The following is a 57,671-nucleotide window of genomic DNA, read 5'->3' as shown; positions in this document are numbered from 1 at the left end:
TCAGATAATCCGGCTATCTCCCACTTCTACAGTTTTGAAGTGGCGCAGCATGCCAGCATGACGCTGGCCATACCGGACGGATGTGTTGATATTGTGTTTGACTGCGATGCACAACATCCCAGCGCCCGCGTTTGCGGCACCACGCTGGAGGCGCGTGGCGCAGATATGCAGCATAACCATCACTATTTTGGCGTACGCTTTGCGCCGGGCATCATTCCTGACTTTCTCGACGTCATGGCCGAGGAAATACCTGACAGTGAATTCAGTTTTCTCGATGTGGTGCCGGATGCGCGTCTGGCTTTCGAGCAAATCGTGCAAGCGCGAGATTTCTCCCGGCAGATAGCGTTGTTTAATGCGTACTTTACGCCACGTCTGGTGCGTAAAGCCTCCTCCGTCACCTCATTGATTATTCAGACCATGCGGAAATTAAATGGCAACATCCGCGTTGATCAACTGGAAGCCTTAACCGGATACTCTTGCCGCACCATCCAGCGCCAGTTCCGTCAGGACACCGGGCTATCACCGAAAGCATTCAGTCGTATTCTGCGCTGCCAGTCAGCCATCAACACCATTCATTCACGCCAGGATCTGTCATTCAGTGAGCTGGCTTTTGACCTGGGATTCAGTGACCAGTCCCACTTCCTGCGTGAATTTAAAAAGTTTGTCAGCACCACGCCCTGCGATTATCAGCGCAGAATTACCCACGATGATTATTTCCATCGGCTGCGTTTTACTGAGCACTAAAAGGGTGCAACGTTGCACTGCGCGACTGTCCGATTTTTTCTATCCGATAGCCTCAAGACTGAGAAATGATGCCGCTAAGTTACCTGCCTCAGGCGGCACAGACTGCCTGAGAAATTTCTCCTGCTGTTGAGGGCATTGGCGATGAATTCGGATTCAGGCTTACGCAAAAATACGTTGGGTTTATTTTCTCTGGTCTTTTTTGTTGTCGCAGCCGCTTCGCCGCTGACGGGCGTGGTGGGAGGTTTACCGGTGGCCATCATCTCCGGTAACGGGGGTGGGATCCCGGTTTTCTATATTCTCTCCTGCATCATACTCATGTTGTTCGCGGTGGGATTTATTGCCATGAGCCGCCACGTTAACAATGCGGGTGCGTTTTATACCTATATATCAAAGGGCATGGGAGAAAATTGGGGGGCGTCAGCCTCGGTGCTGGCCGTGATGGCATATATTTCCATTCAGATTGCGATCGTTGCCATGCTGGGATTCTTCACGCAATTATTTATTGAAGAGCACTTTTCCACCCATATTCCCTGGTGGGCACTGAGCATGCTGGCGGTGTTAATCTGCTGGATGCTCAGCATTAAACGAGTCGAGGTCGGCGGCAAGTTACTGGGTATATTGATGTTAGCGGAAGTGACCATCGTCCTGTTAACCGACGTGATGCTGCTTATCAAAAAAGTCGGCCCCTATACGTTCCAGTCGTTTGAACCGTCGGTATTTATGCAGGGTAATTTGGGCATCGCGTTTATATTCACCATCGCGGCGTTTATTGGTTTTGAATCCACTGCCATTTATGCCGAGGAGTGTCGTGACCCGCAGAAAACCGTGCCACGCGCGACGGTCTGCGCCCTGCTACTCATTACGGCTTTCTTCTGTTTCACCAGTTGGTCATTAGTGCAGGCCTATGGTTTTGACCAGATTGTGGCGATTGCCAGCAAAGATCCCGGTAACTTTGTGTTCAACATCACGCGGCAATATGTTGGACAGTGGGCGGTAGAAACCATGTCGGTCCTGCTGATCACCAGTTTGTTTGCGGCAGCGCTGGCGTTTCATAACAACATATCGCGTTACTTGTTCAGTATCAGCCGTGATGGATTGATCTGGAAAGAGCTGTGCAAAACCCATCCCACCAACGGTACACCGCACAACGCCAGCCACGTTCACAGTGTCATTATGCTGATGCTGCTGGCGGGCATGGGTAGTGCGGGTCTCGATCCGATGGTGCATATCTTCGCAATTGGTTCCGCCGTGGCAACATTGTGCATTCTTGTTTTACAACTGGGCGTTTCTGCCGCGGTAGTGCTGTTTTTCCGCCGCGTTAAGACTGACGACAGTCGCTTTACCGTGTTCTGGGCACCGCTACTCTCGATGGTGTGTATGACCATCACCATCATTTTGGTGGTGAACAATTTGCAATCATTAAGCGGCAGTGATTCCCGTATTGTGCAATGGATTCCGTGGTTTATTGCCGGCTGTGCACTGGCGGGATATGGCATGTCAATTAAACGCGGTGTGAAGCTGCGAGTCTAAAAAGATAAACGCTTGCTGAACCGCAGCAAGCGTTTTATTTGACCTAAGTCGTTTTGCCGGATATAAAGAATAACCGCGTTCTACAAGCGGATATATATCCCCTCTCTTGTTGTTTATTGTTTAAATTACCGCCAAATCCCTTTTATGTAAGTTAAGTAATTAACACCAATACTTAATTAACTAAAAACAAGTTAATCTTTTCGTAACAATCTTTTAATTTGCAAACCGAAATTTTAACGTTCACCTGCAAAGTACAAAGATCAGGATCAGAATGACTCACACCAAAAAAATCGTGCCTGCCCTAAGCCTGGCAGCACTGCTTGTCTCTTCAGTGGTTCATGCGGACACCGCGCCGGAAAAAACCGATGTCTTGTTGATCGGCGGCGGCGTGATGAGCGCTTCCCTCGGTACCTGGCTGCAAGAGTTACAGCCGGGCTGGAAACAGCTGATGGTAGAGCGTCTCGATGGCGTCGCGCTGGAATCTTCAAACGGCTGGAACAACGCCGGTACCGGCCACTCGGCTAACATGGAACTGAACTACACGCCAGAGCGTGCAGACGGTTCAATCGACGTGAGCAAAGCGCTGGAAATCAACGAAGCATTCATGATTTCTCGCCAGTTCTGGACTTCGCAGGTGCAGCGCGGTGTGATGCACGATCCGCGTTCATTCATCAACTCTACTCCGCACATGAGCTTCGTTTGGGGCGACAAAAATGTCGAGTATCTGACTAAGCGTTATGATGCGTTGCAGAAAACTACCCTGTTCCAGGGCATGAAGTTCTCTACCGATCACAAGCAGATCGAGCAGTGGGCGCCGCTGGTGATGGAAGGTCGTGACCCGAATCAGAAAGTCGCGGCAACCTGGACGCCAGTCGGGACCGACGTCAACTATGGTGAAATCACCCGTCAGCTGATCGGCAGCCTGAAAAAGGATCAGAACTTCAAGCTGGAAACTTCCTCTGAAGTGACTGATTTCAAACGTAACAGTGATAACTCCTGGCACGTCACTATTAAAGACGTGAAGAGCGGTGAAAATCGCGCTGTTGATGCGAAATATGTGTTTATCGGTGCAGGCGGCGCAGCCATCAAACTGCTGCAAAAGACCGGTATTCCAGAAGCTGACAACTACGGCGGCTTCCCAGTGGGCGGTTCATTCCTGATGACCGAAAACCCAGAGGTGACGAATCGTCATCTGGAGAAAGTGTATGGCCAGGCTTCTGTTGGTGCACCACCGATGTCCGTTCCACACATCGATGCGCGTAACCTCGACGGTAAACGTGTGGTGCTGTTTGGGCCGTTCGCGACCTTCTCCACCAAATACCTGAAAAACGGTTCACTGTTTGATTTGCTGAGCGCCACCACTACCAGCAACATCATGCCCATGACGCACGTGGGCATTGATAACTTTGACCTGGTGAAATACCTGATTGGTCAGGTGATGCTGAATGACGACGACCGCTTCGCGGCGTTGAAAGAGTACTATCCAAACGCACGTAAAGAAGACTGGAAACTGATTCAAGCGGGTCAGCGTGTGCAGATCATTAAGAAAGATGCTGATAAAGGTGGTGTGCTGAAACTGGGAACGGAAATCGTGACCGATCAGCAGAAAACCATCGCAGCGCTGCTAGGCGCATCACCGGGTGCATCCACTGCTGCACCGATCACCCTCGACGTGATGAAGAAGTTGTTCCCAGAGCAGTTCGCTTCAGCAGAGTGGCAAGAGAAGATCCGCGCGATCATCCCAAGCTTTGGTCAGAAACTGAATGGTAATACTGCGCTAACTCAGCAGGTATGGGACAACACCGCAGCGACCCTGCAGTTGACCAAGCCGCCAGTGATTAACATGGGTGACCAGTCAGTCGCCCCAACGCAGGCGAAACCGCGTGCGGAATCCGCTAAGCAGGATATGGCGCTGTAATCACCGCTTCTACCATGCTTAATCAAGGCTACCCTTTTCACAAGGGGTAGCCTTTTTGTTATGCATTTTCAGCGTGTTTGGTCGCCAAAAATGGCGTGATGCTTGTGATTCAAATGACCGACGATAACGCCGTCTGGAGCTACACCGGGGCTGGCGGTCCTCGCGCCGCTCTCGCGGTGCCTTCACTTCACTCGTCTGCCTTACGGACCGGTGCCGATGGAACATCCATGTTCCAGCGCCACCTTTCGCCCGCGTCCTGCGGGCTCTCCTGGCATACTCACGCCGTTCAGCGCTGCGGATTGCCAGCCCCGGTGTAGCCCCAGCCGGCTCATCAGCTTGAGTGCGTGTTGTTAAAAAGAGAAGTCATGGCGACCCCAATCCCCACAGCAGCGCATGCCGCGCATGCGCCACCCGGGGTTGACGCAGGGCGCTCGGCAACCAGATCAGGTTATAGCGGATCTCGGTGTCACCCACCGGTGCGGTTAAACAGACCAATTCGCCCTGCGCAATCTGCGCCTGACACAAAAATTGTGGCATCACCGACCAGCCAAAACCGCGACTGAGCAAACTGCGTTGTCCGCGCAAATCTTGCCCTACCACCGCAGGTAACAGTGTCTGATATTTGATGCGATTTTTATCCAGCCAGTGGTCAATCAACGACAGTTTTAGGTCGTAGGCTAACAGTGGTTCGTTGATCAACCCCGCCGCGAAATCATCGCTTTGCGCTAAACGTGCCGCCACCGCTGGGGCCGCGACGGCAATCACCCGGTCGCGAAAGATCACCTCGCCTTTCAGGCGCGAATCTGTGACTGGATGTGCTGTGATACCGAGATCGCAATGCCCTTCTATCACCATTTGTGCCACCAGCGGACCATCACCGGTGTGCATATGTACGCGGATCCCGCTCTCCAGCAGCGGGAGCAACTCACCCGCCAACTTCTCTGCCATAAAATCGGCATGCCCGATAATCTGTAAAGTGCCACCCACATCCATGGAACGGGCGCGAGCGGATGATAATGCAGACTCGGCAGTATCCAGTGAATTGCCAATATCAGCGGCCAGATCGTCTGCAACGGCAGTGGGCGTCACACCATGCACTTGACGTTCAAACAGCGGTCTTCCCACCGCAACCTCCAGCCCGCTGATGTGTTGCGATACCGCAGGCTGAGTCAGATTCAGTGCGCGCGCCGCGCCAGAAATCGAGCGCTGCCGATACACTTCCATAAAAGTACGCAGGCGAACCAGTGACATATAGCTCCATAAATTAATTTATACCGCTGCAAAAATAGCCTTGTTAGCCGCCAAACGCCAGCACGGGTAAGCTGCCTGCATCGTGAAACACACAGGAAAAGAACATGCCACTCCAGCAAGATTTACAACGTGTACTGCTCACCATGAAGCAGGCACATCTGCAGACACCTCCGGCATCAGCCGCCTTGCGCCGTGACCGTTTACTGCGCAGCGTCGCGTTAATTCGGGAGAATCACCAGGCTTTAAATCACGCCATTAGCGCCGATTTTGGTCATCGCAGTGCCTACCAGACCCTGGCCGCCGACCTGATGACCACCATCAATATGTTGCAGCATGCAGCAGAGCATCTGAAGCAGTGGATGCAACCAGAAATCGCAGAAGTCCCGGTCGCCGGGATGCATGCGCGTATTGAGCCGCAACCGCTGGGCGTCGTGGGTATCATCAGCCCGTGGAATTTCCCGATTAACCTGGCCTTTGGTCCGTTGGCGGGCGTGTTTGCAGCGGGCAACACCGCGATGCTGAAACCTTCCGAGTTAACGCCCAAAACGTCTGAGCTATTAGCAGAGTTAGTACCGCGTTATTTCGCGGCCGAAGAGCTGACGGTGGTGCTCGGTGATGCCAGCGTCGGCCAGGTTTTTAGCGCCCTGCCATTCGACCACCTGGTCTTTACCGGCAGTACCGTTGTCGGCAAACATGTGATGCGCGCAGCAGTGGAAAACCTGGTGCCTGTGACTTTAGAGCTGGGCGGGAAATCCCCGGTAGTCGTGGACGTTGATGCAGACGTGGCCATGGCGGCTGCCAGAACGCTGACGATTAAAACCTTCAACGCCGGGCAAATCTGTATCTCCCCCGATTACCTGCTGCTTCCGCAGGCGGCTGAAGGTGATTTCATCGCTGCAGCTCAGCAATTTATGCAGCAGGCCTTCCCTGAGCTACAGACCAACGAGGATTACACCGCCATCATCAGCGATCGTCACTATCAGCGGCTGATCGTTCTGATTGATGATGCACGCCATAAAGGCGCTCGCGTCATTAGCCTGGCTCCGGCCGGTGAACCTGACTTTGATGCACATAGCCGCAAAATCGCCCCGCATCTGATTCTTGATGTCACTGAAGAGATGGCGGTGATGCAGGAGGAGATCTTTGGCCCGTTGCTGCCAGTCAAAAGCTACAGTGGTGATCTACAGCAGGCGATAGGCTACATCAATGCGCATCCCCGCCCGCTGGCAGCCTATTACTTTGGTGATGATGCGCAGCGTCAGCAACAAATGGCACAGCACACCACCTCCGGCGCACTGGTGATAAACGATGTCATGACCCATGCTTCTCTCGACAGCCTGCCATTCGGTGGCGTTGGGGCATCGGGTATCGGTGCCTACCACGGCATACATGGTTTCCGTCGTTTCAGTCACGCTAAACCGGTTGTGATTCAGGATGAAGCCGGCACCACCAATTTACGGTTGCGCGCGCCTTATCAGGACAAAAGCGCGGCCCTGACCGAACTGCTGAATAACCAACATTAATAGAGGATGAGAAATGAAAATTTTGATGGTTCTGACATCGCACGCCGAACTGGGCAACACCGGCAAAAAAACCGGATTTTGGCTGGAAGAGTTTGCCGCGCCCTATTTCGTCTTTAAAGATGCCGGGGCTGATGTGGTCCTGGCCTCACCAGCGGGCGGACAGCCGCCACTTGATCCTAAAAGCGATTTACCCGAATTTCAGACCGAGATGACTGCACGCTTTAAATCTGACGCGGCGGCTCAGCAGGCGCTGGCCACCACCGTTAAACTGAGCAGCGTCAATCAGCACGATTTCGATACCGTATTTTATCCAGGTGGTCATGGACCCCTGTGGGATCTGGCAGAGTCAGCTGACTCCATCCGGTTGATCGAGTCCTTTGATCGCGCGGGCAAACCGATTGGCTTTGTCTGCCATGCGCCGGGCGCACTGCGTCATGTGAAAGTCGCCAACGGCGCTCCGCTGATTCAGGGCAAACAAGTCACTGGGTTCACTAACAGTGAGGAAGCCGCGGTTGGACTGACTGACATTGTGCCTTTCCTGATTGAAGATGAGTTCATCCAACTGGGTGCGCACTATCAGAAAGGGGCTGACTGGGCACCTTTCGTGGTGCAGGACGGTCATCTGGTAACGGGGCAAAACCCGGCAAGCTCAGAAGACGTGGCAAAAGCCCTGCTGATGCAGTTGGCGGCACAGCGCCCATAAGCCTGATTCAGCCCTGATAGCGCACCGCCTCCAGCAATTTAGCAAAGGCGGCGGTGTGCTGTTTGCGGCTAGGATAATAGAGATAATAGCCGCTGAAAGGCTCACTCCAGTCCTGCAACACCCGCTGTAAGCGCCCTTGTTCAATCAGATCGCGGACCGCATCTTCTGGCACACAGGCGATCCCCATACCCGAAAGCGCGGCATCAATGCGCGATGACAGATTATTAAATATCAGTTGCCCTTCGACTTTGACGCGAATTTCTTTGCCGTCTTTGGTAAATTCCCAGTTATATAATCCGCCTAATGTGGGCAAGCGCATATTAATGCAACTGTGATTTTGCAATTCATAAGGCGTTTGCGGCTTACCCTTTTCGGCAAAATATTCAGGAGTGGCAACAATTGCCATACTCCAGTCCGGGCCGATGCGCACCGCGACCATATCTTTTTCAACCTGCTCACCCAGACGCACACCGGCATCAAAACGGCCACTGACAATATCCGTCAGGGTGTTATCCACCGACAGCTCAACTTTGACATCGGGATATTGCAGCAGGAAGGGTTTAAGCAATGGCCATAAAGTGGTTGATAGCGCATGTTCACCCGCCGTAATACGAATCGTCCCCGTCGGTTTCCCTTGATTAGCGACTAAATCCTGCAGGGCTTTTTCAATATCGATGATCATCGGCTCAACGCTTTTAATCAGCTGCTCACCCGCTTCTGTCGCCGCGACGCTACGTGTCGTGCGTGTTAATAAGCGCGTATTAAGGCGCTCTTCTAACCCGCGAATGGCGTGGCTTAACGCCGATTGGGACACGCCCAACTTCGCTGCAGCACGCGTAAAACTCTGTTCGCGCGCCACCACCACCAGGTAGGTGAGATCATTAAAGTTTTCCCTCAGCATGGTTTTATCCTTATCGGTTTAGCTGTCGAGCGGCTAAACAATATACATAAACTGAAATATATGTGGGACTTTCACAAGTGGTACGGCACAAAGGGTTAAATTGTGACACCCATCAACTCCTGCTGCTCTACGTCGGTGTTTTTCCTTGTGATTAATGAGTGAGGTTCATAGCGCTTATCGTGGTTTCACCTCTAATTAAATGTACTTTGTAATGATACTGTTAGCCTGTCTCTAAGCCTGTTGAGCAGAAGTCAGAGACTCGACGTTAACTGAGGCCGCAAACATGGACAGACATGAAATCCTCATTCAAGACCTGATTGTATGGATTGATGACCATCTGCGCCAACCGCTGAAAATTGAAGAGGTGGCGCAACGCGCGGGATATTCAAAATGGCATTTGCAGCGCATATTTCAGCGCATCATGCATATCAGTTTAGGCAATTACATTCGCGATAAAAAACTGGCGTTGGCCGCTGAAGACTTAATTAACAGCAATGACGCAGTCATCGATATCTCAATGAAATATGGCTATGACTCGCAACAGTCATTCACCCGCTCATTTGTCAGAAAATATCGCGTACCGCCAGCCACCTGGCGGCGATTAAACGCACAAAAGTTTCCTTTCCAGGTGTAATTCACCTTCACGACCGGCCTCCGGGAGAAAATCAGAATGCCCCACACCGTGGCAATTAAGCCGCTGGCTTTGCTATGCGCGTCATTTACTTTGTTATTAACCGGCTGCGATGCCGCATCCGCGCCCTCTTCCGCTACCTCGTCAGCTCCGGATGTACAGGTGATGACCTTGCAAGCGGCAGCATTAGCCATCACCACTGAGTTGCCTGGCCGCACCTCCGCATTCCGTGTGGCAGAAATCCGCCCACAAGTTTCTGGCATCGTTTTACAACGCGCTTTCCGCGAAGGCAGCGATGTGGTGGCAGGTCAAACCCTGTATCAGATTGATCCTGCCCCATTTCGCGCCAGCTATGACAGTGCCCGTGCGGCACTTTCACAAGCTGAGGCAAATGCACGTATCGCCCAACTCACTTTGAAGCGTTACCGCACACTGGGCGATACGCAATATGTCAGCCGTCAGGAGGTCGATCAGGCGCAGGCCACCGCTGCACAAACCCGGGCGGCGGTGGATGCCCAACTCGCTGCGACAGAGTCAGCACGTATTAATTTGCTCTGGAGCACGCTTAAATCGCCTATCAGCGGACGCATTGGACGCTCATCCGTCACCGAAGGTGCGTTAGTGCAAAGTGGACAAACCGACGCATTGGCCACGGTGCAACAACTCGATCCTTTGTATGTCGATGTCACCCAATCCAGTGACGATTTCCTGCATCTGCAGCAAGCCTTCTCCAGCGGTCACCTTCAGCAGAACAGCGGAAAAACCCAGGTCAACGTGGTGATGAGTGATGGATCCCTCTACCCGCACAGTGGCACCCTGGCCTTCTCTGATGTCACGGTCGATGCCACCACCGGCGCCATCACCCTGCGAGCCATCGTGCCTAACCCTGAACATCAACTGCTGCCGGGCATGTTTGTGCGTGCCCGGTTGGATGAGGGGCACGACCCACAAGCATTGCTTATCCCTCAGCAGGCTGTGACACGCACACCGCGCGGGCAAGCCACCACGTTGGTGGTGGGCGCCGACAACAAAGTGGAAGTGCGTGCGATAAGCGTGGCTGAAGCCGTTGGCAACGCATGGCGTGTCAGTGGTGGAGTCCAGGCTGGCGAACGCGTGATTGTATCCGGATTGCAGCGCGCACAGCCCGGCATGGTGGTGCATCCCGTTACCGTTGCTACCTCAACCGGGAGAGCTCACTGATGTCGCGCTTTTTTATTGATCGACCCATTTTTGCCTGGGTGTTAGCTATTATTGTGATGCTTGCCGGGGCGATTTCTATTCTCAAATTGCCAGTGGAACAATATCCCGATGTCGCCCCCACGGCGGTGCAAATCCGTGCCACCTATCCCGGCGCGGATGCCACTACCTTGCAGAACAGTGTGACGCAGGTGATTGAGCAAAATATGAGTGGGCTGGATGGTCTGATGTATATGTCCTCGACCAGCGACTCTTCGGGTACCCTGCAGTTGACGCTGTCGTTTGAAAACGGCAGCGATGCGGATATTGCCCAGGTACAGGTGCAGAATAAGCTTCAGCTCGCCACGCCCCTGTTGCCGCAGGAAGTCCAGCAGCAAGGGATCACCGTGCGTAAATCCTCTAGCGTGTTTTTCCTCGTGCCCGGCTTTGTCGATGAAAGTGGCCGTATGAGCATGGAAGACATTGCGGATTACGTGGCGGCAAACCTGAAAGATCCCATCAGCCGCATTAACGGCGTAGGCGATACCACACTGTTTGGCTCGCAATACGCGATGCGCATCTGGCTCGATCCCAACAAACTCAACAATTTTCAGCTCACCCCGGTGGATGTGATGAGTATGATCCGCACCCAGAATGCGCAGGTGGCAGCCGGGCAGCTTGGTGGGGCGCCTCCGGTGAAAGGCCAGCAGCTCAATGCCTCGATCATTGCGCAGACACGACTTACCTCGCCGGAAGAGTTCGGCAACATTCTGCTGAAAGTGAACAATGACGGCTCACAGGTGCGTTTGCACGATGTTGCGCGCATTGAACGCGGCGGTGAGAACTACAACTTTGTCGTGAAGATCAATGGGAAACCGGCGTCTGCGTTAGGTATTCAGTTAGCAAGCGGTGCCAATGCACTGGATACAGCAAATGCCATTCGCGCGCGCATCAATCAACTGAAGCCCTATTTCCCTCAGGGGTTGAAAGTGGTGTATCCCTACGACACCACGCCGTTCATCAGCATCTCGATTCATGAGGTGGTGAAGACCCTGTTTGAAGCCATCGTGTTGGTGTTTCTGGTGATGTATCTGTTCCTGCAGAACCTGCGCGCCACGTTGATCCCAACCATTGCCGTACCGGTGGTGTTACTGGGTACCTTCGGCATTCTTAGCGCGTTTGGTTACTCGATTAATACCCTCACTATGTTTGGCATGGTGTTGGCTATCGGGCTACTGGTCGATGATGCCATTGTGGTGGTCGAGAACGTTGAGCGCGTGATGGCAGAAGAGGGATTAAGACCCAAAGCGGCCACGCGCAAATCCATGGGCCAGATTCAGGGCGCCTTAGTGGGGATTGCGCTGGTACTTTCAGCGGTCTTTGTGCCGATGGCCTTTTTCGGCGGCAGCACCGGGGTGATCTATCGCCAGTTCTCCATCACGATTGTCTCCGCGATGGTGCTGTCGGTGCTGGTGGCGCTGATCCTGACGCCAGCCCTCTGCGTCACTATCCTGAAGCCGATTAAGCCCGGTTCACACGGCCAACAGCGCGGCTTTTTTGCATGGTTCAACCGCAAGTTTGATCAGAGCAGTAACCACTACAGCAACGTTGTGGCGCGGATGCTGCATCGCAGCGGCCGTTTTTTGTTGATCTACGCGCTACTGGTGGGCGGTATGGCGGTGCTGTTTATGCGCCTTCCCACTTCATTCTTGCCATCTGAAGACCAAGGGGTACTCGCGACTCAAGCCATACTGCCGGCCGGAGCCACGCAGGAACGCACCCAAGCGGTGCTGGATCAGGTCAACGACTACTATCTGACCCAGGAAAAAGACAACGTTGAAAACGTATTAACCGTTAACGGTTTCGGCTTTGCCGGACGTGGCCAGAATGTGGGTATCGCCTTTATCGGCCTGAAAGATTGGTCACAGCGTCCGGGTGACAGCAATAAGGTCGATGGCATCGTCAGCCGCGCGGCTAAAGCATTCAGCAAAATTTTGGATGGCAATGTGGTGGCGTTTAACCTGCCGCCGATCATTGCGCTGGGTAATGCCACCGGATTCGATTTTGAGTTGATTGATCAAGGCAGTCTCGGGCATGACAAGCTGCTACAGGCACGCAATCAATTGCTGGAGCTGGCGCGTCAGCATCCTGAGACGCTGGCGGCTGTGCGCCCTAACGGCATGGAAGACAGCCCGCAGTTCAAACTCAATATCGACCAGGAAAAGGCCACAGCACTCGGCGTTGATCTTTCTGACATCAACACCACCCTGAGCAGCGCCTGGGGCGGCAGCTACGTGAACGACTTTGTCGATCATGGCCGTGTGAAAAAGGTCTACGTCATGAGTGATGCGCCCTGGCGCATGATGCCGAAAGACATTAATGACTGGTATGTCCGTGCCAGCAACGGAAAAATGGTGCCTTTTGCCAGTTTCGCCACCGCCGAATGGGTTTACGGATCACCACGACTGGAGCGTTACAACGGTTTGTCCTCACTGGAAATTCTCGGGCAACCCGCGCCGGGCAAAAGTTCAGGTGAAGCCATGGCGCTGATGGAACAGCTAGCGCAACAACTGCCCTCGGGTATCGGTTTCGACTGGACCGGCATGTCTTATCAAGAACGCATGACGGGCGAGCAAGCCCCGGCCCTATACGCACTGTCTCTCATCGTGGTGTTCTTGTGTCTGGCCGCGCTGTATGAAAGTTGGTCCATTCCGTTCTCCGTGATGCTGGTGGTGCCGCTGGGTGTACTGGGCGCGTTAGTCGCCACTCTGTTACGAGGACTGAGCAACGATGTCTACTTTGTGGTCGGCCTGCTGACCACCATTGGGCTGTCGGCAAAGAACGCCATTTTGATCGTCGAATTCGCCAAAGATCAGATTGAGATCGAAGGCAAAGGCGTGATCGAAGCCACGCTGGATGCTGCGCGTATGCGTTTACGTCCAATTTTGATGACCTCACTGGCCTTTATCCTTGGCGTTTTGCCACTGGCGCTGAGTTCAGGTGCCGGATCCGGCGCGCAAAATGCGGTGGGCACCGGGGTGATCGGTGGCATGGTTGCCGCAACGCTGCTGGCGATTTTCTTTGTTCCCGTGTTCTTCGTGGTGGTGCGCAACCGCTTTGCTGGGCGTAAAGCCGAAGAGGAGGATGAAGAAGAATACGCTATGGATTGATGATTTTAACTCATAGGTTCAAGCTGATTTTCGTCACTAATCAACGCAGCCCGGCTTTGTTACAGTAAGCCGGGCTGTCACTTCATCCTGCACGCATCGTTATCACTCAATAAAAGACACCATGGACATTAAAACCGCTACCCATCCTCCCGATTTCAAAACCGGCATCGCGTTTATCGTGATTCTGAGTGCGTTAATGGCGTTTACCTCGCTCTCAACCGATATTTATTTGCCGGCCATGCCGGCCATGTCCGCGGCACTGCACGGTGATTCAGAACTGACAGTGACGGGTTTTTTGATTGGCTTTGCCATCGCGCAGCTCATTTGGGGCCCAATCAGCGACCAGCTGGGCCGTAAAAAACCGCTCTACATCGGCATGGTCATTTTTGCCGTGGGATCAGCGGGCTGCGCCCTCTCGACTGACATGATTCAGATCGTCTTTTGGCGGGTCATTCAGGCTGCCGGTGCCTGTACCGGCCCGATGCTGGCGCGCGCGATGATCCGTGACCTGTTTACCCGAACACGTGCCGCACAGATGCTGTCCACACTGATTATCGTAATGGCGATCGCCCCCATCGCAGGTCCGCTGCTGGGTGGGCAGATTATTCGCTATTCGCAGTGGCCGGTGATCTTCTGGTTCCTGGCGGTAGTGGGCGTACTGATGTTCTGCTCACTAATGTGGCTTCCGGAAACATTACCGCTCGAAAAACGCGTCAAAGCTTCACTGGGGCACGCATTCTCGAATTACCTCACCTTGCTGGGTAATCGGACTTATATGCGTTTCACCCTGTGCGTGACTTTTTATTACGTGGCGGCCTATGCGTTCATCGTGGGTTCACCTGCGGTCTACATCACCTATTTCGGCGTTGACCCGCAACACTATGGTTGGTTATTCGCCGTCAATATTTTGGGTTTGGTGGCGATTAGCACGTTAAATAAACGTTTAGTGCAAAAGGTCAAACTTGAGACCCTGCTGAAATGCGCCTCTTTTATCGCCGCTCTGATGACGTTAATGATGTGCGTGATGCTGAAAACACACCCTACGGCCATCGCCGCGCTGGTGATCTGTATTTTTGTGTTCTTCTCCATGAACGGTATCATCGCCGCCTCTGCAACCGCTGCGGCGCTGGATGCAGTACCTAATGCTGCAGGATCGGCTTCCGCGCTGATCGGTTCGTTGCAATACGGCAGTGGGATTATTTCATCCTTGCTGCTGGCGTGGCTGAATAACGGCACGCCGTGGATCATGGTGGGCATTATGACAGTCTTCACCCTGCTCAGTTTCTTGATCACGCTTGGCGGACGTAGACCACAAGCAGAGATGGCAAAGGCTTAATGTTGAGGCGGCCTACTGGCCGCCCAAGGCTCGCCCCTACTAAAATCACGTTCTGTTCTGACGCAAAATTCCCGCATCAATTGAAGCGACATTCGTTTTCCCGCAAAACGCCATCGACAAATCAAACTCGTTGCGGATGATGTTTAGCGCAGTCGCCACACCCTCTTCACCCAACGCGCCTAAACCGTAAAGCATGCTGCGTCCGATATAGGTTCCTTTCGCACCTAACGCCACGGCTTTAAGGACATCCTGTCCTGAACGAATACCGCCGTCGAAATGCACCTCAATCTGCTGCCCCACAGCAGCGACAATCTCGGGCAACAGCGTAATGGAAGAGGACACACCATCCAGTTGCCGACCGCCATGATTAGAGACAATGAGCGCATCCGCCCCCGCCGCTACAGCCAGCCGGGCATCTTCAACATCCATAATGCCTTTCACGATCAACTTGCCGCCCCAGCGACGCTTAATCCACTCAATATCACGCCACGATAACTGAGGGTCAAACTGCTGCGCTGTCCACTCGACCATCGCATCAATATTATCCACGCCGCTGGCATGCCCGACGATATTGCCAAAATTACGATTTGCGGTGGCCAGCATCCCGCGGCACCAACGCGGTTTGCTGGCGATGTTCAGCAGATTACGCAGCGTCATTTTGGGGGGTGTAGAAAGCCCATTTTTGATGTCTTTATGTCGCTGGCCAAACACCTGTAAATCCATGGTCACCACTAACGCGCTGCATCCCGCCGCTTTCGCGCGATCGATAAGATTCGCCACAAATTCTCGATCGCGCATGACGTACAGCTGAAACCAGAAAGGATGGTTATCCGTTGCCTGGGCGACGGCCTCAATCGAGCAGATGCTCATGGTTGAGAGCGTAAAAGGAATACCGAATGACTTTGCGGCCCGCGCGGCCAGAATCTCGCCATCAGGATGAATCATGCCGGTCAAACCCGTTGGCGCAATCGCCACGGGCATGGCAACCGCTTGCCCAATCATTTGGCTGGCGGTACTGCGTTCGGTGATATCCACGGCCACACGCTGACGGAACTCCATGCGGCGCAGGTCGCTTTCGTTAGCACGATAGCTGTATTCACTCCAGGAACCAGCATCAACATAGTCATAAAACATTTTGGGCACCCGTTTTCGTGCCAGTTGCCGCAACTCTTCAATACAGGTAATGGTCACATCGGCTATCCCATAAAAAAGCGGCTAAACAACGATTATTTAGCCGCCTGCAGTTACGCGAAAAACACACACACAGAAGAGTTATGATTTAACGTAATCGGTATACGCATTCTGTAAAACGATGTGGTCAGCAATATATTTAGCATCGTGCCACACGCCATAAATAAAGGATGATGCGCGGTTAACTAAATTAGGCAGACCAAGGAAATAAATGCCGCGTTCAGCAGAAATACCACGCTTATGGAAAGGCAGGCCATTTTCATCAAAAGCATCCGCCTGTAGCCAGCTGAAATCAAATTTAAATCCTGTAGCCCAAATAATGGTAGTAATTCCCGCCGCTGCAACATCCAGCTGTGATAAAGGGTTAATTAAACACTCGGCATCAGGCAACAGTTCCCACGCCTGCGGCTCTAAGGGCAAATCAAGTCCATTGCGCTCGATATAGGCATCGGCATCACGCAGCACGTCGAAATAGGCTTTATCCCCTTCTGCAATGTTCTCTGCCAGACCTTCTGCAAAGCTCAGGACGCCGTTATTCCACTCTTTCGTGATACCTACCAACGTAATTCCCATGTGCGCCAGACGGCGGAAGTCCACCGTTTTACCGCCTTCATAGCCACTCACGGCAAAGGCAACGTGCGCTTTTTTAGGTTTGATTTTCACTTCATCCCAGAGACCCAGCGCACCCAACCACCAGCAATAATCACGGTCACGATAGGAACGAGGTGGGCGATAATGCTCACCCACGGACAAGTAGACCTCACGACCGGCTTTACGCAGCTCCTCAGCGATTTGTGTCCCTGAGGCGCCTGCACCCACCACCAATACACCGCCCTCTGGCAACTGTTGTGGATTCTTATACGTTGAAGAGTGGATCTGCTGTAAAGCTGCACTTTCCGGTACGATTTGCGGGAAGGACGGCTTCTGGAACGGCCCGGTGGCCGCGACGACGTTATCGGCCTCAAACTCGCCGATGGAGGTGCTGACCTTAAAACCGCTACGGCCCGGTAAACGTTCCACTTTATGTACCTCAACGCCGGTGCGCACCGGGGCATTGAGCATTTTCACGTAATCTTCGAAATATTGCGCCATGCGCTCTTTTGGCGGAAAAGCCTCTTGCGAAATATTGTCGAACTTCAGCGAGGGAAAACGATCGTGCCATGCTGGGCCATTCGCTACCAGCGAATCCCAACGCTCAGAGCGCCAACGTTCAGCGATACGGCTGCGTTCAAAAACAACATGCGGTACATTCATCAGTGAAAGATGTTCACTCATCGCAATACCTGCCTGGCCGGCACCCACAATAACGGTATTAATTTTTTCTACTGGCATAGTAAATCCCTAAATAGATTGGACCCCGATAGGTAATCGCTGATTTTTATCAAGTGTCGTAGTAATGGTGTTTATTACGCGCATTGAATAATTCAATGCGCGACAATCGGTTATTAGTGGCCAGACTCAACGTTAAGGATTTTACCTAACCCCAAAAACTTATTAGCGATAACCAGCATTGCAGCCGTCACCGTAATATAAATAACCGAGAGCGCAGCCAGGGTTGGATCCGCAAATTCACGCACATAGTTGTACATCGCGACCGGCAAAGTTTGAGTCGCCTGAGTGGTAATAAACAATGAGGCAGTGAACTCATTAAACGACAGGATGGCTGCAAACAACCATCCGCCAAACAGACCCGGCAAAATAAGGGGCACTGTAATGGTCCACACCACGCGCAGTGGCGAAGCGCCCAAACTGGCTGCGGCCAACTCAATACGCTGTTCAAGGTTTTTCAGGGAGACATACACACTGCGCAGGACGAACGGCAGCACCAGCACAATATGGCAAAAAATCACCAGAGGATATCCGCGTCCCAGATTGAGTTGCGACACCAGCATCAGCAGCCCCAGGCCAATGGTGAAGTGCGGAATAAACAGCGGTGACAACAAGATCCCTTCCAGTACTTGCTTACACGGGAAGGAATAGCGTTCGATAGCAATAGCCAGCGTCGCACCAATGATAACGGCCAGAGAGGATGCCCACGCGGTGACGATCAGCCCAGAATAGAAACCATGGCGAAAATCATCGTAGTTGACTGCGCGTTCAAACCAGCGCAGTGACCAGCCTTTCGGTGGAAAGAACAGAACCGCGGTGCTGCTAAATGAAGAGATGAACACCACGATCGTCGGCAGCATCACAAAGATCAGGATGGCGGCGACCAGTAAGCGACCGGCCAGCGTCACCAGTTTGTCATTCATCGAGCGAGTCATATTAATGTTCTCCCATCGTGTGCAGGAAGCGGGTCATGCGTTTCAATGCCATCAACAGCAGGATCGTCAGGATCAATCCCGCAATGCTCAACGCCGCTGCAAATGGGAAGTTCATGGACGAGAAACCGAGTTGATAGACCATCGTTGCTACGGTGCTGACACGTCCACCGCCGATCAGTTGCGGCGTCGCGAAGGCGCTAAACGTCCAGGCGAAAGCCGTCGTCAGACTCGAAACGATGCCGGGAATGGAGAGTGGAATCGTCACCGTCAACAGGGTCCGCACCGGACCTGCACCCAGGCTGGTGGCGGCTTTCTCGTAATCAGGATTGATGTGCGATAAGGCGGTGGCCAGCATCAGCACCATGATGGGCATGGTGACGTGTACCAGCGCCACCACCACACCGGTTTGGGTGAACATAAACTGAATCGGTTTCGAGATGATGCCCATGGCTAACAGCAGGCTGTTCAGAAAACCGCTGTTGCCCAGCACAATAATCCAGGAATAGGTACGCACCACTTCCCCAAGAAACAACGGTGTAATGGCGATGATCAGAATGGTGGACTTTATCCAGGTGGTACGCGTGCGCACCAGCGCATAAGCCAGCGGGTAACTCATCAGTAAACCAAAAACGGCGGTTTTGGCGCTCAGCATGACGGTATTGATGAAAGCATCGGCATAGATGCTTTTGAGCAACCCATGAAAGTTCGCCAGGGTAAATCCGCCCACATCGAGCGAACCGGGAATATAAGCGCGCACGCTAAACTGCATTACCGCGAACATGGCAATAACCAGTCCCAGCGCGGTGAGCGTGGCGGGAATAATGAACCAGGGTAAGAATGTCGGTTTTCTCGTCATAGACGTTGCTGCCTGAATAAATTATTTACGAGGTCCCACTGGGCGGCCCATAGACCGCCCGATGAACCTGATCAATCAATGAGACATGATGTTTTCAGAGAACCACTGACGCCATTCGGCCGTTTTCTCAGCACGCAGTTGCGGATCAGTGTTGATAGTGGCGTTCCACTGCGCAGGTGTGGTGAGCATCCCTGGCAACTTGGCCAGTTCTGGATCGATGTGCGCGTTGGTTACTGTTGGGCTACCACGATAGATTTTCGCTACCTGTTCCTGAATCTCTGGCTTGAGCGCGATATTCATGAACTTGTACGCCAGATCGGCGTGTTTGGTGCCTTTATTGATACCAATAGTGTCGACGCCGAGAATCGCGCCCTCTTTTGGAATCGCCAGTTTGATGTTCACCCCTTCGGCGATCATGCTGTAGGCATTCATTGACAGCATCACCTGGACCGGTGTTTCGCCGGTGGAGATGAGCTGCTGGCTGTTGGCGTCATCGGTATAGAACGACTTGATGTTCGGGATAAGCGCTTTCATCTTCGCCTGGCCCTGTTCCCAATGTGCAGCATCTGTACCGGAGAGTTTGGCGGAAACGGCGATGATATGGCTTGGGTCCCAATCTGGCAGGGCCAGTGTGCCCTTCAGCTCAGGCTTCCACAGGTCATTCCAGCTCTCAAAGGTTTCACCTTTCGGCACCAGGTCTGGACGGTAGCCGATGGTATATACGTATCCCCAGACGCCAAGATGATAAGGACTGACTTTGGCCTGCTGCACCAGATTCACGGCGTTGGGAATCTTGCTCATATCCAGTTTTTCAAACAGGCCGCTGTTGGCATACAGATAACCGACATGCGCGGTGGTGAACGTCACATCAGTTTCTGGTGAGCCACCCGCGAGTTTCGCTTTGTTAAGACGGTCTATGGTGCCGCCCGTAACAAACTGCACTTCGACGCCGGTTTCTTTGGTGAACTCTTTAGCGATGGTTTCATCAATCAGATCTTTAAAACTTCCGCCCCAGGTGCTGACAATCAGCTTGTCGGCAGCCATCGCATTACCTGCGCTCAATACACTTGTCGTCAACAACGTTAAGGCACAAATCTTACGCAACATATTCTCGTCCCCAATGAATGAAATGGCTGTGGTCGCTATCCGAAATCCGACGCCCTAAAACAGTGCAAACGGTATTCCCCGGTGTGAAACTGATAATGCCGCTGCGAAGTGATTCGGTAAAACAGGCTTTTCCTCGCCCTTGCATCAGGATTTCTGACGCTAAAAAAGGCGCTGCTTTGCAACGGATTTTCTTAAGCAGTGATGAGGCAGAAGCGAATGGGCGTGAACTGACAGGCAGGCGATTATGCTATTAATCGGTCTTTGGCATGATAAATGCAGGGTAACCGACACTATTAGAATGACTGGCGCGATATGATCGCGCTGGCGATCTCAGGAGAACCTGCATGCTCAGTCGCATCACTCAGCGTCAGCTGGAATATTTCGTCGCTTCCGGAGAGGCCGGCAGTATTATTGGCGCTTCAGAACGCATCCATGTGTCATCACCTTCAATCTCAGCCGCGATTACCCACATTGAATCTGAACTCGGTGTACAGCTGTTTGTGCGCCATCATGCGCAAGGGGTATCCCTGACTGCTATTGGTCATCAGGTACTGAAAGAGGCGAAGCTGATACTGGACCAGATGTCCAATCTGTATACCATCGCGTCGGAATCGCTCAACAATGTGCGTGGTCCGCTGCGTGTGGGCTGTCTGGATACGTTGGCGCCGATGTTAACGCCAGAACTGGTGTTTGGTTTTGGTCGCGCTTTTCCTGGCGTCCGCATCACGCTTGAGGAAGGCAACCATGAGCAGTTGCTGAAGCAGTTACGTGCGGCTGATATTGATATCGCCCTCACCTATGATTTGGTGCCGGCCCATGACATCACTTTTCAATCCCTTGCGCAGTTGCCGCCTTATGTGATGGTCGGTGAACACCATCCCCTCGCCACGCAATCCGCAGTGACAATTCAGGATTTGGCAGAGATGCCGATGGTGCTGCTCGATATGCCGTGGAGCCGCGAGTATTTCCTTAGCCTGTTTAGCGAAGCCGGCGTCGCGCCCAATGTGGTCATGCGTTCCAGCAATATGGAAGTGGTTCGCGCAATGGTCGCTAACGGTGTGGGATTCGGCATCGCTAACGTCCGCCCCAAAGCGCATCTTTCCCAGGATGGTAAACGCCTGATCCGCGTGCGGCTCGCAGGCGTTAATAAACCGATGCAACTTGGCTACGCCACCATGGCCAACGTACAGCATTCAATGGTGGTGAACGCATTCGCCGAGCGTTGCCGTATGTTTATCTCTGACCAATATATCCCCGGCATGGCAGCACCGAGTTATTTCGATCCGCAAGTGGTGCGGGTGGCGTAATACGGAGAAAGGGTTGATGTTAACGGGCACGCCAGGCGCGCCCGTTGGTAACCTGTAATGGCACTAATACCCGCGTTCAGGAAAGACCTGATTGGTAACGGGCTCGCCACGTGCGGCGCGCTGGATATTTTCGGCAACCTGTTGCGCTGCGCTGGCAGGAATGGCGACAGACGCCAGGTGAGGTGTTATCAACACGTTTTCCATGCGCCACAGAGGGTCCTCTGGCGGTAATGGCTCACGATCAAACACATCCAACGTCGCTTCAGCGATGTGCCCTGAACGTAACATCTCGGTGAGCGCAGCCTGATCGACGATTGCCCCGCGTGACACATTAATAAAAGCAGCACCTGCCGGTAAGCAGGAAAGCCTTTCAGCGTTGAGGAGGCCGGTGGTACCAGGCGTAAGCGGTAACATCACGACCAGAATATCGCTGCGCTGAAGGAAGTCGTCCAAAGCAGGCAATCCGCTACAGCATTGAACACCGTCAATCTCTTTTTGAGTACGAGACCAGCCGTGCACATCAAAGCCTTGCCGAGCCAGTTCCTGTGCCGCCCAGCCGCCCAACTCTCCTAACCCCATCACCCCCACGCGCACGCTGGAGGGTACGCGCGGATGCAAATAGTGCCAACGCTGCTCGCGTTGCGCGCGTTCGAATGCCGGAATGTCACGCGCGTACCGCAACACGGCGAACAACACATACCCCGCCATCATGCGCGCCATATCAGGATCTGAGAGTCGGATAATTGGGATATCGGGCAAGTCATCCCTACCCACTAACGAATCAACACCTGCACCCAAATTCACCAGTAATTTAAGATTTCGATACGGCGCGAAAAAGCCCTGTGGTGGTTTCCACGTCAAAGCAAAATGGACGGTATCGGCATCCTGCACATCCTCAGCACGACAGATCGTTATGCCTGGCAGGTACGGCGCTAACAGTTGTGACCACTCTTCGAAACTGTCGAACTCACTGTAAAAAACCAGGGTCGTCATGCAGCATTTGCCTCAATTAAAGCAGCCACCGCTTCAATGGCCAGCTCATAACCCAGCACGCCAAGTCCGGCAATCACCCCAGTGGCAGCCTTAGAGACCATCGAATGATGACGGAATGGCTCCCTCTTCCAGATATTACTCATATGCGCTTCAATGATCGGCCCCTCAAACATCAGCAGTGCATCGAGAATCGGCACTGAGCTATAGGTCAAACCGGCGGCGTTGATGATCAGGCCGGCAGCATTCTGGCGGGCTTCCTGAATCCAGTCCACCAACACGCCTTCATGATTACTCTGCCGAAACTGTAAAGTTACACCCAGTGATGCAGCACGACGCTGACAACGCTCGCCAATGCTGACAAAGCTCTCACTGCCGTAAGTGCCATTTTTGTCCAGACCGTACAGATTAGCGTTAGGTCCATTAAGGAAATAGATTTGCTGTGACATGAAAACTCCTGGTTAACTGTGCGGACGTGTTGCTGCCATCGCTGGATGCGCATCGAATACGGCAAACCATGCCGCCGTCAACGGGTAGACGGCACGCCAGTTGAGCGAGGCAAAACGAAAATCGAGATAACCCAGCGCACAGCCAATGGCGATCAGCCCTATATCATCAGGCTGCTGGCTAAAACTACTCACCTGCTGCTCTATTTCTGCCAACGCCGCCGACACTTTCTTCAGTTGAGCATCGGCCCAGTTCGACCACTGTTTATCTTCAGGACGAGCGCTGAATTCGTAACGCGCCAGCAAAGCGGCATCAATCAAGCCATCGCCAAGAGCCTGACGCGTCAGGCTGATCCAACGAGCATTGCCGGATGTTGGGCATAACGCGCCGCCGAACTCAGCGTTGAGATACTCGCATATCACCCGGCTATCGTAGAGACACAAACCCTGCCCGGTGCGCAAAGCAGGCACTTTTGCCAGCGGATTGAACGCAGCGATACGCTCATCGCGTTCAATTGGATGGGCAGCAGAATCCAGCCATTCAATCTGTGGAGTGATGTCCAGCACCTGCGCGCACACCATCACTTTGCGCACGAAAGCCGATGTGCTGGCATAAAACAGCTGCATCATAGTGATACCTGTAACAACACTTTGCCGATGTTGGCATTGGCTTCAAGTACGCGATGAGCCTCAGCCGCCGCTGCCAACGGCATGGTTTGATGGATTGTGGGTGATATTTTTCCTGCAGCGATCAACGGCAAAAGATGCTTGCTGACGCACTGTGCTAAACGCGCTTTTTCCGCCGCACTTTTCGGACGTAAAGTTGATGAGGTGAGGATCAGCCCCTTGCGCATCACCTGTTGCAGATCGAGTTCAATCTTCGCACCTTGCATAAAGGACAAGCTCACGTGGCGTCCGCCCTGCGCCATGACGCTTAAATTACGCGCCACATAATCGCCCCCCACGTTATCTAAAACCACGTCCACGCCGCTCTCTTGCGTAAGCGCCTGCACAACTTCAACAAAATCTTCTGTGTGCCGGTCAATGGCTCGCCACACGCCGAGCTTTTGCAGGGCAGCAATTTTATCTGCACCGCCTGCCGTGGCGATCACGCGCGCCCCACATGCCTGCGCACACTGGATCGCAAAGGTCCCAACACCGCTGGCTGCACCATGAATCAGTACCGTGTTACCGGGTTCCAGTCGCCCCAGTTCGAACAAGTTATGCCACACGGTGAAGGCCGCCTCGGGCACTGAAGCGGCCTGTGCCAGTGGCAAAGTATCGGGCACAGCAAGACAGAGTTCCGCCCTTGCCACGCAGAAGTCGGCATAGCCACCGCCGTTTAGCAGAACCATCACCGGCGTACCAATGGCTGGAGATTTCACGCCTGCACCCAGCGCGACAACGATGCCAGAGGCCTCAAGCCCGAGGATATCCGTGGTATCAGGCGGCAATGGCATGCCGTTACGCTGCATAATGTCGGGACGATTGACTCCCGCACTGTGTACGCGGATCAGTACCTCTCCTGCTGCGGGCTGTGGTACCGGCCGGGAAACACAGGCTAAAACATCAGGACCGCCAGGTTCGCGTGCCATCACCGCATTCATCATTTCAGGTATCATCGTTTAGCCCTGCTTCGCCGCGCTAAACGCGCACACGCCTTCGTCATCGACACTCACGCCCACCACACTGCCCACTGGCCAGCGTGTCAGGGAATCTAATCCGGACTGACGAGCAAACAGTGCAGCACTTCCCAGTGCCGGGACATCAAGATGCATATCAACGTGATCGCCCTGGAAAACATGGGTAATCACCGTGGCACTAAATAATGCATGCGGCCCAAGCGGCGCCAGTTGCAGGTTTTCCGGACGCACATACACATCCAGGCGGTCTCCTACCGTGGCATGCACGCGATCTGCGGGCAGTCGCAAGGTATTACCGCCGAGATCTAATAGCGCCGTACTATCACGGCCAACATAACGACCGGGCAGGATATTAACGTCGCCAACAAACCCGGCAACGAAGGGATCCTGCGGACGGCGATAGATGTCATCCGGCGTACCGATTTGGCGCACATGACCTGCTGACATCACCACCACACGATCGCTCATGCTCAGTGCTTCACCCTGATCGTGGGTAACAAACACCGTGGTGACGCCGAGTTTGCGCTGAATCGCTTTGAGTTCCACCTGCATCGACAGGCGTAAGTTTTTATCCAGAGCCGAGAAAGGTTCATCCAGTAACAGCACTTTGGGTCTGATCACCAATGCACGTGCTAGTGCCACGCGTTGCTGTTGACCACCCGACAGTTCACGCGGTTTACGCTGGCCATAGCCCGCCAGTTTCACCAACCCCAGCACCTGTTCAACACGCTCCGCGATTTCCGCTTTAGGCACGCCACGCATCCGCAATCCGTAACCCACGTTTTTTTCCACCGTCATATGTGGAAACAGCGCGTAGTTCTGGAACACGATGCCGATTTCACGCTGATAAGGCGGAATTTCGGTGACCAGATCGCCATCAATAAAGATTTCGCCACCGTCCGCTTCCGCGAAGCCAGCCATCAAGTTCAGCAGTGTAGTCTTGCCACAGCCTGAAGGACCCAGCAGGGTAATAAACTCACCTTCCTCGATGGTCAGCGAGATTTTTTGTAGCGCGATGGCGTCGCCAAAGCGCTTAAGCACACCATCAAGCTGGACGGCAATCGGGGGCTTTGTTGCGGCGGCCGGCAGCGTTGTGGGCTGCGGGAACGGGGTTACTTCTGCACTTACCATGGAATCTCCAGAAATCGGGCTATCAATGCTTACAGCCAGCATACGTGTTGTGTGCGTGTTACGCGGTTAGTGCTTCCTGAAGCTGGCGTTTGGAAAAGATAAAGCAGTGTCGTGCTGCCCTAACACATCCACTCCGCCAAACGGCGCAGCATGGCATCGCAGGCATCAAGTTGTGCAATGCTGATGAACTCATCCGGTTTATGGCCCTGTGCCATACTTCCTGGGCCACATACCACACTCGGGATCCCCGCCTGATCAAATAAGCCCCCTTCGGTACCGAATGCCACGGTACTAAAAGCGTCAGAACCGGTCAGATAGGTCAGCAACTGCGCTGCGGGACTGTCAGTCGCGGTGTAAAGGCCTGGATACCCGCTGATAGCCGTAAATCGAATAGCGGTGTCTTTGTTGATACCCTGCATTTGTGGCACAAGTTCATGCTGGGCGTAATGCGCCAGTTCGTCTGCCACCTGCTGTGCATCGTCTTGCGGTAGAGTGCGCACTTCATAATCAAAGGTGCATTCAGCAGGGACGATGTTTAGCGCACGCCCTCCCTGGATCACCCCGGTCTGAACGGTGGTAAACGGCGGGTCAAAGCGTGCATCCTGGCGTTCAGGCGCAGCCAGTTGCTCGCTCATCAAGGTTAAGCGGTGGATCAGCTTCGCCGCATACTCAATCGCATTAACCCCTTGAGGCGCATAGGCTGAGTGGCAGGCCGCGCCTTGCACCTCACAGCGCACACCCAGTTTGCCTTTGTGGCCCAGCACCGGTTGCAATTCTGTGGGTTCGCCAATCAGGCAGATATCGGGTTTATCCGGACGTTGTGCCAGCGCCTCGAGTAATGACCGCACGCCAAGGCAGCCCACTTCTTCGTCGTAAGAGATGGCCAAATGCAGCGGCTGGGTTAATGGCTGAGACAAAAAATACGGCACTGCGGCCAACATGCAGGCAATAAAACCTTTCATGTCGGCGGTGCCACGCCCATAAAGCTTCCCGTCGCGCTCCGTTAATGCAAAAGGTGGAACGCTCCAGCGTTGACCATCAACTGGCACCACATCGCTGTGGCCGGAAAGCATCACACCTCCCTTACCGCTGGGGCCAAGGCGCGCATAGAGATTGGCTTTACTGCGTTCATCGTTGTGAATCAGCTCACAACTCACCCCAAGATCGCCCAGATAACGCCAGACAAAATCGATTAGTGCCAGGTTGGATTCACGGCTGGTGGTATCAAATGCCACCAGTTTTTCCAGCAATGTGCGGCTGGTAATCATTTGGCCTCCTTGTCTCATTCGTCGCCTGGCACGCCGTAGCTCGGGGCTTTGGTCGGATCAAGCGCACGCGTCACATAATCCTGCATCTGCGGTTGATAGGCCTGCCACAGCATCGCAAGTTCGTGGATAGGATCGCCCTCGCTCCAGTCCACGCGCAGATCGACAATTGGCCAGACGGGTTCGTCAACAATAGAGAGTGCAGCGGAGTGAACCGGACCTGCTTCCCCACCGACTCTCATCCCCGCCTGCATGGCGGCAATCAGGCGATCCGCAAGGTGACCCTGCTGCTGCTCAAAGGCGCTAACCATCGCAACGATCACCTCGGTATTGGCAAGCAAATTGCCCGCTGCCACGCAATTTTCGCCGCTTAGCGCATGGTTGACGCCCAGGGTCTTTTCACCACTGTAAAAGGCACTTTGCCCCTCAACAGAGAGCACGGTGACCTGGCGATAGGTAGGATAATCATCGGAGGCTAAACCCGCTTCTAAGGCGGATTGCGCGGACTCTCCCTGTTGCAACTGATCGAGGATGCGCGGCCCAAGTGCAGGCAAGGTGATGTTTTGCGTGGATACGGCACCGACCTGACTACGCAGCCATGGACAGCGCGCACCGACCGCGATACTGGATGAACTAATGGCAATACCCATCTGACCGGTTTGCGCGCACCGTCCGACAATAGATAACGTCATGATTAGGCCTCTGCTTGTGGTTGCCAGTCATCCGGGATCACCGCAATCACATCTATTTCCATGAGCCATTGCGGCTGGCCCAGCCCTGAAATCACCAATCCGGTTGAGATCGGGAATACCCCTTTCAACCACTTGCCGATCACTTGATAAACCGGCTCGCGATAACGTGGATCGATGATATAAGTCGTTGTTTTTACAATGTGCGTTAAATCGCTACCTGCCTCTTCCAGCAGTTGCTTAACATTTTTCATCGCCTGCTCAGCCTGTGCGGCGGGGTCGCCCAAACCGACAAGGTTGCCAGCGAAATCAGTGCCGATCTGCCCGCGCACGTACACGGTGTTACCGGCACGAACCGCCTGACAGAGATCATTATCCAGTGACTGATTAGGGTACGTTTCTTTGGTATTGAACTTGCGGATACGGGTATGTGTGCTCATGTCTGCCTGCGAAGATGAGTGGATTCTTCGCAAGGTATACCGCGCGCGGCGCAACAGATAAAACAGCATTAACCGAGGTGCTGCTTTAGAAAATCCGAAGAACGAGAGTACCTGTCACGCGCAAAACATTTGATTTAATCACATTGCGAAAGCATTTGGGTTTACCGCGCCCGTTTGATGAGGTATACAACGTTTCCGTCGTAACATGCAGATAAGGAAGCAGAAATGTTCGTTAAACATTATGACGTCGATGAGAAACACATTGATTTTCAGGGCGTGGTAGATGGCCTCTACTATCCGTTTTATATGGAGTGGACACGCCACGCTTTTCTGCGCGAGGCTCTCGGCATTGATATTGAGGAAGAGTTTAAACAGGGAAAACTCTATATGGTGCTGGAGTATTCACTGCGCTTTCGCAAAAGCCTGGTCAAAGGTGACAACGTCGAAGTGACCTGCGCGCTGGAAAAAAATGAGAAGCGCAATCGCGTGAATTTCGTTCAGCAGATCAAAGTCGATGGCAACGTTTATGCCGATGCCACCTTTGTCGCGACTTGCCTGGTTAACGGACGTCCCTCTATGCCTGAAGCGGTATTGAACGCATTGGCAGAATAAAGATTAATGGGCGAATTCTCGCCCTCAATTTTTAACCCCGCTCGAAAGAGCGGTTGGTTTGATTCACCGACGCCACACTTTCTGTTTCGGGCTGAGTCACATCTTTTTTTATCACGCGCAGAATAACCGCGGTGAGTAACGCCCCCGCAGCGATGGCAAACATATAGGCCAGCACGTGCGTAATGACGTTGGGGATAAACAGGACGAAGACGCCACCGTGCGGTGCACGAGAAGCGCACCCGAGTCCCATGGAAAGCGCACCGGCCAGGCCCGATCCGGCGCAAATAGCAGGAATAACGCGCAGTGGATCGGAGACGGCATAGGGAATCGCCCCTTCGGTGATAAAAGAAAGCCCTAATACATAGGTCACTTTTCCTGTTTCACGCTCTTGTGCGGTGAATTTACGTTTAAATAGTGTTGTCGCCAATGCAATACCGATCGGTGGCACCATGCCCGCAGCCATACATGCCGCGATGGGTTCATATATTCCAGTCGACATTAATCCGATGGCAAACATGCAGACGGTTTTATTTAGCGGCCCACCCATATCAAATGCCACCATGACGCCAATGATCATCCCCATCACTGCCGCATTCATATTGCCCATGCTTTGTAAAAAGGTGGTGAGTGCTTCCAGTAATATTTTTATCGGCTGCCCAATCACCAGAATCATCAGCGCCCCGGTCAGTAGCACCGTCAATAAAGGCACAATCAGAATAGGTTTCAAGCCCGCTAGCACTTGCGGTAACTGGATATATTTCACCACCAGCAGAGTGATATACCCGGCGAGGAAACCGGCGAACAGTGCGCCTAAGAATCCCGCGCCAGTGTGTACGGCGAGCATGCCACCCACTGCACCGGAGACAATACCGAGATTACCGCTGATAGATTTACTGATACCCAGCGAGAGAATTGGCAGCATTAACGCGAACGCAGCGCCGCCGCCTACGTCAGAGAGCATTTTGGCGATAGGACTAAAATTGGCATCGCCTGGCGTTGCAGCAGTAATCCCAAATGAAAAACTGAGGGCAATCAGAATACCGCCTGCCACCACAAAGGGGATCATCAGGTTTACCCCGGTGATCAGATGAATATAGAGTTGGGAGACAATAGATTTCCCGTTAGTGAGAGGAGGCGTGTCTTTGGTCGTTTCCTTTTTCTGCTTCTGCTCAACAAGCGCTTCGGGCTGAAGCGCGCCATCCAGAATGCTGTTTAATAGTCCCGTGGCATCTTTTGCTGCCCGAGCGACCGGTACTTTAAAGATGCGTTTGCCACTAAAACGGCCTGTATCGATGACTTTATCTGCGGCAATCAATACCGCGTCGGCGTTATCAATATCTTCATCTGTGAAGTGATATTTGCTTTCCACCGCACCGTGGGTTTCCACCACAATATCAATACCCATTTTTGCAGCACTTTTTTTCAGGTTGGCTTCCGCAATATACGTATGCGCGACGCCTGTGGGACAGGCGGTGATGGCAATGAGTCTCATTGATAAACTCCACATGGTCGATAATATCGCGATGTCGTTTATTCGACCTCGCCACTATTGACGGCTTTTGGTTATTCGATGAGTAAGGTTGTAAAACGATTGAACGAAGGGCGAAATACTAAATGTTGGACAGATTGTGGACATTTCATTGAACACTACAATTTGGCTTTATCAGGGACAGGGATTGCAGCGGCGGGAGGCGAAGGTTTAATGCTGATTTTAGGCCGTCAAAATGGAGTAATACTGGTTATTTTGCGCTTTCTGGTCGCCATAAATGGCAACCCTGCGAAGTTAGTGCGGGGTTTTCGTAGGGTGCGCATTTATGCGTACCAGGTTTAGCCAATGTACTGCCAATAATTTAATGGCCCCTACTCTGAGTCTGCCACTCTTGCACTATTGTCTGGACCAGCTGCCCGGCTGGCATCTCTCGCGCCAGCCCCGCGCCCTGTCCTGCCCACTGTGCGCCAAAACCGGGTTCATTTTTGGCGGCAGCCGCTGCGGCTAAAGCTTTGCCCAGTGAGTAGGTTAAGGGATAGTCGGGGATCTCATCGGATCTGACATCCTGACTAAAATGGCAGAAAGCGTTGCGCAAGCAGCGCGCCTGACGGCCCGAGATGGCCGCCGTCATCACCGTTGCCGTTTCATTCGCCCGCTTGAGTGCGGCGCGGTAGGCATCATTCGCTGCCGATTCTGGACACAATACAAAAGCCGTTCCCATCTGCACGCCAGTCGCGCCCAGCTGCATCATGGCGGCCATGCCAGCGCCATCCATGATTCCGCCTGCAGCAATAACCGGATGGGCAGTGTGTTGCCGAATGGCCTGCACGAGTGTCAACGTCGACATTTGAGGATCGAAAGTCCGTGGATCAAATTGCCCACGATGGCCGCCCGCTTCTATACCTTGAGCAACAATAAAATCAACTTTATGTTCAGCAATCGCTAATGCTTCCGTAATGCTGGTGGCGGTAGCGAACGTGACAATCCCCTGCTGTTTAAACTGTTCAATCACCTCAGCTTCTGGCAGGCCAAAATGAAAGCTGACTGCGGCGGGCTTTGCCTTTGCAATCACATCAAACATCGCTTGATTGCCTAAGAAGGTTTGATAAATCTCCTGCAGTTCATCCGGTAGTGCTGCGTCATAGCGAGCAAATAATGCGCGGAATCGTTCGATCCATGCCTGTTCGCGCGCAGCATGGCGTTGAACTGGGGCATGGCAAAACACGTTAACGTTGATTGCGCCACGCGTCAGTGCCTGTGTTTTGGCGATCATCGCTTCCGCCTGTTGAGGCGTTGCCGCCCCCACGCTGATCGAACCCAGCGCCCCTGCCTCAGTCACGGCGGCTGCCATTTCCGGTGTTGATACACCGGCCATCGGCGCCTGTACTAACGGGTATTGCAAACCTAATGCATCACAAAGCGAAAGTGCCACGGTGATATCCACGCAAAAGTTAAGTGAAATAAAAGTAGCACCGATTCAAAGCCGCCTCCAGATAACATGCATTTATAATGCAACTACATATTATCGGGCGATGTCATTTACATCGACGCCGCGGCAAACGCGCCCGGCGTAATGCCAAAATGTACGCGGAATTTTTTAATAAAATGGCTCTGATCAAAAAATCCAACATCGTTAGCGGTTTGCGCCGCATCCAGTCCCAGCGACAGCAGGCATTTGGCGCGCACCAGGCGGATTTGGGTGAGATATTGATGCACCGACAGACCCGTGAGCTTTTGGAAAGTGCGCATAAAATGAAACTCGCTCAAACCGGCCACGGCGGCGATCTCACTCACAGCAAGAGGCTGGTGATAATGGCTGTGCAGAAAATCAATCGCCTGACGGATATCGGCACGCAAAGCGTTTTTTTGCCCGCCTTTTAGGGTGCGTTCGCCATGTTGACGAATCAACGTATTAAGAATCTGGTAAAGCGCACATTCCTTTTCGACCGCATCTGGGCTTTGTTGCATCACGGCGGAAGCCTGCAGCATCTGCTGGGCCAGCGCAGGATCATAACGCATCCCTTCGGCGCCAAAATTGAGTTCGCCTGTGCCGCCAATGATTGACTCAGCCACCTCATTGACCAGCGAAGCTGAAGGATAGAAGGCACAATAATCCCAACCCTCATCACGTTGAACCGCTTCCCCGGTGTGCACTTCTCCCGGCTGGATAACCATCACGGTGCCGGCAGCCGCAATCCCCTGCTGGCGGCAAATACGCGTGCGTTGTGCGCCACGTGCAAACGCGGCAATCACATATTCGTCGTGGAAATGTGGTGGGTAACTGTGTTCATAACAGCGTGCGCGCAGGATTTCCATTCCACCGAGCATTCCTCGATCGCGCCACAGTTTGATGTCGTCACGTTTTTCCTGCATCACAAATCCTTCGCTGATTTTATCCGGGAGCAGGATTTTACTATAGCCTTGTGCATCCATGCTTATTATTGGTGCATCTGTTGAGAAGGTTTTGGAACTTAATTATGTCGTTGAATAGTCAGCCCCTGCCAAAGCACAGCGAAAGGGAGAGCTTTCGTGCGGGATTTATCGCCTGTTTACCCACGGTGCCAGGCTACCTGAGCATCGGTTTTGCGGCGGGCGCCATTGGCACGCTGGCAGGGTTTTCTGTGCTGCAAACCGCGCTGTTAGCAACCCTGCTCTACACCGGTTCGGCGCAGTTTTTGTTTTATTCACTCTGGGCCTCCGGAGCGGAAATGACCTCGGTGGTGTTAAGCGTAATGCTGGTGAATCTCCGCTACTTGTTGATGAGTTCCGCCATTAGCGTCTTTTTCCGCGGGCAAACCGGCTGGCAGAAAGTAGTCAGCGGCCTGTTACTCACCGATGAAACCTTTGGTGTGGCCGTGCAGCATGGTAGCCAGCACGGTAAGATCGGCTTTAGCTGGATGTTTGGCCTTAACCTGCCCGCCTGGCTCAACTGGATTCTTGCCTGTGTGATCGGTGCTTACGCAGCGTCAGCAGTGCCCGAGTCGCTGATGGCCGGTCTAAGCTTCAGCCTGGTGTCGATGTTTATCGGCTTGATATTAATGACGTGGTTTGCCAGCCGCCGTAAATGGCTTGAGACGCTGGCGATTGTCGTGGCGGTATTAGTGACCTTTTTCTCGGCCGGGCATCTCGATCTGAGTGTGGTGGTGATTGTGGCGGCCTCAATTGCCGCCAGTTTAGCGACGTTGGTTTTACGCATGAAGTACAAGGAGGGTGTGTAATATGGAACGAAATGTCCTGCTGACTATTGTGATAGCGGCGCTGATCACGGCGGTCATGCGCGTTGGCCCGATCCTGCTGCTCTCACGTTTTCGCCTGGCCCCACTGGCGCAACAGTGGCTGAGTTTCATTCCTGCAGCGATTATGGCGGCGATTGTCACCGCCGAATTGGTAGAGAAACCTGCCCTCACCGCTTCTGGGCTGAGTTTATCCCTGCTGGCCGCGCTGATTGCCGCCATCACGGGGGTGATCACCCGTGGTTTATTTGCCACCGTGTTGGCAGGCATGGTGGCCTATACGGCACTGCGCTACATATTCGGCATGTAGGTTTTGGGGACGGCCCAAAAGCCGTCGCCAGTTAACTGACCTCTGGGGCTGGCGTGCGCTTGCCCTTCAGCAGATTCCTTAGTGCAGGTTCCGCATATTTACTGATAAACCACGCGATATAATACAACACGGTCGCTACTGCTATCGGCATCAGCAACATGACGAACTCATTTTTAATGTGCACATTGATTTTTATCAGTGTGGCAATCATCAGATTCTCATGGATTAAATAGAACGCATAACTGGCAAAACCGATGGCTGTCAGGAAGCGCAACGATAAAATGCGTTCTAACATCCTTGAATAAAAACTGGCAATAAAGAACAGCATCACCATCAGTAACGGTATGACAGTAATGATGCCAGCATTTTTAATGAAATAACTGAAGTTAATCAGTAACGCAAACGCCACAATCGCATAATGGAATGCCTTATCCCTGCCATGCATCCGCTCATATACCAGACATCCCACCATAAACCAGGCGTAATGAATAAAACCGAATTTAGACACCACATCAACTAACAAAGGATGTCCCAGCGACTTTAAAACGGACGCACCTGATAACAGCAACATTGGCACCAGCAAGCCTGGCAAACAATATTTTCGTCCCAGCGTAAAATAAATTAAACCGATAATCAGGTAAAATACCGCCTCAACGTAAAGCGACCAGAAAGATCCCGCCATGGATTTGAATTCAATGCCGGTGATTTGCGTTAGCGTCTCAGGATTGGTGAAGATAAGGCCTGGTAGTAAGTTTTTGACATGTGGCGTCATGGCTGACCATTCAGGGTAAAAACCGCCCGCAAAGAAAAGCAACAAACTGGCAATCAACATTGCCGGAAACAGGCGCAACCAGCGTTTCTTCAGGAAACTGATATAGCTCTCTGATTTGTCCAGCGTCATAAATATGACAAACCCGGAGATCATAAAAAATAGTTCCACCCCGAGCCAGCCAAAAGAAAATATGGGAATATGTTGGGTATGATTAACATAAGGCAACAGCTCAGGCCAACGTGCATAGGCATGGTAGCCAATGACCAATAAAATGGCTAAGCCGCGCATTCCATCAAGATGCTTGATACGTGCGTGCATAATTCCCTCAGGAAAGATGACCGTGTGAGTAAAGTCAAATTAACACTGAAGCAATTCCTATCACAATAAGACTTAATCTGATTAAATAAATTATAAATAACAACCCGGTTAATTAAAAAACGCTCTATACATAAGGTTATTTTGGCCTTAAGTTTTTTATTAAAAGATGAGTTCAAACGGGGGGTTATCTAACATTTCGCTGACATAACGGGCCAGCCATTTACGAAGTTATGACCGGCCTGATATGAAACATAAAACAGAAATGCTAATCAATACTTATTCTGGCGGTAATGCCTGCAAAATACGCTGCGCATCACTCGCGCTGAGTGAGTAATCGTAAAACTGTCGATAAAACGCCTGCGTGGCGGTCACCATATCAAGCTGGGGAAACAGCGTAGGATGTAGCTGTTTTGCCGCCCATTGAATCTGTAAAGCCACCTCAGTGCCATAACGATCCCAAGGGAACACTCCCGATGGATTCTGCAACACACGGTGATGTTGTACGGCACTAACACTGGCAAATAACGTCCCATCGTCTGAGCCATCCAGCGTTCCTGCCCCCGCGCCGATGATAATCACATCGGGATTCCAGCGGATCACATCCTCCGGTGAAATGGGCTGCATATTTCCATTGATGCCACTCGCGACATTACGACCACCGGCCAGCTTAATCCAGGTATCAATCAGCGTGTTGCGCCCATCCACTTTTAACGGATGAAGGGATTGAATATGCAGCACCCTTGGGCGCTGCGCATCAGTAAGTCCCGCTGTTTTAGCCTGAATGGTTGCAATTTGCTCATCCAGATACTGATTGTAAGCCTGCGCCCGGCTGGCCGCAGCGGATGTGCCCACCACTTTTGCGGTAGTGATCAGTGAACGTTTCATGGAATCGAAATCATCAAAGTTCATCGCCAGCACCGGAATACCCGCCAAACGATAGGACTCAGCATCAGGATCGTTAGCGGGCACAAAAACAGCATCAACATGGCGCACCACCAAGGCTTCACTGGCAAAGGTTTTGCCATGTGCTTGCAGGGCCTGGTTCAATGAGGGCTGAACTTTAAACATCCATGGCCGATCGGCGGGATGGTTGACCGTAGCCACAATGCAGTCTCCTGCGCCCAACGTCATCAGTAACGAGTGATGTGCAAACCAGGCATCGGCAATATGCTGCGCCGGTCGCTTAATCTCCACGCGCTGTCCGCTATCGTCTGTCACCGTTTGTGCAGCAGCCAGTGAACTCACTAACAGCAACGGTAGCGCCCATTGCAAACTTTTCATCATCAAACTCTCCTGTCAGAAGTTGAGTTGCATTGAAACCTGCACCATACGCGGTTCACCCAAAGAGGCACTGGCGAAACCGGACCCGCTGTAACCATTCAGGCCGCCCGGCACAATGTTGGTCCAGTAATGACGATTGGTTAGGTTAGTAACATCCAGTCGGAAGGTGGTGGCGGTATCAAACAAGTGAGTTTTGTAGGCGGTCCCGACATCGAGCGTGGTGTAGCTGCCCACCCAACCCTCATTTTGGTTATCAGTACTGCGACGCCCAACATAGTGCACTCCACCGTGAATATCGGTGCCGCTAAACATCGGCAAATCATAGGCGGCAAACAAACTGGCGGTGTAACGCGGCAGCCCGACAATCTGTTTATCATCCGTTTGCGTGCTGGCCGTATCCAGTAAGCGCGGATCAAGCCATGTCATGCCGCCAAACAGATGCAAGCGTTCGGTGACATCACCATCGGCCATCAGCTCCAGACCACGGTTGCGCTGTTCACCATCGATGGCGTAATCGCCACTGGCATTGGTGTAGGCAAAAGGACGTTTAATTTGAAATAGCGCCGCGGTAAGCAACAGTTTATCGATGGCGACCTTACTACCCACCTCCAGTTGGCGGCTGCGGTACGGCGCTAAAATCGCGCCAGCATTGTTGGCAGTAGCCGGTGCCGTGTCGCCTTGTTGCAGGCTATCGGCATAGGTGACATACAGCGTCAGCGGATCAACCGGCTTATACACCAGGCTGGCAGAACCACTGGATCCACTGTTCGAAGAGTCGCTGCTGCGGCTACCGGTTTTACTGTAATTGGATGAACTCAATAAGCTTTCGCTGCCTGCTAACAAGACGCTCCACTGCGGCGAGAATTGTAGGTTATCGCTCAATAAAAACGCGTGCTGGGTAGCGGTGGCTGAATGATAACGATCGGTAAAATCGGGGTAGTCCGGCTCCGCAAACGCCTGCGTATTATCCAGCGAAGCACTGCCCAGCGTCGAAGTGGTGCCATTACGCGGGTTGAAGTTCTTCCAGACAAAACCGCGCACGCCGGTGGCGATCTGATGATGAATCCACCCCGTATCTACCTCACCATTGAAGTTGGCCATATAGCTGTTGATGGTAAAGCGGCTGGCGGTGGCCGATGACGTCGTCGTGGTGTAATCACCTCGGCTGTCGGTAAAAGTGTTCGTGACGGCCGTGGATTCACGATCGGCAATCTGGCGCAGCACGCCAATTTCACCCTGCCAGTTACCATCGAAATCGTGCTTGAGATGAACACCGGCTGTCAGCGTGTGGTTATCATCGCCCGCATAGGATTGACCAAGGTGTGCGCTTTTAGGGTCTGGTGCAGCGGAGAACGATAAGCCACTGCCTAACGCGAATTTCCCCGGTAGCCCTTTGTCATAAAAATGGTAATAGCTGAAATTGGTTTCCAGCACGGTTTTGTCGGTCAGGTTGGCATCCAGCGCCAGGCTAAACAGCTGTCGGCGTTTTTTACTGCCTTTCACATAGCCCTGACCCTCATCATCCAGCACATTAAGGCGATAACGCAGCCGATCGTTGCTATCCAAAGGGCCGCTGAAATCCCCCGCTACTTGATGGCTAAGACCTGTACCCGCCCCTACGGTGATACTGTGTTGGGGAGTGTCGCTTCCGCGCTTACTGACAAAATTGAACAGGCCCGCAGGGTTGGCGGGTCCATACAGCGAGCCTGCCAGGCCATTCAGGACTTCGATGTGGTCAAACTGCTCAGCGGCGTAATCCGTGGTGGATACCACATTCAACCCATCTATCATGCTGTTCTGCACCACGCTGCCCTGCATGCCGCGGGTTTGCGGGCGCGCACCATCCCCTTGCACCGAGGGCATATAGCGATACAGGTCGCTGACACTTTTCAGTTGCTGACGCTTCATTAGTTGTGGTGAAACAGTTTGTACTGACCAGGGTGTATTACGGACTTGCTGTTTACCAAGATTGCCGAGAGTTGCCTGTTTCTCAGTTTCAGCATGGAGCTGGTTGGTTGAGGCGGTAACGTTCAATGCGGGTTGCTCAGTGGTGGCAAACAGCGGAGCAGCAGACAATAACATGGCACTGGTGAAACCCGTTTTCACCAGGGTGAGACGCTTGATAAACATGACTTTTCCAGGATGGCTAACGAAAGGTTCGGCGCGATATGCTAGCGCTATATTTTCGAGTATATATCGATAAAATTCGTTAACCTATTGTTTAGCAGCGTTATATTCCTTTATCGTAATTGCTTAGAGCCGCCATCTTTAAAAGCAGGCACAGGTCCAATCGACTCTCTACGCACCAGTTCCCCGGAAAAGGTTTTACGATTGCGCATTTCGCCACCATCCAGCATCGAGATCAGCCGTTCCAGCGTTTCCTGAATCATGTCGGTGACCGGCATTTTGACGCTAGAGAGTGACGGGATGGTAAACGGAGCCAGTGGAATATCATCAAAACCCAATACTGAAACCTGAGCGGGTACCGCAATGTGATGCGCAGCCAGCGCTTTCAGCGCGCCGACTGCCATCTCATCGTTACTGGCAACCAGTGCGCTGAAGGATTTCCCCTGCGCCAGCAGGGTCTCAACGGCCGTCACCCCATTTTGCGCCTGCCATTTTCCCTCAATAATCAACGCGTCCTGCAGCGCAATCTGATGCTTGGCCAGTGCCGATTTATATCCCGCCAGTCGTTCACGTCCGGTGGGTGAATCCAGTGAACCGGTTACAAAAGCAATGTCACGGTGCCCCAGTGCGATTAGTTGTTCTACCGCATCCGCACAGGTCTGCTGCTGGTCTGAATAAATACAGTAGCTGTCATGCTGACGTAAACGGCGGTTAATCACCAGAATGGGATGCTTGTGCTGATCAATAATCTCATCCATCTCTTCGATGGTGAGAAAACGTGGATAGATGATCACGCCATCACAACGCAGGTCGAGCAGAAACTGAATCGCCGCCCGCTCTTCCTCTGCGCTGTGCTTGCCATCCACCAGTAACAGTTGCCGCCCCTGTTGCTCCATTAAGCGTGCCGAATGTTGCATCAATTCAGTAAAATAGCTGCCGCTGTAAAGGGTATTGGTGATAACCAGACCAATCGTCTGGGTTGATTTGGTCGCCAGGTTGCGCGCCAGCAGATTGGGGCGAAAACCGGTCTCAGTGATGGCCTGAAACACCTTTTCGCGCTTCTCTTCGCTGACATAACCGTTGCCTGAAAGAACACGTGAGACCGTGGCTTTGGACACACCCGCAACTTTTGCCACCTCAATGATGGTTGCCATTTTTCACTCTTATTAATGCCTGCATTGCCGCAGTGTACCTAAGCGGCGAATAGTGCGGGAGTTTTTATCCAAAAAACCTTGCCAGCACGCGCGTTAAGAAAACGATCGACTTCACACTTATTAACATCAGCCATTAAATCTCTTGCCTGAATTGAAGTAGCTATTCATGATTTTGTGAAACCGGTTTCTCACAAGTCTCACATTGACGTTTGTACCCCTACTAAAAAATAGAGATCCAACATCCATGGCTAAAAATTATGCTGAAGTATCGCGCGCCATCGTGGCTGCACTCGGCGGGTTTTCCAATATTGAAGCCGTCACTCATTGCATGACGCGCCTGCGCTTCGTGTTAAAAGACAGTGCGCTAACCGATAACGCCGCCCTCAAGGCCACTCCTGGTGTGATGGGCGTAGTGCACACCGATACACAGTGCCAGGTGATCATCGGCAACAACGTTAACCTCGCCTATCAAGAGGTGCTGAAGCTGGGCACGCCTGATGGCAGCCCTGCTACTGCGGTAAAACGTAAAATCACGCTGCGATCGATTGGCGCCGGTATTCTGGATGCGTTGGTCGGCACCATGTCACCGCTGATCCCTGCCATCATTGGTGGGTCGATGGTGAAATTGTTGGCGATGGTGCTGGAAATGAGTGGCGTACTGCCGAAAGGATCGTCCACGTTGGTGATACTGAATGTGATCGGCGACGGCGCATTCTTCTTCCTGCCCATCATGGTTGCGGCATCAGCGGCGTTGAAATTCAAAACCAACATGTCACTAGCCATTGCCATTGCGGGCGTGCTGGTGCATCCCAATTTTGTTGATCTCATGGTAAAAGCGGCGCAAGGCCAGGCTGTAGAGTTCGCCTATATTCCCGTCACGGCGGTGAAATACACCTACACCGTTATTCCTGCGTTGGTGATGACGTGGATTCTGTCTCACATCGAATATTGGGTTGATCGTTTTACTCCAGCAGTCACCAAAAACTTCCTGAAACCAATGCTGATCGTATTGATTGCTGCGCCTATCGCCATTGTGCTCATTGGGCCGATTGGTATCTGGATCGGTAGCGGGATTTCTGCGTTGGTCTACACCATCCACGGTTACCTTGGCTGGCTGTCCGTGGCGATTATGGGCGCACTGTGGCCACTGCTGGTGATGACCGGGATGCACCGCGTCTTTACACCGACCATCATTCAAACCATCGCTGAAACCGGCAAAGAAGGTATGGTGATGCCGTCTGAAATCGGTGCCAATTTGTCCTTAGGCGGATCGTCTCTGGCTGTGGCGTTCAAAACCAAAAACCCTGAACTGCGCCAAACCGCCTTCGCCGCCGCGGCTTCGGCCATTGTCGCGGGGATTTCCGAACCCGCGCTCTATGGTGTGGCGGTGCGTTTGAAACGTCCGCTGATCGCTTGTTTAATCAGCGGCTTTATTTGTGGTGCCGTCGCCGGCATTGGCGGACTCGCCAGCCATTCCATGGCCTCACCGGGTCTGTTCACCAGCGTGCAGTTTTTTGATCCGACCAACCCCATGAGCATCGTCTGGGTGGGCGGCGTGATGGTGCTGTCGGTGGTGCTCTCTTTTGTGTTGACCCTGATTCTCGGGTTTGAAGATATTCCGGTCAGTGAATCGGTCCCGACCCAACCGGCTGCAGAAGCAACCAAAGCCGTAAGCGCTAATTGATAAATTGAGGTTTTTTATGTCTGAAGTGACATTTCCTGCGGGATTTTTGTGGGGCGGCGCGTTAGCCGCCAATCAGTCAGAGGGGAGCTATCTGGCAGGCGGTAAGGGTTTGACGACGGTGGACATGATCCCGCACGGAGCAAACCGCATGCCGGTTAAACTGGGGCTGGAACCGCGTTTTGCATTACGTGAAGACGAGTATTATCCCAGCCATGATGCCATCGATTTCTATCATCGCTACAAAGATGACATCGCGTTGATGGCGGAAATGGGATTTACCGTGTTCCGCACCTCTATCGCCTGGAGCCGTATTTACCCGAATGGCGATGAACTGACGCCCAATGAGGAAGGTATTGCTTTCTATCGCAGCCTGTTTGAAGAGTGCCAGAAATATGGCATCACGCCACTGGTGACTTTGTGTCATTTCGATGTGCCGATGCATCTGGTCACCGAGTATGGTTCCTGGCGCAACCGCAAGATGATTGAGTTCTTCGCGCGTTACGCCAAAACCTGCTTTGAGGCATTCAACGGGCTGGTGAAATACTGGCTGACCTTCAATGAGATCAACATTCTGTTGCACAGCCCTTTCTCGGGGGCGGGGCTGGTATTCGGACCAGATGATAATCCAGAGCAGGTGAAATACCAGGCAGCTCATCATGAGCTGGTGGCCAGCGCACTGGTCACCAAAATCGCGCATGAGATCAATCCAGAAAACCAAGTGGGTTGCATGCTGGCGGGCGGTAACTTCTATCCGTGGTCCTGCAAACCGGAAGATGTCTGGGCGGCACTGGAGAAGGATCGCGAAAACCTGTTCTTTATCGATGTGCAAGCTCGCGGCGCTTATCCCTCTTATGCTGCACGCGTGTTCCGTGAAAAAGGCATTGAAATTAAATGGCATGATGGCGATGCCGAGATCCTGCGCCATACCGTTGATTTTGTCTCATTCAGTTATTATGCGTCGCGCTGTGCCTCAGCGGATATGAATGAGAAAAACAGCAGCGCCGCTAACGTCGTGAAGTCCTTGACCAATCCTCATGTCGAACGCAGCGCGTGGGGCTGGGGTATCGATCCCTTAGGTCTGCGCATCACCATGAATATGATGTATGACCGCTACCAAAAACCGCTGTTTTTGGTGGAAAACGGGCTGGGTGCACGCGACGAACCAGATGAAAACGGTGAAATTCACGACGATTACCGCATCAGTTATTTGCGCCAGCATATTCACGCCATGGGCGAAGCGATTGCGGATGGTATTCCGGTCATCGGTTATACCACATGGGGATGCATCGACCTGGTGGCCGCCTCAACCGGTGAAATGAGCAAGCGCTACGGGTTTGTCTATGTCGATCGCGATGACCAGGGTAACGGCACGCTGGCTCGCTCGCGAAAAAAATCTTTTTGGTGGTACAAGAAAGTCATCGCCAGTAACGGCAGTGACTTAGGTGATTAATTCGTTTTTGTGGCGCAGCTTGCTGCGCCCTGCACTTTAATTCAATAAGCCATGATCTCTATTAATAAATGGTTCTAATTATCCAACTGAGTTAAAAGATAAGACTCATCTGACAGCGAACAGCTGTACTCTTTCGTAAAAGCCGATGGTACTATTTCCGCGATTAATCCAGCGGAATTGCGGCATGTTACGTTCTGATCCACGTCTTCACTTACGTGAAGTTCTATTTCTGCTTTTTGCCCAGCTTAAAGTGGCGCTTGCCCTGATGGCTGCTGTTGCGTTTCTGCTGTTTTCGTTCTCTTCCCCTGCTCTTGCCGCGGGAAAAGATGATAAAGCCAATCGAATTGTCAGCGGTATTATCAGTTTTACCCGCTGGCCATCGCTGCACGGTGCGCCACAACTTTGTGTGTTCTCCTCTGCACGGCACCTCAACTTTCCCGCCAGCCCAACGGCAACCTCGCTGCCGTTTAGTGTCATTTACCTCAACAGTGACAATGAGTTAGCCAGTAATCGTTGCGATGCTATTTATTTTGGCGACCAGACCCCGCAGCAGCAGACGGAATTGCTGGCCATGGAGCCCGGTAAAGCGGTGCTGTCGCTGGCTGAAAACAACCCAGATTGCGCCGTCGGTGCCGCTTTCTGTTTAATCTTCAATGCCGATCATCCCATGTTTTCCGTCAACCTTGACTCGCTGAGCCGCAGCGGCGTGCGAGTCAGCCCGGATGTGTTGTTGCTGTCGCGCAAAGGAAGCCAATAAGATGAAATTTGAAAAAAATAAAAACGAGAAATCATCTATCCGCATCAAGCTGCGCAAAATCAGCATCATTAACTCGGCTGTTATTTTACTGCTGTGCTGGCTGCTGCTCTCTTCCACGTCGTTGCTGTTCATTAAACGCTATGAAAAAAGAAATCTGGAGCTGATTGCCGCTACGCTAAGTAACAGTTTGACCGCCGCCACCGTATTTGAAGACAGCTATGACGCGCACAAAAAAATTGCCACGTTAGGCAATGAAGGTATGTTCGCCTCAGCAAAACTGGTCACCGATGATCAAACGGTTTTGGTGAACTGGCAAGATCAGCAGCAGCAAAGCGGCTGGTATCAGAACTTCCTGCGTGAATGGATCTATGCCCGCCCGATCAGTGTGAATATCAATCATTCTGAGAATGTGGTCGGTACTCTGACGCTGGTTGGCACGGTGACCGGGGCCGCCGATTTTATTCGCTATTCGGTGATGATTCTAACCAGCGGTATGATCTGCGTGCTGGTCGTCGCCTCACTGCTGAGTGCCTTTTTGCATCGCGGTATTCTGGTGTCGCTGCGCAATATCACCAGTTCAATTCATTACGTTATCCGCTCTGGTGATTTTTCATTACGCATCCCAGAAAGCCGGACGAAAGAATTCCAGCTGTTCTCGGAAGACCTGAATTCGCTGCTGGCAGAGATGCAGTCATTACAAGCCTCACTGCTGCGAGATAACCGCTCGCTGGCAGCCAAAGCCTTAGAAGACCCCCTGACCGGTTTAGCCAACCGTGCGGCTTTTGTTGCTCAACTGACCTCGCTGCTGGATAAACAGCTGGCGCAAGAGCAGTTTGTTTTGCTGTTCCTCGACGGTGACCGCTTTAAAAGCATTAACGACAACTGGGGACATGCCGCTGGAGATGAAGTGCTGCGCGCCATCGGCTCGCGTCTGGCATCATTGGCCTATAAACAGGATCTGGTCGCCCGACTGGGGGGTGATGAATTTGCCATGCTGATCACCAGTCGTGCCACCGAATCTCAGTTGCAACTGCTCACCGAGGAGATTCGCAGCTCTATCGCGCAGAAGATCATGATTGCGGAAGGCACGCCGATTACCACCTCTGTCACCATTGGCTACGCCTGGTCACAACATGGCGATACCGTGGAATCAATTCTTGAACGTGCAGACATGAATATGTACAAAAACAAAGGGATCAATAAGGTACGGATATGAAGATAAAACTCTTTCTGCTGGTTTGTATTATGTCCATCGTCGGCTGTCAGTCACCTGGCCGTTTTACAGCGGCTCAAATCGCGGCAATGCAAAGTGAAGGCTTTACTGAAAACAGTGAAGGCTGGGGCCTGGGCTTATCAGAGAAGATTTTATTTGGCGTCAATGAGTCTCAGTTGACGCCTGGCAGCCAAACCACCATTGCGGCCATGGCGAAAAAACTGTCTGATACAGGTATTCAGCATGTACGTATTGATGGGCATACCGATAACTACGGCAAAGCAGATTACAACCAGCAACTGTCCCTTAAGCGCGCCAACGCCGTTGCGGCGCAATGGGCGCAGGGTGCCGCCGTACCACGTACCAATATCACCACACGTGGCCTGGGGATGACCGCCCCGATTGCCAGCAACAACACGGCGCAAGGACGTGCTCAAAACCGCCGCGTGGCGATTATCGTCACCTCCCCTTAATATTTCGTTCCGTTATTTATGGGGCAGAATATTCTGCCCCATATTCATTGATTCCTGTTTTTTATTTATATAACATTCCCAGCGATGATATTACGACATCGGTAAACCTCCGTGTCTTGGTGATTATTTTCACCACTTATCATCCATAGCAATTAATATTTTCATCACTATGACAGGAGTCACCATGAAATTACCGATTGTATTCGCTGCCCTATTCCTTGCCACTACAGCTCACGCTGAAATCACTCTGACAGGAAAACCTGACAATCAGTTTACGCAAGATGCCCATAAAAATATTGAAGCGCGTAAGAAGATGCTGAGCGACGCAAAAATTGACCGTAGTTCCTTTAGCAAGAAAGTTCAGCAAACCTGTGACATCACGGCGCCACAGGAAGCCGTTGATAAATTTCATAAAATGACAAAACAGATTTTGGGTTACGAAATGTCATTTGAAGAAGCAGGCTACAATGAAAAAGATTATCGTAAGGTGATCAGCTTTAGCTGTTATAAAGGCGCGAACTGGACCATCAACGGCATGGATAAGCAGATGGAACCTCAGTTGGTTAAAGCAGTAAAAGATCATCAAGAAGCCGCAAAAACAATGACCGATAAAGCTACGGCCGAGGGCTACAGAATCGCTATTGAGGCCACGCAGCAAGGCATGGTCGCAGCAAGAAAATAATGACTGCGGGTAAATCCATTCGCGGATTTACCCTTTCTTGTTATTCGTTTCCGCGTGACAATCCATAATAATATAAACGATCGCGGGCCAGGTTCTTCATTTTCACCTCACACATAATGTCGAAATCCTGGAATGACAACGCCCAGTCATTCAGCGTTTGATTGAAATAATAATCCGCATGAGCGCGTAATTTAGATTTGCTGACGGCTAAATCATGCTGGTCAGGAAAACCCTCTTCTGGGATAAGCCCTTCCTGAGCAATCGAATAATGCAGCACTGGCCGCACGCCTCGCCAGGATTCGATGATCAACGGAACACGCGCATCGTCCGCCTGGATATAGTGATTCTCCTTCACCCAATGGTGATGAATATCTAGCACCACCGGGCACAGATCGCGGGCTTGCAGCACATCGTCAATTGAGCAGGAGATCTCGTCATTCTCGACCGTCAGCATATTGCGTGCTTCAGGAGAGAGCCGCAGAAATGCGGCGCGAAACCCCTCAATGCCCTTCTTGCCATTCATATGAATGTTGATTTTGAAATCCTGGAACTGGCGGCCATAACCCATTGCGACGGCACAGCTGGCATGATACTCCACATCCTCAATCGCCCGGTCCACGACCCCTTCATTGTCTGAAGCAAGCACCGAATATTGGCCGGGATGGAAAGAGAGCCGGATATTGTTCGCGCGGGCAAACTCGCCGCAGCGCGCCAGCAGCGGCAGCAAGTCAGGCATTAATTCTGCATAAATCGCCGTGGCTTCGGGCACGGTATACAGCGGCAACAGATCGCTGCCAATACGCATCATGCGCAACGCGTCTGGCAACGATGCCAACTGTTCCAGCATCCGAAATTGGTTTTCAATATTTAGAGTGGCCAGTTGAGAGAGCAAACTGGCCTGCGCCGCACGATCCAGGCTGAGAAAACGCGTGCGCGTGGTGGTTTTAAACGGAAATGGCTGCTTAGCCTGTGCATCTAAGAACTTGCACGCAAACCCTAATTTCATCTTACATCCCCTTCAGAACAGCCTGAAAGTGTAGCTGGCAATCTGAAGGTTGCAGAAAATATCAGGAACAGGCGCTAATGCTGGTCAGCAGGATTTTTACTGGTCACCATTGCCCTTTTTAACCCCAAGCACTCAGGTTGACAAGCCGGCTGGGGCTGCACAGGGGCAGGCATCCGCAGCGCTGAGCGGAGAGAGTATGCCAGGAGAGCCCGCAGGACGCGGGCGAAAGGTGGCGCTGGAACATGGATGTTCCATCGGCACCGGTCCGTAAGGCAGACGAATGAAGTGAAGGTACCGCGTCAGCGGCGTGAGGACCGCCAGCCCCTGTGCAGCGCCAGCCGGCGCCTGCATCAGTTACTTGACTAGCCGCTTCATCACCCCTACTTAATCACTACACGCTCGGAAACGTAATACTACTCCCCGGGGCTTCACGATGTAGATGGATAAAGTTAAGGTGGCGTTCATACTGATCGAGGATATCAATAATCACCTGTTCCTTATTGTAATCCATCAAATCGTTACCCTGGCTCCCCTCCAGCAGGAAGGTCTCCAGCCGGTAATAGGTCGATTTACCGCTGCGGGCGCGATAGGTAAAGCCCGGCACCGAATACTGCTGTGGCCAAATCTGATACACGAAATCTTGCTCTTCGCCTAACAGCACACGCAGATCCAAATGCCCCAGCGGTTGCCCCTCTTCTGGCTCAACGCGCTCCAGAGACACCCGTCCTCCACGCAACTCCAGCTCTTTCGCCACATCCTGCATCGCCGGGAACAGCACTGTCTCCATCATCTGCTGGGTGTAGCGCGTACCTGGATAATTCATCAAGCGTGACAGACGTTTTTTCCAGCTCAAGCGATCGTTGCTGGCCGGAATATAAGGCGCGGTCTCACGGCTGGCGCTGGCGCGACGGTGATCTTCGACTTTCAGCGATTTATACAATCCCGCCATTACGAAGAAAATCACAAAACTGAACGGCAGGCCCATAATCACCGTGGCATTCTGCAAGGCAGAAATACCATTGGTCATCAGCATCCCCATCGTCAGCACGCCAATCGCCACCGACCAGAAAATACGCAACCAGTTTGGCGCATCGCTGTTAATGTCTTTCAGTTTTGAGGTGAAGTTGCCCAACACCAACGAACCGGAATCCGCTGAGGTCACGTAAAACAGCATGCCAGTGATAGTGGCAACCGAAGCACTAAACTTAAAGGCTGGATACTGCGCCAGTAGACTGTAGAAACCGCGTTCAGCATGCGCCATCACTTCCTGGGCGAAACCGGCGTCGCCATGAATGATTTCATACAAGGCCGCGTTACCGAACACCGACAGCCACAACAGGGTAAAGGTGAAAGGAATAATCAGCGTGCCGAGTACAAACTCACGAATGGTGCGCCCGCGTGAAATACGCGCCAGGAACAAACCGACAAACGGCGACCAGGCTACCCACCATGCCCAGAAGAATAGCGTCCAGCTGTTCATCCACTCTTTGGGCTGATCAAAGGCGAAGGTATTTAGCGTCATGCCCATAAAGCGGTTAATGTAATCGCCCACGTTCAACACCAAAGCATTCAGCAAGAAATCGGTTTTGCCCATAAACAGCACAAACAGAATCAAGCCCAGCGCCAGCGCGACATTTAGCTCAGACAAAATACGAATGCCTTTATCCACGCCCGAGGTCACGGAAATGGTGGCGATAATCACCGACAGCACAATCAGCGCCGCCTGAGCGGTAAAGCCTTCTGGGATGTCAAACAGCACATTGAGGCCGTAATTGAGCTGAACCACACCAATCCCTAACGTGGTGGCGATACCGAAGATGGTACCGACCACAGCAGCGATATCCACGGTATGACCAATCGGCCCATTGATGCGTTTGCCAAAGATCGGATAGAGCGCAGAACGAATGGTGAGCGGCAGGTTATAGCGGTAACTAAAATAGCCGAGCGCGATGCCCATCAGCGCATACATTGACCAGCCGGTTACGCCATAGTGGAACAGCGTCCACACCATCGCCTGACGCGCCGCCTCCATGGTTTGCCCGGCCCCTTCCGGTGGCTGCATATATTGCGTGACGGGTTCCGCCACCGAGAAGAACATCAGGTCGATGCCTATCCCTGCAGCGAACAGCATCGCTGACCAGCTTAATAAGCTGAATTCCGGTTTGGACTGCTCTGGCCCGAGTTTAATCGCGCCGTAACGCGAGCACGCCATGTACACCACAAACACAATGTAAAGTGTGGCGGCGAGCATGTAGTACCAGCCAAAAGTCGACGTCACCCAATTTACGGTGGTCTGGATCCAGCTGGCTGCTAACTCGCTGTAAAAAATCGTGACAAGTGAAAATGTCAGAATCAGTCCGGCTGAGGTATAGAACACCACAGGATTGATTCTGTCTTTTTCACTGGCAGGTGGATTAATCATCGGTTACCTCTGGTTAATTTCCTGTAATAAATCAATTAATTATCATGACCAGTTCACCTGGCCTTGTTGTTTTTAACTCCCCCGTCTTCCCTCCCTCGGTTTCGATGCCCCGCATAGCCCGGTTCACCGCTGCGTTTTTGTAACAATCGAAGCACAGCATCCTAACAAAATTCTTTTTTATATTGAACGTGCAATCAAAAAAAGTTTTAATGGTGCCCTTACATTGTGGTGGAGCTGGAGTCATGCCAAAGGTGGGAATGCAGCCGATTCGTCGTCGGCAACTGATTGATGCAACCCTCGATACCATTAACGAAATGGGAATCAACGATGCAACTATCGCGCAGATTGCACGTCGTGCTGGCGTCTCGACGGGCATCATCAGTCACTACTTCAAAGACAAGAACGGTTTGCTGGAGGCCACCATGCGTGATGTCACGCGTCAACTGCGTGACGCGGTCGCCGCCAGATTAAAACCACTGGCACAGGCCAGCACCGAAGCGCGGCTGCTGGCGATTGTGGAAGGCAACTTTGATGACACCCAGGTTCACAGTGCAGCCATGAAAGCCTGGCTGGATTTCTGGGCCAGCAGCATGCACCAACCGCAGTTGGGGCGTCTGGAACGCGTTAGCAGCCGCCGCTTATTCTCCACGCTGGCGGCTGAATTTCGCCGTGAACTACCACGTGAGCAAGCACGTTTGGCGGCCCATGGGCTGGCATCGTTAATCGACGGACTCTGGCTACGCGCAGCACTGAGCGGCAAACCCTTTGATTTGGGCATTGCCCGTACGCTTACCACCCAATTCATCAGCCAGCAGTTAGCTGGCAAATAGAATCACTGAGGAAGGAGAAATCATGTCCCGATTCAACGAGCAACACCTGTACATTGATGGCGCACTGGTCCCTGCAGCTGCAGGCAACACATTCCAGACCATCAACCCTGCCAATGGTGAAGTGCTGGCCGACGTGCATGAAGCGGAACGCGCTGATGTCGATCGTGCCGTCGTGGCGGCGCAAAAAGGCCAGAAAATCTGGGCGGCGATGACTTCAATGGAACGCTCGCGCATTCTGCGTCGTGCAGTGGATATCCTGCGTGAGCGCAATGACGAACTCGCCGCCCTCGAAACCCTGGATACCGGTAAGCCATTGAGCGAAACCCAATATGTCGACATCGTCACCGGTGCCGACGTGCTGGAGTATTACGCAGGTTTAATCCCGACGCTGGAAGGTCAACAAATCCCGCTGCGCGACACATCTTTCGTCTATACCCGCCGTGAACCGCTGGGTGTGGTGGCCGGTATCGGTGCGTGGAACTACCCGATTCAAATCGCGTTGTGGAAATCCGCCCCTGCTCTGGCATCCGGAAACGCGATGATTTTCAAACCCAGCGAAGTGACCCCACTGACCGCATTGAAACTGGCAGAAATTTACACCGAAGCCGGTGTGCCAGCCGGTGTCTTCAACGTATTGAATGGCCGTGGTGCCGTCACCGGACAGCTGCTGACTGACCATCCCGGCATCGACAAGGTCTCCTTTACTGGCGGCGTGGCGAGCGGCAAAAAAGTGATGGCGAACGCAGCCGGTTCGACCTTGAAAGAAGTCACTATGGAACTGGGCGGTAAATCCCCTCTGATTATTTTTGATGATGCCGATCTCGATCTGGCTGCGGATATCGCCATGATGGCCAACTTCTACAGCTCCGGCCAGGTCTGCACCAACGGGACGCGTGTGTTTATCCCGACCAAATTCCAGGCCGCGTTTGAAGCAAAAATCGTCGAGCGCGTGGCGCGCATCAAAGCAGGCGATCTTAACGATCCTGCCACCAATTTCGGTCCGCTGGTCAGCTTCCCACATCGCGATAATGTGATGCGCTACATCGAGAGCGGTATCACCGAAGGTGCGCGGCTGCTGTGCGGCGGCAAACGACTGAGTGGCGCTGATTTCGACAACGGCGCCTGGGTTGAACCCACGGTATTTACCGACTGCCGCGACGACATGACCATTGTGCGCGAAGAGATCTTTGGGCCGGTAATGTCGATTCTGACTTACGAAAGCGAAGAAGAAGTGGTGCGTCGAGCCAATGCCACCGACTTCGGCCTGGCGGCAGGTGTGGTGACACAAGACCTTAACCGCGCGCACCGCGTGATCCACCAGATTGAAGCGGGCATCTGCTGGATCAATACCTGGGGCGAATCTGCCGCCGAAATGCCGGTGGGTGGCTACAAACATTCGGGTATTGGCCGCGAGAATGGCCTGATGACACTGCAAAATTACACCCAGGTGAAATCTGTGCAGGTCGAGTTATCCCGTTTTCAGTCCGTATTTTAATTCAGCTTTAACCTGAGGAGCGACTAATGGAATTTGATTACATCATTATCGGAGCCGGATCCGCAGGGAACGTTTTGGCAACAAGACTGACCGAAGACAGCAGCGTTAACGTGCTGCTATTAGAAGCCGGTGGTCCTGACTACCGCTTCGATTTCCGTACGCAGATGCCTGCAGCTTTGGCATACCCGCTACAGGGTAAACGCTACAACTGGGCGTATGAAACCGAGCCTGAGCCACATATGAACAACCGCCGCATGGAGTGCGGACGCGGGAAAGGCTTGGGCGGATCATCACTGATTAACGGTATGTGCTACATCCGCGGTAATGCCATGGATCTCGATAACTGGGCGCAGCAGCCTGGGCTGGAGAGCTGGAGCTACCTGAACTGCCTGCCCTACTACCGTAAATCGGAAACCCGTGATATTGGTGCCAACGATTACCACGGGGGTGAAGGCCCGGTGAGTATCACCACCTGTAAGCCGGATAATAACCCGCTGTTCGCCGCCATGATTGAGGCGGGCGTGGAAGCGGGCTACCCACGCACGGAAGACCTGAACGGGTATCAGCAAGAAGGCTTTGGCCCGATGGATCGTTTTGTCACGCCAAAAGGTCGCCGTTCCAGCACCGCCCGCGGCTATCTCGACACCGCGAAAGTGCGTCCGAATCTGAAGATTGTGACGCACGCCACCACCGATCGCATCCTGTTTGAGGGCAAGCGCGCAGTCGGTGTGCAGTATTTACAGGGTTCGAGTAATACCTCGCATCAGGTTCATGCGCGTCGTGAAGTGTTGCTGTGCGCGGGGGCGATCGCTTCACCGCAAATTCTGCAGCGTTCGGGTGTCGGTTCAGCCGCGTTGTTAGAAAATTTTGATATCCCAGTGGTACATGATTTGCCGGGCGTGGGTGAAAACTTGCAGGATCACCTTGAGATGTACCTGCAATATGAGTGCAAAGAGCCGGTTTCGCTCTATCCTGCGCTGAAATGGTACAACCAACCGAAAATCGGTGCCGAGTGGTTGTTTAACGGTACGGGTATCGGTGCCAGTAACCAATTCGAAGGCGGCGGTTTTATCCGCAGCCGTGAAGAGTTTACCTGGCCGAATATTCAGTATCACTTCTTGCCTGTGGCGATTAACTATAACGGTTCCAACGCCGTCGAGGCGCATGGTTTCCAGTGTCACGTGGGTTCGATGCGTTCACCGAGCCGCGGTCATGTGCGCATTAAATCGCGCGATCCCCGCCGCGATCCGGCCATTTTGTTTAACTACATGGCGCATGAGCAGGACTGGCATGAGTTCCGTGATGCGATTCGCATCACCCGACAGATCATCAATCAGCCCGCGCTGGATAAATACCGTGGCGCGGAAATCAGCCCAGGACTCGATTGCCAGACGGATGAACAACTGGATGAGTTTGTGCGTAACCATGCGGAGACCGCCTATCACCCGTGCGGTACCTGTAAAATGGGCAGTGACGAGATGGCAGTCGTCGATGGTGAGGGGCGCGTTCACGGGCTACAAGCACTGCGCGTGGTGGATGCCTCGATCATGCCGTTGATCATTACCGGCAACCTGAATGCCACCACCATTATGATTGGCGAAAAGATCGCAGATAACATTCGCGGTCGCCAGCCATTGCCGCGCAGTGAAGCGGATTACTTCGTTGCGGGCGATCGCCCGGTGCGCGGTGAACCAAAGCGCGCTTAAAGCTTTATCCCGGGGCGGCCTAATGGTCACCCTGGTAACTGCTCAGATATTCTCGAAACCTCTCCTCCCCGCCTGAAGATCAACAATCTATCGCTTTGTAGCTTTCTTGTGTTTGGCTTCATAAAGTCAGTCCGTATAACATTGCAGGAGCCAATTCTTCTTCCGCATATGACTTTATGGACAGGGACATGACTTCAGATAGCAATCTTTCACGCCAGGTTAAATCTTTAGTAGGATTACCCTCTCACCATATGATCATGCTCTATCAGTTAGCCGTTATGGGATCACTCTCCAAAACGGCCTTGATGGAAACAGTTAACAAGCTGAATCAGCCCGGGCCGAGAATCAATCAGTCAGAGATTGAGAGTGCGCTTCAATCTTTGCAAGATTCTGACTGGATTGAAAAAGTGGAAAGCCGCTGGCAACTGACTCCCAGTCATGAAAATAGCCTCCAGCTTTTGCTGTTAAAGCAGCCAGAACTCATGCTCTCGGTTCTCGATCAAGCCCGCCATATGGGCGCTAAATCATCCAATATCGCGCGAACACTGACATGGATGTCGTGCCTGGCAGGGCTGGAATTCCAGCTCTCCATGAATCTGTCGCGCTGGATGTCTGGCAAAGATTTCCGTCTTAAAGATCACCCTGCAATGAAACTGGTTGCTGATGATGCAGGTAAAGAAGCCTTTCTTCTGCTTAATAAAGAAATACAAATTGAGTTGTTGTCATCTGCATTGAATGAGGCCAGCTACCAGTTCAGCGAGTGTGATGCACTCTGGCAGTTCGCCTGTGAGCAGGATGAAACTCTCCCCGGGATTGCAGGCGCAATTGCGCTGCAAGCCTTGTGGCGTGATGAACGGAGCTGGTTAGAAAAATATCAGGGTGAAGAGCTGTCTGTTTATCTGGTGGGATGGCTCGAACTGTTTGCAGATGAACGCGATCTGGCACTCAAACACTATCGAGCCCTTGCCAGCCAAATGCGTAAACTGTCCGGTAAGCGCAAACTCGATTTCCCTCCCCAGAAAGCGGTGATGGCCGCCATCACCCTGCTGAGCAACCCTGATACAAAAGCGTTAAAAGCTTTGCAGGACGTCGGCGAACAAGCCAGATTGGCCACGCAAGACGTCGCATGGTGGATGATCCAAGGACTGTTTGAGGAGCGTTACCGCACTGACCCCTATCTCCGACAGTTAAAGTACATCGAGCAGCCATTACGCGGCATGCCTGGGCTTTTTCAGTCTCTGATCTTGTTCTGGCTGGGTGACACGCCGCAGCAGCAGCAACATCGTGCGCGATTACAGGCTTTTGTCTCTCAACTTGATAAGCGCGGATACCGTTTAGCCGCGTATGAAATCCGAACGTTGTTACACCTGCAATTCAATGAGGATGCGCCCACCCCATTAAGGGGGCGTGTTTCGCTGAGCCAACTCTGGCAGCGTAAATCTAACTGGGAATTTGCTTTGGAGGCGCTGACTCAACTTGCGCCTAACACGAGTGAGAGCACCTCGCGTCTGGCCTGGTTTATTACGCGCTCACATCATGGCGTCGAAATGGTTCCCCTGGAGCAAAAGCGCAACAAGCAGGGATGGACCAAAGGACGAGCGCTGGCGCTTAAACGTCTTCGCTTTAACACTGACGAGTTAGATTGGTTATTGCCGCAGGACCGCCAGGCGTGTGAACACATACAGGGTGTTTATGGTCATGGCTATTACGGTAGTGAACGGTACGAAGTGAATGCGGAAAAAGCGTTACCTCTGCTGGCAGGTCATCCCGCGGTGTTCTGGCATGATGCACCCGATATCCGTATCGATATCGAAAAGGGTGAAATTATACTGGAGCTGCAGGAGAAAGATGACCGCCTCAGCTTAAAACTCAGTCCTGCCTTTGATGCCAGCGACAAAATTGTCATCGTTAATGAAACGCCCACCAGAATAGTGGCCTATCCGGTAAGCGAAGCACACCAAAAAATCGCCGCCATCATCGGTGATACCTTATTTATGCCGTCCTCAGCGCGCGACCAGGTTTTAAAAGCGGTTTCCGCTATTGCACCACTGTTGCCGGTGCAAGCTAACCTGCCCGAATTAATGGCTCATATTCCTCACGTTGATGCAGATGAGAAAATCTATGCACAGCTATTGCCGATTGGTGAAGGACTGCGCGTGCAGCTGTTAGTGCGCCCCATTGCCACTGGCGCCTGGCTGGGACCGGGCCGCGGCAATGAAATTGTTAACGGTGAGCAGAGTGGGCAAGCCGTGCAAACCCGTCGCGATTTAGCTCGCGAAAAGAATAACGTACAGCATGTTATCCAGGCCTGTCCGCTGCTGGCGGAAACGGAACAAGAGAATGCTGAATGGCAACTGGATAATGTTCAGGATGCCTTGGAAGTACTGACTCAACTGCGCAGTGTTAACAGTACCTTGGTTGAGTGCATCTGGCCTGAAGGCGAACGATTCCGCATCGGTGCCAAACGCAGCATGCGCGAAGTGAAATTCAACATTACGCGCCAGGGTGAGTGGTTTGCTTTGGGCGGTGAGCTTAAGCTGGATAATGGCAAGGTTATCGAACTGCGTGAGTTACTGACACTGATGCAGCAAAGTCATGGCCGTTTCATTCAACTAAGCGATCAGGAATGGTTGGCGCTCGACCATCAATTGCGTCAACGACTGCAACAAATCGCCCTGATGAGTGGGCATGAAGGTGAGTCACTCACTCTCAATATGCTTACGCTGCCGTTTATCAAAACATTGGCAGATGAAGCGGGCGACCTGGTGGGTGATGCAGACTGGCAGCAAAAATTGCACGAGCTTGAAACGCGAGAGCACTATCATCCCAAGCTTCCTTCTACGCTTAAAGCAGAACTCCGCGACTATCAGCTGGAAGGCTTTACCTGGCTTGCGCGATTAGCGCAGTGGGGTGTTGGCGCCTGTCTGGCGGACGATATGGGGCTGGGTAAAACTTTGCAGTCTTTGGCACTGCTGGTTGAACGTGCGCCCGCTGGTCCACAGTTGATCGTCACACCCACATCCATTACACACAACTGGCTCAATGAAAGCGCCACGTTCGCCCCCACCCTCCAGATCCGCGAATATCGTCATAATCGCAAATTAGACAATCTGGGCGAATTTGATGTGGTTGTCGTCAGCTACGGCATGCTGCAACAAGATATCGACGCATTTGCCTCACAGCATTGGCACAGTGTGGTATTGGATGAAGCACAGGCGATTAAGAATGCCCAAACGCAACGCGCACAGGCAGTGGTGAGTCTAAAAGCCGATTTTCGATTGGCACTGAGCGGAACCCCCGTCGAGAATAGCCTGAGCGATCTGTGGAGCCTATTCCGCTTTATCAATCCGGGCCTGCTGGGCAGCCAAAAGTCCTTTAACAAACACTTCGCAGCGCCAATCGATCAAGGCGATAAAATTGCAGCGAGCACCTTAAAACAGTTGATCCAACCCTTTATGCTGCGCAGAACCAAAGCGCAGGTGCTGCAGGAATTACCTGCCCGTACCGATATTCTGCACCTTATTCCAATGAGCGATGAAGAGCTGCATTGGTACGAAGCGTTACGCCAGCAAGCCGTGGAGCGAATGGAACAGGTTGGAAGTGATGTTCGTGCCATTCAGGTGTTGGCTGAGCTGACCCGCCTACGCCGATTCTGCTGCAACCCGTCACTGGTTTTAGAGGGGTTATCACTGCAAAGCAGCAAGATGGCTGCCTGTCTCGACATTATTAATGAACTGCGTGCCAATAATCATAAGGCGCTGATATTTAGTCAGTTTGTCGATCACCTCGCCCTGCTCAGAGCAGCATTAGAGGCCCAGCAAATACCCTATCAGTATCTCGATGGTTCAACACCGGTCGCTGAGCGCAATATGCGTGTGAAACAGTTTCAATCCGGGGACGGTGATTTATTTCTTATCAGCTTAAAAGCCGGGGGAACCGGACTTAACCTTACGGCTGCCGATTATGTTATCCATCTCGATCCCTGGTGGAACCCTGCAGTTGAAGACCAGGCCAGCGATCGCGCGCACCGTATCGGGCAGGAACGCCCGGTTACGGTTTACCGTTTAGTGATGGAGGGTTCGATTGAGCAGCAAATCGTCTCCCTTCATAGTCAGAAGCGACAACTGGCTGAAGATTTACTGGAAGGCAGTGATAGCGTCGGCAAGCTGAACACCGAAATGCTGTTATCGATGTTACAAAGTCAATAGCAGAGGCGTCATGGCCCTTTCAGACAACACGCACCAGGGCTAATGAGCAGGCTGGGGCCGCACCGGGGCTGGCAATCCGCAGCGCTGAGCTGAGCGAGTATGCCAGGAGAGCCCGCAGGACGCGGGCGAAAGGTGGCGCTGGAACATGGATGTTCCATCGTGAACTGAACCCCTTAACCTGGACTGCTTAAGTCAGCTTATTTTGATTCTGAGTCCGGTACTCTACCGGGCTCAGTC

Annotated in this window: 48 protein-coding genes (1 of these 48 running past the window's edge); 24 read left to right on the top strand and 24 right to left on the bottom strand. The window is 52.7% G+C overall.

Features of this window, described 5'->3' with window-relative positions:
* The 4 genes from QMZ30_RS17725 to QMZ30_RS17710 form a co-directional block, all read left to right on the top strand.
* Window positions 1–744, top strand: the 3' portion of a protein-coding gene (locus QMZ30_RS17725; RefSeq protein WP_283228383.1) for a helix-turn-helix domain-containing protein. It extends 93 nt beyond the left edge of the window; 744 of the gene's 837 nt are visible here — the last part of the coding sequence; its start codon lies off the left edge, out of view; it ends in the stop codon at window positions 742–744.
* A 141-nt stretch (window positions 745–885) separates the two neighbouring features.
* A complete protein-coding gene (locus tag QMZ30_RS17720) occupies window positions 886–2,274 on the top strand; it encodes an APC family permease (RefSeq protein WP_283228382.1) in 1,389 nt (462 codons plus the stop codon).
* A 271-nt stretch (window positions 2,275–2,545) separates the two neighbouring features.
* A complete protein-coding gene (gene mqo / locus QMZ30_RS17715) occupies window positions 2,546–4,192 on the top strand; it encodes a malate dehydrogenase (quinone) (RefSeq protein WP_283228381.1) in 1,647 nt (548 codons plus the stop codon).
* Window positions 4,193–4,305: 113 nt separating this feature from the next.
* Complete coding sequence (locus QMZ30_RS17710; protein WP_283228380.1) at window positions 4,306–4,509, top strand: hypothetical protein; 204 nt, start codon at window positions 4,306–4,308, stop codon at window positions 4,507–4,509.
* Window positions 4,510–4,555: 46 nt separating this feature from the next.
* On the opposite strand, the gene QMZ30_RS17705 is transcribed toward QMZ30_RS17710, so the two are convergent.
* Window positions 4,556–5,443: a LysR family transcriptional regulator gene (locus QMZ30_RS17705; protein ID WP_283228379.1), complete on the bottom strand. Its 888-nt coding sequence runs from the start codon at window positions 5,441–5,443 to the stop codon at window positions 4,556–4,558.
* 104 nt (window positions 5,444–5,547) lie between these two features.
* Between QMZ30_RS17705 and QMZ30_RS17700 the strand changes: the two genes are divergently transcribed.
* Together QMZ30_RS17700 and QMZ30_RS17695 are read left to right on the top strand one after the other, a co-directional pair.
* Entirely contained in the window at window positions 5,548–6,966 is a 1,419-nt protein-coding gene (locus QMZ30_RS17700; protein ID WP_283228378.1) for a coniferyl aldehyde dehydrogenase, read from the top strand.
* A 13-nt stretch (window positions 6,967–6,979) separates the two neighbouring features.
* Window positions 6,980–7,669: a type 1 glutamine amidotransferase domain-containing protein gene (locus tag QMZ30_RS17695; protein WP_283228377.1), complete on the top strand. Its 690-nt coding sequence runs from the start codon at window positions 6,980–6,982 to the stop codon at window positions 7,667–7,669.
* Between the two features lie 7 nt (window positions 7,670–7,676).
* On the opposite strand, the gene QMZ30_RS17690 is transcribed toward QMZ30_RS17695, so the two are convergent.
* Complete coding sequence (locus QMZ30_RS17690; RefSeq protein WP_283228376.1) at window positions 7,677–8,570, bottom strand: LysR family transcriptional regulator; 894 nt, start codon at window positions 8,568–8,570, stop codon at window positions 7,677–7,679.
* 283 nt (window positions 8,571–8,853) lie between these two features.
* Here QMZ30_RS17690 and QMZ30_RS17685 point away from each other — a divergent pair, with 283 nt between their 5' ends.
* From QMZ30_RS17685 to QMZ30_RS17670, 4 genes are all read left to right on the top strand, one after another.
* Window positions 8,854–9,204 (top strand): helix-turn-helix domain-containing protein, encoded by a 351-nt coding sequence (locus QMZ30_RS17685; RefSeq protein WP_039334157.1) that lies wholly within the window; start codon window positions 8,854–8,856, stop codon window positions 9,202–9,204.
* Window positions 9,205–9,240: 36 nt separating this feature from the next.
* Window positions 9,241–10,401, top strand: coding sequence for an efflux RND transporter periplasmic adaptor subunit (locus QMZ30_RS17680; RefSeq protein ID WP_283228375.1), 1,161 nt, complete (start codon window positions 9,241–9,243; stop codon window positions 10,399–10,401).
* Complete coding sequence (locus tag QMZ30_RS17675; RefSeq protein WP_283228374.1) at window positions 10,401–13,547, top strand: efflux RND transporter permease subunit; 3,147 nt, start codon at window positions 10,401–10,403, stop codon at window positions 13,545–13,547. Before QMZ30_RS17680 ends, QMZ30_RS17675 begins: the two co-directional genes overlap by 1 nt.
* Window positions 13,548–13,668: 121 nt before the next feature.
* Window positions 13,669–14,883 carry a multidrug effflux MFS transporter gene (locus tag QMZ30_RS17670; RefSeq protein ID WP_283228373.1) on the top strand — a complete coding sequence of 405 codons (1,215 nt, stop codon included), beginning with the start codon at window positions 13,669–13,671 and terminating at the stop codon, window positions 14,881–14,883.
* A 45-nt stretch (window positions 14,884–14,928) separates the two neighbouring features.
* Here QMZ30_RS17670 and QMZ30_RS17665 read toward each other — a convergent pair whose 3' ends face one another.
* The 5 genes from QMZ30_RS17665 to QMZ30_RS17645 all read right to left on the bottom strand — a co-directional run bounded on the left by QMZ30_RS17665 (window position 14,929) and on the right by QMZ30_RS17645 (window position 20,301).
* On the bottom strand, window positions 14,929–16,074 hold the full coding sequence (locus QMZ30_RS17665; protein ID WP_283228372.1) for an alpha-hydroxy acid oxidase: 1,146 nt from the start codon (window positions 16,072–16,074) through the stop codon (window positions 14,929–14,931).
* An 81-nt stretch (window positions 16,075–16,155) separates the two neighbouring features.
* Window positions 16,156–17,406: a flavin-containing monooxygenase gene (locus tag QMZ30_RS17660; protein ID WP_283228371.1), complete on the bottom strand. Its 1,251-nt coding sequence runs from the start codon at window positions 17,404–17,406 to the stop codon at window positions 16,156–16,158.
* 113 nt (window positions 17,407–17,519) lie between these two features.
* The gene (locus QMZ30_RS17655; RefSeq protein WP_283228370.1) at window positions 17,520–18,338 is read right to left on the bottom strand and encodes an ABC transporter permease; all 819 of its coding nucleotides are present in this window, start codon (window positions 18,336–18,338) and stop codon (window positions 17,520–17,522) included.
* 1 nt (window position 18,339) lies between these two features.
* Window positions 18,340–19,194 carry an ABC transporter permease gene (locus QMZ30_RS17650; RefSeq protein WP_283228369.1) on the bottom strand — a complete coding sequence of 285 codons (855 nt, stop codon included), beginning with the start codon at window positions 19,192–19,194 and terminating at the stop codon, window positions 18,340–18,342.
* Window positions 19,195–19,269: 75 nt separating this feature from the next.
* Window positions 19,270–20,301 carry a polyamine ABC transporter substrate-binding protein gene (locus tag QMZ30_RS17645; RefSeq protein ID WP_039334139.1) on the bottom strand — a complete coding sequence of 344 codons (1,032 nt, stop codon included), beginning with the start codon at window positions 20,299–20,301 and terminating at the stop codon, window positions 19,270–19,272.
* Window positions 20,302–20,645: 344 nt separating this feature from the next.
* Between QMZ30_RS17645 and QMZ30_RS17640 the strand changes: the two genes are divergently transcribed.
* Window positions 20,646–21,608: a LysR family transcriptional regulator gene (locus QMZ30_RS17640; RefSeq protein WP_039334138.1), complete on the top strand. Its 963-nt coding sequence runs from the start codon at window positions 20,646–20,648 to the stop codon at window positions 21,606–21,608.
* Window positions 21,609–21,671: 63 nt separating this feature from the next.
* On the opposite strand, the gene QMZ30_RS17635 is transcribed toward QMZ30_RS17640, so the two are convergent.
* The 8 genes from QMZ30_RS17635 to QMZ30_RS17600 all read right to left on the bottom strand — a co-directional run bounded on the left by QMZ30_RS17635 (window position 21,672) and on the right by QMZ30_RS17600 (window position 28,212).
* A complete protein-coding gene (locus tag QMZ30_RS17635; RefSeq protein WP_283228368.1) occupies window positions 21,672–22,601 on the bottom strand; it encodes a 2-hydroxyacid dehydrogenase in 930 nt (309 codons plus the stop codon).
* The gene (locus QMZ30_RS17630; RefSeq protein ID WP_283228367.1) at window positions 22,598–23,047 is read right to left on the bottom strand and encodes a type II 3-dehydroquinate dehydratase; all 450 of its coding nucleotides are present in this window, start codon (window positions 23,045–23,047) and stop codon (window positions 22,598–22,600) included. The genes QMZ30_RS17635 and QMZ30_RS17630 overlap by 4 nt, the downstream gene beginning before the upstream one ends.
* Window positions 23,048–23,059: 12 nt before the next feature.
* Complete coding sequence (locus tag QMZ30_RS17625) at window positions 23,060–23,674, bottom strand: glutathione S-transferase (RefSeq protein WP_283228366.1); 615 nt, start codon at window positions 23,672–23,674, stop codon at window positions 23,060–23,062.
* Window positions 23,671–24,666, bottom strand: coding sequence for an NAD(P)H-quinone oxidoreductase (locus QMZ30_RS17620; RefSeq protein ID WP_283228365.1), 996 nt, complete (start codon window positions 24,664–24,666; stop codon window positions 23,671–23,673). Before QMZ30_RS17620 ends, QMZ30_RS17625 begins: the two co-directional genes overlap by 4 nt.
* 3 nt (window positions 24,667–24,669) lie before the next feature.
* Window positions 24,670–25,818 carry an ABC transporter ATP-binding protein gene (locus tag QMZ30_RS17615; protein ID WP_283228364.1) on the bottom strand — a complete coding sequence of 383 codons (1,149 nt, stop codon included), beginning with the start codon at window positions 25,816–25,818 and terminating at the stop codon, window positions 24,670–24,672.
* Window positions 25,819–25,937: 119 nt separating this feature from the next.
* Window positions 25,938–27,086, bottom strand: a complete 1,149-nt coding sequence (argE, locus tag QMZ30_RS17610) for an acetylornithine deacetylase (RefSeq protein WP_283228363.1) — start codon at window positions 27,084–27,086, stop codon at window positions 25,938–25,940.
* 14 nt (window positions 27,087–27,100) lie between these two features.
* A complete protein-coding gene (locus QMZ30_RS17605; RefSeq protein WP_283228362.1) occupies window positions 27,101–27,775 on the bottom strand; it encodes a DUF1028 domain-containing protein in 675 nt (224 codons plus the stop codon).
* Window positions 27,776–27,777: 2 nt separating this feature from the next.
* Window positions 27,778–28,212, bottom strand: a complete 435-nt coding sequence (locus QMZ30_RS17600) for a RidA family protein (protein ID WP_283228361.1) — start codon at window positions 28,210–28,212, stop codon at window positions 27,778–27,780.
* Window positions 28,213–28,437: 225 nt separating this feature from the next.
* Between QMZ30_RS17600 and QMZ30_RS17595 the strand changes: the two genes are divergently transcribed.
* Entirely contained in the window at window positions 28,438–28,824 is a 387-nt protein-coding gene (locus QMZ30_RS17595) for an acyl-CoA thioesterase (RefSeq protein WP_283228360.1), read from the top strand.
* Window positions 28,825–28,855: 31 nt separating this feature from the next.
* Here QMZ30_RS17595 and QMZ30_RS17590 read toward each other — a convergent pair whose 3' ends face one another.
* The 3 genes from QMZ30_RS17590 to QMZ30_RS17580 all read right to left on the bottom strand — a co-directional run bounded on the left by QMZ30_RS17590 (window position 28,856) and on the right by QMZ30_RS17580 (window position 32,686).
* Complete coding sequence (locus tag QMZ30_RS17590) at window positions 28,856–30,316, bottom strand: PTS fructose transporter subunit IIC (RefSeq protein ID WP_283228359.1); 1,461 nt, start codon at window positions 30,314–30,316, stop codon at window positions 28,856–28,858.
* A gap of 358 nt (window positions 30,317–30,674) precedes the next feature.
* On the bottom strand, window positions 30,675–31,745 hold the full coding sequence (locus tag QMZ30_RS17585; protein ID WP_283228358.1) for an NAD(P)H-dependent flavin oxidoreductase: 1,071 nt from the start codon (window positions 31,743–31,745) through the stop codon (window positions 30,675–30,677).
* Window positions 31,746–31,852: 107 nt separating this feature from the next.
* On the bottom strand, window positions 31,853–32,686 hold the full coding sequence (locus QMZ30_RS17580) for a helix-turn-helix transcriptional regulator (protein WP_283228357.1): 834 nt from the start codon (window positions 32,684–32,686) through the stop codon (window positions 31,853–31,855).
* 104 nt (window positions 32,687–32,790) lie between these two features.
* Between QMZ30_RS17580 and QMZ30_RS17575 the strand changes: the two genes are divergently transcribed.
* Complete coding sequence (locus tag QMZ30_RS17575) at window positions 32,791–33,531, top strand: AzlC family ABC transporter permease (RefSeq protein ID WP_283228356.1); 741 nt, start codon at window positions 32,791–32,793, stop codon at window positions 33,529–33,531.
* Between the two features lies 1 nt (window position 33,532).
* Window positions 33,533–33,856, top strand: a complete 324-nt coding sequence (locus QMZ30_RS17570; RefSeq protein ID WP_283228355.1) for an AzlD domain-containing protein — start codon at window positions 33,533–33,535, stop codon at window positions 33,854–33,856.
* Window positions 33,857–33,887: 31 nt separating this feature from the next.
* On the opposite strand, the gene QMZ30_RS17565 is transcribed toward QMZ30_RS17570, so the two are convergent.
* From QMZ30_RS17565 to QMZ30_RS17550, 4 genes are all read right to left on the bottom strand, one after another.
* Window positions 33,888–34,946, bottom strand: coding sequence for an acyltransferase family protein (locus tag QMZ30_RS17565; RefSeq protein ID WP_283228354.1), 1,059 nt, complete (start codon window positions 34,944–34,946; stop codon window positions 33,888–33,890).
* A 276-nt stretch (window positions 34,947–35,222) separates the two neighbouring features.
* On the bottom strand, window positions 35,223–36,227 hold the full coding sequence (locus QMZ30_RS17560; RefSeq protein WP_283228489.1) for an ABC transporter substrate-binding protein: 1,005 nt from the start codon (window positions 36,225–36,227) through the stop codon (window positions 35,223–35,225).
* A 15-nt stretch (window positions 36,228–36,242) separates the two neighbouring features.
* On the bottom strand, window positions 36,243–38,357 hold the full coding sequence (locus QMZ30_RS17555; RefSeq protein ID WP_283228353.1) for a TonB-dependent receptor: 2,115 nt from the start codon (window positions 38,355–38,357) through the stop codon (window positions 36,243–36,245).
* 110 nt (window positions 38,358–38,467) lie between these two features.
* Window positions 38,468–39,508 (bottom strand): LacI family DNA-binding transcriptional regulator, encoded by a 1,041-nt coding sequence (locus tag QMZ30_RS17550; protein ID WP_283228352.1) that lies wholly within the window; start codon window positions 39,506–39,508, stop codon window positions 38,468–38,470.
* Between the two features lie 244 nt (window positions 39,509–39,752).
* Here QMZ30_RS17550 and ascF point away from each other — a divergent pair, with 244 nt between their 5' ends.
* The 6 genes from ascF to QMZ30_RS17520 all read left to right on the top strand — a co-directional run bounded on the left by ascF (window position 39,753) and on the right by QMZ30_RS17520 (window position 45,767).
* Complete coding sequence (gene ascF, locus QMZ30_RS17545; RefSeq protein WP_283228351.1) at window positions 39,753–41,192, top strand: PTS cellobiose/arbutin/salicin transporter subunit IIBC; 1,440 nt, start codon at window positions 39,753–39,755, stop codon at window positions 41,190–41,192.
* Between the two features lie 16 nt (window positions 41,193–41,208).
* On the top strand, window positions 41,209–42,642 hold the full coding sequence (locus QMZ30_RS17540; protein ID WP_283228350.1) for a 6-phospho-beta-glucosidase: 1,434 nt from the start codon (window positions 41,209–41,211) through the stop codon (window positions 42,640–42,642).
* 184 nt (window positions 42,643–42,826) lie between these two features.
* Complete coding sequence (yfiR, locus tag QMZ30_RS17535; RefSeq protein ID WP_283228349.1) at window positions 42,827–43,399, top strand: regulatory sequestration protein YfiR; 573 nt, start codon at window positions 42,827–42,829, stop codon at window positions 43,397–43,399.
* Window position 43,400: 1 nt separating this feature from the next.
* Entirely contained in the window at window positions 43,401–44,615 is a 1,215-nt protein-coding gene (gene dgcN / locus QMZ30_RS17530) for a diguanylate cyclase DgcN/YfiN (protein ID WP_283228348.1), read from the top strand.
* Window positions 44,612–45,085, top strand: a complete 474-nt coding sequence (gene yfiB, locus QMZ30_RS17525) for an outer membrane lipoprotein YfiB (protein ID WP_283228347.1) — start codon at window positions 44,612–44,614, stop codon at window positions 45,083–45,085. Before dgcN ends, yfiB begins: the two co-directional genes overlap by 4 nt.
* 184 nt (window positions 45,086–45,269) lie before the next feature.
* A complete protein-coding gene (locus tag QMZ30_RS17520) occupies window positions 45,270–45,767 on the top strand; it encodes a conotoxin (RefSeq protein WP_283228346.1) in 498 nt (165 codons plus the stop codon).
* Window positions 45,768–45,807: 40 nt separating this feature from the next.
* Here the strand turns inward: QMZ30_RS17520 and uvsE are convergent, their stop codons facing one another.
* Together uvsE and QMZ30_RS17510 are read right to left on the bottom strand one after the other, a co-directional pair.
* Window positions 45,808–46,773, bottom strand: coding sequence for a UV DNA damage repair endonuclease UvsE (gene uvsE, locus QMZ30_RS17515; RefSeq protein WP_283228345.1), 966 nt, complete (start codon window positions 46,771–46,773; stop codon window positions 45,808–45,810).
* A gap of 391 nt (window positions 46,774–47,164) precedes the next feature.
* Window positions 47,165–49,195, bottom strand: coding sequence for a choline transporter (locus QMZ30_RS17510; RefSeq protein WP_039334977.1), 2,031 nt, complete (start codon window positions 49,193–49,195; stop codon window positions 47,165–47,167).
* Window positions 49,196–49,437: 242 nt separating this feature from the next.
* Between QMZ30_RS17510 and betI the strand changes: the two genes are divergently transcribed.
* From betI to QMZ30_RS17490, 4 genes are all read left to right on the top strand, one after another.
* Complete coding sequence (gene betI, locus QMZ30_RS17505) at window positions 49,438–50,025, top strand: transcriptional regulator BetI (protein ID WP_283228344.1); 588 nt, start codon at window positions 49,438–49,440, stop codon at window positions 50,023–50,025.
* Window positions 50,026–50,047: 22 nt separating this feature from the next.
* Window positions 50,048–51,520 carry a betaine-aldehyde dehydrogenase gene (gene betB, locus QMZ30_RS17500; protein WP_283228343.1) on the top strand — a complete coding sequence of 491 codons (1,473 nt, stop codon included), beginning with the start codon at window positions 50,048–50,050 and terminating at the stop codon, window positions 51,518–51,520.
* Window positions 51,521–51,546: 26 nt separating this feature from the next.
* A complete protein-coding gene (gene betA / locus QMZ30_RS17495; protein ID WP_283228342.1) occupies window positions 51,547–53,226 on the top strand; it encodes a choline dehydrogenase in 1,680 nt (559 codons plus the stop codon).
* A 188-nt stretch (window positions 53,227–53,414) separates the two neighbouring features.
* Window positions 53,415–57,434 (top strand): DEAD/DEAH box helicase, encoded by a 4,020-nt coding sequence (locus QMZ30_RS17490; RefSeq protein WP_283228341.1) that lies wholly within the window; start codon window positions 53,415–53,417, stop codon window positions 57,432–57,434.
* Window positions 57,435–57,671 lie beyond the last annotated feature (237 nt).

Origin of the sequence: Pantoea sp. EA-12, from assembly GCF_030053355.1 — a bacterium.
Classification (GTDB): Bacteria; Pseudomonadota; Gammaproteobacteria; order Enterobacterales; family Enterobacteriaceae; genus Pantoea; species Pantoea vagans_C.
Note: the sequence above shows the minus strand (reverse complement) of the source record. Positions and strands in the feature narration are given on the sequence as shown.

Coding starts and splice junctions, on each gene's coding strand:
- QMZ30_RS17555 (WP_283228353.1), bottom strand. CDS start 38,357: ATGTTTATCAAGCGTCTCACCCTGGTGAAAACGGGTTTCACCAGTGCC.
- QMZ30_RS17605 (WP_283228362.1), bottom strand. CDS start 27,775: ATGACGTTATCTATTGTCGGACGGTGCGCGCAAACCGGTCAGATGGGT.
- QMZ30_RS17510 (WP_039334977.1), bottom strand. CDS start 49,195: ATGATTAATCCACCTGCCAGTGAAAAAGACAGAATCAATCCTGTGGTG.
- QMZ30_RS17590 (WP_283228359.1), bottom strand. CDS start 30,316: ATGAGACTCATTGCCATCACCGCCTGTCCCACAGGCGTCGCGCATACG.
- QMZ30_RS17575 (WP_283228356.1), top strand. CDS start 32,791: ATGTCGTTGAATAGTCAGCCCCTGCCAAAGCACAGCGAAAGGGAGAGC.
- QMZ30_RS17520 (WP_283228346.1), top strand. CDS start 45,270: ATGAAATTACCGATTGTATTCGCTGCCCTATTCCTTGCCACTACAGCT.
- QMZ30_RS17550 (WP_283228352.1), bottom strand. CDS start 39,508: ATGGCAACCATCATTGAGGTGGCAAAAGTTGCGGGTGTGTCCAAAGCC.
- QMZ30_RS17695 (WP_283228377.1), top strand. CDS start 6,980: ATGAAAATTTTGATGGTTCTGACATCGCACGCCGAACTGGGCAACACC.
- QMZ30_RS17630 (WP_283228367.1), bottom strand. CDS start 23,047: ATGTCACAGCAAATCTATTTCCTTAATGGACCTAACGCTAATCTGTAC.
- QMZ30_RS17650 (WP_283228369.1), bottom strand. CDS start 19,194: ATGACGAGAAAACCGACATTCTTACCCTGGTTCATTATTCCCGCCACG.
- QMZ30_RS17690 (WP_283228376.1), bottom strand. CDS start 8,570: ATGCTGAGGGAAAACTTTAATGATCTCACCTACCTGGTGGTGGTGGCG.
- QMZ30_RS17570 (WP_283228355.1), top strand. CDS start 33,533: ATGGAACGAAATGTCCTGCTGACTATTGTGATAGCGGCGCTGATCACG.
- argE (WP_283228363.1), bottom strand. CDS start 27,086: ATGATTACCAGCCGCACATTGCTGGAAAAACTGGTGGCATTTGATACC.
- QMZ30_RS17680 (WP_283228375.1), top strand. CDS start 9,241: ATGCCCCACACCGTGGCAATTAAGCCGCTGGCTTTGCTATGCGCGTCA.
- QMZ30_RS17620 (WP_283228365.1), bottom strand. CDS start 24,666: ATGATACCTGAAATGATGAATGCGGTGATGGCACGCGAACCTGGCGGT.
- QMZ30_RS17615 (WP_283228364.1), bottom strand. CDS start 25,818: ATGGTAAGTGCAGAAGTAACCCCGTTCCCGCAGCCCACAACGCTGCCG.
- QMZ30_RS17700 (WP_283228378.1), top strand. CDS start 5,548: ATGCCACTCCAGCAAGATTTACAACGTGTACTGCTCACCATGAAGCAG.
- QMZ30_RS17490 (WP_283228341.1), top strand. CDS start 53,415: ATGACTTCAGATAGCAATCTTTCACGCCAGGTTAAATCTTTAGTAGGA.
- QMZ30_RS17660 (WP_283228371.1), bottom strand. CDS start 17,406: ATGCCAGTAGAAAAAATTAATACCGTTATTGTGGGTGCCGGCCAGGCA.
- QMZ30_RS17540 (WP_283228350.1), top strand. CDS start 41,209: ATGTCTGAAGTGACATTTCCTGCGGGATTTTTGTGGGGCGGCGCGTTA.
- QMZ30_RS17625 (WP_283228366.1), bottom strand. CDS start 23,674: ATGATGCAGCTGTTTTATGCCAGCACATCGGCTTTCGTGCGCAAAGTG.
- QMZ30_RS17645 (WP_039334139.1), bottom strand. CDS start 20,301: ATGTTGCGTAAGATTTGTGCCTTAACGTTGTTGACGACAAGTGTATTG.
- QMZ30_RS17600 (WP_283228361.1), bottom strand. CDS start 28,212: ATGAGCACACATACCCGTATCCGCAAGTTCAATACCAAAGAAACGTAC.
- QMZ30_RS17635 (WP_283228368.1), bottom strand. CDS start 22,601: ATGACGACCCTGGTTTTTTACAGTGAGTTCGACAGTTTCGAAGAGTGG.
- QMZ30_RS17675 (WP_283228374.1), top strand. CDS start 10,401: ATGTCGCGCTTTTTTATTGATCGACCCATTTTTGCCTGGGTGTTAGCT.
- QMZ30_RS17685 (WP_039334157.1), top strand. CDS start 8,854: ATGGACAGACATGAAATCCTCATTCAAGACCTGATTGTATGGATTGAT.
- mqo (WP_283228381.1), top strand. CDS start 2,546: ATGACTCACACCAAAAAAATCGTGCCTGCCCTAAGCCTGGCAGCACTG.
- QMZ30_RS17560 (WP_283228489.1), bottom strand. CDS start 36,227: ATGAAAAGTTTGCAATGGGCGCTACCGTTGCTGTTAGTGAGTTCACTG.
- betI (WP_283228344.1), top strand. CDS start 49,438: ATGCCAAAGGTGGGAATGCAGCCGATTCGTCGTCGGCAACTGATTGAT.
- dgcN (WP_283228348.1), top strand. CDS start 43,401: ATGAAATTTGAAAAAAATAAAAACGAGAAATCATCTATCCGCATCAAG.
- QMZ30_RS17670 (WP_283228373.1), top strand. CDS start 13,669: ATGGACATTAAAACCGCTACCCATCCTCCCGATTTCAAAACCGGCATC.
- ascF (WP_283228351.1), top strand. CDS start 39,753: ATGGCTAAAAATTATGCTGAAGTATCGCGCGCCATCGTGGCTGCACTC.
- betB (WP_283228343.1), top strand. CDS start 50,048: ATGTCCCGATTCAACGAGCAACACCTGTACATTGATGGCGCACTGGTC.
- QMZ30_RS17595 (WP_283228360.1), top strand. CDS start 28,438: ATGTTCGTTAAACATTATGACGTCGATGAGAAACACATTGATTTTCAG.
- QMZ30_RS17710 (WP_283228380.1), top strand. CDS start 4,306: ATGACCGACGATAACGCCGTCTGGAGCTACACCGGGGCTGGCGGTCCT.
- yfiR (WP_283228349.1), top strand. CDS start 42,827: ATGTTACGTTCTGATCCACGTCTTCACTTACGTGAAGTTCTATTTCTG.
- QMZ30_RS17640 (WP_039334138.1), top strand. CDS start 20,646: ATGCTCAGTCGCATCACTCAGCGTCAGCTGGAATATTTCGTCGCTTCC.
- QMZ30_RS17705 (WP_283228379.1), bottom strand. CDS start 5,443: ATGTCACTGGTTCGCCTGCGTACTTTTATGGAAGTGTATCGGCAGCGC.
- QMZ30_RS17655 (WP_283228370.1), bottom strand. CDS start 18,338: ATGACTCGCTCGATGAATGACAAACTGGTGACGCTGGCCGGTCGCTTA.
- uvsE (WP_283228345.1), bottom strand. CDS start 46,773: ATGAAATTAGGGTTTGCGTGCAAGTTCTTAGATGCACAGGCTAAGCAG.
- QMZ30_RS17565 (WP_283228354.1), bottom strand. CDS start 34,946: ATGCACGCACGTATCAAGCATCTTGATGGAATGCGCGGCTTAGCCATT.
- betA (WP_283228342.1), top strand. CDS start 51,547: ATGGAATTTGATTACATCATTATCGGAGCCGGATCCGCAGGGAACGTT.
- QMZ30_RS17720 (WP_283228382.1), top strand. CDS start 886: ATGAATTCGGATTCAGGCTTACGCAAAAATACGTTGGGTTTATTTTCT.
- yfiB (WP_283228347.1), top strand. CDS start 44,612: ATGAAGATAAAACTCTTTCTGCTGGTTTGTATTATGTCCATCGTCGGC.
- QMZ30_RS17580 (WP_283228357.1), bottom strand. CDS start 32,686: ATGCAGGAAAAACGTGACGACATCAAACTGTGGCGCGATCGAGGAATG.